This window comes from Nitrospirota bacterium (genome assembly GCA_016195565.1).
Classification (GTDB): Bacteria; Nitrospirota; Thermodesulfovibrionia; order Thermodesulfovibrionales; family UBA1546; genus UBA1546.
Window position 1 is genome coordinate 1 of record JACPZK010000020.1, and the last position, 47,060, is coordinate 47,060.

Consider the following 47,060-nt stretch of genomic DNA (forward strand, 5'->3'; position numbering starts at 1 on the left):
CTGCTACTGACGCCTCATTCCTCAAGCCTGCCAATACCATTTTCTGCTTCTCTTCTGCGCTCCATTTCTTTCTTGCCATCTGCTTCCTCCTTCCGGAGGACTAACTTACCAGTTGTTCCTAATTTCGTCAAACCCTACATTCTTTTCATCTTTTGCCCAAGGAATAATATGACTTGCTACTAAGAGTTCCGCAATGCCTAATCCTGTGATACAACATTTTTGATTGTAAGATGAAAGAATTGCACTTCTGAAAAAATATTGATTTACTCTTGCTTTAATGATTGCTTCTCGCACTTTTCCTTTTGGTAAGTCGGTAGCTTCAATGTGTGCAGTTTCTTCGATAGTTTTTTTGCTGAATTTTGCGATCAATAATTCACTTTCGTAGGCAAGCTTTTCCCAGTTATTATTGAACTCGTTCCAGATATTCTCATCTAACTTGCTTGTATTTTCTAAACCAACAATCCCTCTCTTTTTTAATTCAGGGTCAAAACTTCCAAAGTTGCCGATTTTCATTTTTACTGAGTTGGCACTTCTTCCAATAATTTTTGCTATACGAACAATATCGGGATGCGCAGAGCTAACCCTATTGAATGGAATTTTGCAATAAAGATTAAATACAACGATTGTCTGTTCTCTCGTCCATTTGTCTATAGGCATATTAATCCGTCGTCCCACTCATTGCCGAATACTCGCGTTTAATCATCTTTTAATAACTATCTTTACGAGAATCGGCAGCTATCATGTAAACCATTCTTTCCTTTTCATTGATTTCATAAAAAAATCTATAGCCGCCTATCCTGTACCGCCACGTATCAGGCTTATAGTTTTTTAATTTCTTAATATTTTTCCCGAGATACGGGTTGTTACGCAACTGGGGATATACATACTCCAATAATTTCTTCCTGATTCTTTCACCCTGTCCCTCGAAATCCTGCGTCAGGTCTCCAAGAAATTGTTCAGTCTCAAAAATTCTGTATTTATCCAACAAGGGCGCCCTTTTTCATTTTTGCGTGGCTATGCCCCTTCTCAAGTTTTTTAAGCAGCTTTGTATTTGAAAATATCTCTTTCATTTCAAAGTCATCAACAAGCATATCTTCATCCAGTTTTTTTAAGGCGAGTGTTTCTATCAGATTGGACATGCTTCTATGCTCCTCGCTTGCAGCCTCGCTGAATTTCTTATAAATTTCATCTTCTAACCGTAAAGTTATCGTTTTTGGCATTTGCTTTCACCTTCCTTCATTTTCATTCTAAAATAGATTAATTCATTCAATATAAGTTTTTCAAGTAAATAAGATATAGGCGGGAATCAGCCTTTGTCGGTGTAAGCTGCCGTATGATACACATCATAAAAATATTTCCTGCAATATGTTAAAAATAAATCATGTTAAAGGAAACGTGTCCGGGAAGCAGAGAGATAAGGAATCCGTATCCTGAGGAGATAAAGTGCATTGTCTGCGGAGGGACAACAGAGATATGGACTGACGAGCCTGAGACTATTTGCAAAACATGCGGAGGCACTGTTTCAAGGGATATGCGTATGACCTGTATAAAGTGGTGCCCAGCGGCAAAAGAATGTGTCGGCACTGAGAAATATGAAAGGCTAATCAAGGCGCTGAAAGATTAATTAAAGCTGACGGCTTCGTAAAAAGTCCGTATGCTGCGTTGCGCTGCATCCTTCGTCACTGCGACGTACAGGAAGTACGCCTCATTCCTCAAGATTTGCGCGCCTTGCCTTCGGAGCTTTTTACTTTGCCGTCCGATTTCCCGACTTTTTACGAGTTTGTCAAAGCTGATTCCTGCCTATTTCCCCCAGTCGTATCTCCTTCTGCTTCTGTGCGTGATAAATCTTTCAGCAGAGAGGGCTGCCACGCAGCCGTTTGCCGCAGAGACAACAACCTGCCTTACCTCTGTGCATGTCATATCGCCTGCAGCGAACACGCCGGGGATTGACATCTCCATCATCCTGTTAGTGATGATGCATTCTTCCTCGCTGAGTTCAACATTGCCGCCGAGGAAATCTACTATAGGTTTATTCCCGTGAAGGTATACAAAAACCCCTGAAACCTCAAGGGAAGTCTCTTTTTTGTCTGCACCGGACATCTTTATCCGTTCAACAACTTCATTGCCCTCTATTGCTGTCACTGACTGTCCGAGGAGGATTTTAAGGTGTGGTTCGCTTAATGCAGGATAGTCATCTTCAACCTTTAGTCTTGATGACGGCGAGATGAGATAAACAATCGCTGCAAATTTTGTCAGGAGCCCTGCCTCTTTCACTGCCTCTTCAGAATCTCCTATTACGCATACTGTTTTGCCTTTATAGAACGCAGCATCGCATATTGCGCAGTAACTTACTCCCTTTCCGAGGAATTCCGCCTCGCCTTTAATTGTGGGTTTCCTGCCCATGGAGCCTGTTGCCATGATTACAGTCTTCCCGCTGTAGTTCTTATCCATTGTAAAGACTTCTTTTACATTACTGCTGAGATTTACCCCTATGACCTGAATCTCAGCGTATTCAGCGCCGAAATTAATTGCCTGTTTTCTGAATATGTCTAAGAGTTCTTTTCCTGTGAGCGGTTCGGAAAGGCCCGGATAGTTTTCTATCCTGTGCGCAAATGCAAGGGCGCCTGCTGTTTTGGATTTATCAAGGACAATTGTTTTCAGTTTTGCCCTTGCCGCATACTGCGCAGCGGAAAGGCCTGCAGGCCCTCCGCCTATAATTATCACATCATAAAGGTCGCTCATTTTTATTCAATAATTATAACAGAAAATGTTTTTATTGTGCTCTGCCCGTAATTCCCTTGATTAAATCTATTTTGCCGATTATGCCGATAATTTTTTTCTCATTTTTCCCTTTAACAACAGGAATAAGATGTACCTTCTTTTCAGACATTATAGTGGAGACGTCCTGCACAGGCGTGTCTTCAGTAACAGTTATGACCTCTTTTGTATATATGTCATTCACTGCAATCGCTGTCATTTTTTTAATCTCTTTTTCTATCTTGCCGGGGCTTTCAAGCATGATAAACGCGTCAAAGAGTCTCATTACGGTCGGAATGTGAAGCCTTTTGTCCCGGCTTATCAGGTCGTTTTCTGTGACTATGCCGATCAAGTCCCCATCATCATTCACAACAGGGACGCCGCTGATTTTATGCTCCATGAGTATCCGGGCCAGTTCTTCTATTGTGGTTGCTGCTCCGACTGTTGTCACATTCTTTGTCATTATGTCTTTAGCTGTCAGCATTGTTTCTCCTTATCATCTTTTAGAGATATAATACTGTGTGCAGGAAGCAAAATCAATTGAAAGATGTCCCCTGTTCATAGAATAGCTTAAGATGTTTGTATACGACGAGGTGCATGAGTACCGTCTGCACATGCTGAGGGTTGTGCAGGAGTGTTTGAACAATAATCCGCATGAACATATATATTCGCCGCAGATCAGTTGATAAAACATAGTAGTTAACGAGCCGAAGCAATGTTAATATTCCTTTTTTACTGATTTTTGTCCGGCCTTTGATGCCGTGCTTTCCCCCAAGTTTAACAGCACTTATCAGTCTTTCAGCAAAATTATCGTAACTGTAGAGATTTCGCACCAGATACCTGTATCCTTCTGCAAGCTCCTCAGAACTCATATTAACAGGCTTGATGTTTGTATGTATGAGACTGTCCGCTTTTCCCCTGATGCCTCCTGCCTCATTGTCTCTTAATCTTCCCTCCTGTGTTATGCGCTCATACAACGGCGTCCCGGGGATGGCCTGTAGTATTCCAACCATGACTACAGGAATCGATGCTGCCTGTATAAACCCGAGCTGCTCATTGAATATATTCGTGTCATCGCTGTCAAAGCCGACAATAAAAGAGCCCCATACGATTATGTTGTTTGACTGGATGCGGCGAACCGCATCCAGCAGGTCTATCTTGGTATTCTGGTTTTTTTTTGCCATTGTCAGGCTGAGTTCACTGGGAGTCTCGATGCCGACAAATACACGCCGGAAGTTTGCCTTGTTCATGAGAATGAGAAGCTCTTCATCACGCGAAATATCTATTGTGAACTGGCAGCTGAAATAAACCCGATAGTCAATGGCTTTGACAAAGCGCTTGATTTCAACAAGAAGATCCAAGGCCCTTTTACGATTCCCGAAGAAGTTGTCATCAATGATAAAGATGGAATCCGCGCCCAGTGCGTAGAGGCTGCGAATCTCCGTCATCACCTGTTCCACTGATTTATTCCGGGGCCGCTTGCCCAGCCGAATTGGTATTTCGCAGAACTCGCACGAGTGCGGACAGCCGCGCGATGTTTCAATGATTGCCGTTGAATATGCCGAAAGCTCAAGCAACTCGAAGCGGGGAGCAGGAGAAGCGCCTAAATCCACAAACCCGTCCTGTGCGTATAAAGGCTGAACAGTGCCTGATTGAAAATCGCGGATGAATGACGGCCAGGTATATTCAGCCTCTCCCAGAAAAACTATATCGGCATGTTCCGCACACTCGCCGAGATTTGATTTTTGGACGAGCGGCCCTCCGATTGCCACAGTTTTTCCCTTACTGCGGAATAAGTCTGCCAGTTGATAAACCCGCTCCTTCTGGATGTGGTAGCCGGTAATGCCTACTATATCGGCATCCGTGTCAAAATCAACGGGTTTGACATTTTCGTCGCATATGACGACATCATGTTCCCTTGGAGTTAAAGCGGCTAAAGTGGCAAGCGATAACGGCGGGAAAGGGAATACATTGCCGTCAATGTCTCTGGAATAAGAAAAGTCCCACAGCGAAAGTGGCAAGCGCGGATTGATAAGACATATTTTCATCTTTTGGATTCACAGATCTCCGCTATTCTGTAGTAGTGCGTCTGCATGTGCTTGTATGCCAGCAAATGAAAAACAGTCTCATCCAGATTCCGCAGCCTGTGAGACGCTAGAGACTTAAGAACATGGAAAAACATTTTGCGCGTTTTCCTGTCAGCTCGGAACAGGTAAAACGAAAGCATGCGAATCAGTATCATTGCTGTCTTTAGATTGAGGACAGGCATTGATGATGTCAGGTTTCTGGTGTTAGAGCCGATATACTGAATCATCTTGGCCCTGAAGGATTCCGGCGAGAACATTTTTCTCAGAATGCGCGCAAAGTTTTTCTCAAGCTCTTCCTCGCTCATCTTCTGCGGAATCAGGTTCGTTGCCTTGGAGACTTCTTCTTCGCTGAGTGCGGTCAGTCCGAGTAAGGAGGGGAGCCGCAGCAGCCTGTTTGTCTCCAGCGCGCGCCGGTAAAGGGGGGTTTCCGGAAGCGCCTGCAGCAGTCCTACCTGTACAGGGATAAAGTTGGTATCCCGGATAAACTCAAGCTGCCTGTCAAAAGACGACAGGTCATCACTTTCAAGCCCGAACATGATGCCGGCCCACACCGTGATGCCGTAGGACTTGATCTTTTCAACAGCGCGGGTTATGTCCATATCTATCTGATGTCTCTTGTTCAGTTCGCTCAGTTTGCCTTTGTCTCCGGTCTCTATTCCTATGAACAGCCGGAGAAAGTTTGCTGCCCGGAATAAATCCAGCAGTTCATCATCGTTCGCCACATCCAGGGCCGCCTGAGTATAAAAGTACATCTTAGTCGGAAGAGAAGGAAGCAGGGCGGCTATCTCTTTTAGCAGGGTTTTGGCATACGGCTTGTTGCCTGCAAAATTGTCATCCACAATAAATACCGAATCATTGCCGAGTCCTGAAAGAATTCTTATTTCGCTGAGAACCTGTTCTATTTTTTTAGAGCGGGGTTGGCCGCCGTACTTTATAGGAATATCACAAAAGTCGCACCGGTAAGGGCATCCCCGCGTTACCTGAATGCATCCGCTTGCGTACTGGCCTGATTTCAGCAGATGAAAATGAGGAACGGGAGAGTCCTCAATATTTATAAATTCTTTTTGATGGTATATGCTCTTTTGTTTCCCCTGCTTGAAATCATCTATGAATGCAGGCCAGGTATATTCAGCCTCGCCGATAAAAACCACATCCGCGTACGTTTTGCATTCCTCAAGCATATCGAATGTGATTGGCCCGCCGAGGGCAACAAGCTTTCCGCGCTTTCTGTACTCGTTTGCTAATTCAAAAACCCTCTTTCTCTGGGGTACGGAGCCGGTCAAAGCAATAATATCAGCATCGGTTTCAAAACTTACAGCCTCAACATTTTCATCAATAAGCCCGACGGCGCAGTCAGGAGGGGTCAGGGCTGCCAGCGTAGGAAGAGATAACGGCATGTGAGAATATTTTACGCCTACAAGGTCCATGCAATGATGAAAGTTCATTGAATGGGGGTGATGCTTTGGATTGATGAAGGTTATTTTCATTTAAATACTTTCCTTATTACGTGATAGATTTTGATACCGCCTGTATAGGCTAAAGCAAAGCCAGAGTGAAAAAAACAGAAAGAGGACCAGTGTAGCCATCTGCCATGCGTTAAAAATAGTATTGCCTATCATTTCATCTTTCCTCATAAACTCTAAAAAAAAGCGCCCGCCCGAATACAGAGTGCCTGCAGAGGCAAAGACCGTCCCCGGATACAGTGCCCATTTTTCACGCTTGTGATACATGATTTCAGTAATCACTAATATAGCAAAAGCCTCAAGCATAAACAATAAAGGCAGATTCCATACGAGGCTGTCATGAGGCATGCCGTGATAGTCGTGCCGTATCTGTGAAGACGGAATATAAAAATCAAGGGGAAGCGTAAAGACAGAGAGAAATGAGGTTTTAATCGAGTCAGGCGCTATTTTTCCATAACAACACCCATTCAAAAGACATCCTATCCGGCCCAACAGGACCGAAAGAGGAAAAGTGAACGCAACTGCATCCATAAGCTGCATGGGCGGAATTTTCATCACATACTTGATATAAAGAAGACTATACAGCAGGACCGATATAATGCTGCCTATTACGGTAAGTCCCGAAAAGGGATAAGAAGTGCTTTCTGCTCCTGCAAGAACCGGGATTATTTTATTAAAAAGGTGAGCTCCTAAGGTGCCGACCGGCAAGGCAAATAATAACCACGGGAAAATTGTATAGAAAGGATAACCCAGTTTTTTTGAGCGTATCAGAAAGAGAATCCAGCAGATCACTACACTGCCGAGCGCGGCGAGCCGCCAAGTAGAAATTTCCAGACTGCCGAAATAAATAGAAGGTAACATTTCAGATGGAAGACGTTAAATGAAAGACATTATTATGGAACCCGCGCTTTAATTTGCCGGGAGGTGAATCCTTAATATCTCTTCCTCTCCCTGATTTCCTGAGATTTCATTTTCAGGTTGAGCATCTCATCTGTATTCAGATAGTTCCATGAGGCTTTCATTACCTGCGGATAGGCTGCTTTCAATATATCCGAGAATGCCTTGACTCTTCCGTCATATAAAGTGCGTGTAGCTCTCCACCCGTAGGTATTTCTCGAATACCCCCCTCCTCCACAGCCGTCAGAAGGAACATAGTGCGAGCCTGTAACATATTGCTCCTTTCCCGTGGCATACTCAACCTGGAAATCCTGAACTCCAAGGTCCAGTTTCTTTATCCACATCTTTTCTTCTGACATAGGTTCAAGCATATAAAAATATACCTTCATGCCGACGGTCATTGTAGAGGAATAAATATCTCCCAAACCTCCACCCTCAAAAGTTGCCTCTCCTTTATACTTAGGATCGCTGGAATGATGAATGTCAAATATAACACCTATTGAAAGAGTGAGATCAGAGCCTTTTTTATCAGGATACGTAACCTCAGCCAGAGCAAAGGGGCCCTTTGTAGTCATGCCTTTAGCCACCAACTGCGATTGAACATCCTCACCCATGCTGCCGGCAAAGCTTTGAAATACCTTCCGCATGTCGGGTGTCATGGAGCCGCCGGCTGCAACCTTTACCCCGCCGGTATATTCCTGTGTAGCAGTATCTTTATATTCAGGGACAGTTATCACGACTGTCAGGTTTGCACTGCCTGGTTTCTTAGCTTCGGGTATATTATATCTCGGGAATGAATATAAATCGGTGTATTGAGGAATTGTGGAATACTGAACTTGCGGCTGGTGAGTTGGAGGCACGCATGATGTTGTTGCCAGAAAAACAGTTGAATAAAAAAGAAAGCCGAGCGGGATGATGCCGCCAGATATAATTAATAACATCTTTTTAGTATTCATAATGAAATGTTAAACATCAGTGGATTAAATGTCAAGGAAATATTTCCGAAAAATAGAGATAGAATTATGAAACCGTTGATTTATCTGTCATTGCGAGAACCCGAAGGGTTCGTGGCAATCTCATTGCAAAAGACGAGATTGCTTCGCTTTGCTCGCAATGACAACCTTCTATGTCTATTTTTCGGAAATTTTACAGGAATTTTTATGCAACTGCACCCAACCATCTTGAAATGTCAGGAGGAACCATGCCTCTTTTTCTTAATCGCATATGGCATATCTGTTTGCAATTGCTCCGAGCCTTTCTTGCCTTTCTTTTTCTATCAAAATTTTTTCGGAGATTTGGACAGAGGAAATCCAGAGCAGACAAGAAACTATTCTATTATCGTCAACCCAAGCCCGCATGGGTGAGACATGAAATAATCCGTCTCAAGGCATTGATGCCTGAGGCAGGCTGTAGAACGATTGCTCATACGTTTAATCGCAGGTTTGCAGAGAGCAGGCAAATGACAGTAAGTAAAACATATGCCAATGATGTTATCAGAAAGAACAAATATGAGATTCAGGTTTTGAGAAAAGAAATAAAAAATAGAAGGCCGAAAGATATTCCGGGAAATCTTGTCTGGGGAATGGACCTGACAGGTAAGACCGATACCGATGATAATCTTAACCATATCATTGGAATGGTAGAGCATAAAAGCAGGCAATGTCTCGGTCTGGCAGCTTTGAAAGATAAAGCATCTATAACAATACTACGCTTCCTGCTCGATGCCGTTGAGCTTTACGGCAAACCAAGGTTTTTGAGGACAGATAACGAACCTCTCTTTACTTCGTGGCTGTTCAGATTCAGCTTATGGCTGATAGGGGTTCGCCATCAGTTTATTGACAAGAGTTGTCCATGGCAGAATGGGCGCATTGAGAGGTTCTTCGGGACATTAAAAGAAAAACTTGATCAATGGAATGTAATCAGCAGGGAACAACTAAATGATGCACTCGGTCAGTTTCGGTTCTGGTATAACCATGTTCGGCCTCACCAAAATCTGGATGGAAGAACGCCTGTAGAGGTGTGGAATGGAACTGATGTCTTCTCCAGAAGACCAAAACATGAATACTGGTTTGAGGCATGGGATGGCTTGCTGACAGGGATTTATTTGAAACTTTAATCTGTCTGGAATATAACCTAAAAACAGAAAGGGAAAAGGGTGTCCGTGAGAGGTTTGCATTCAGCGGTTGAATCGGACTGAAGATACTGAAACGAACATAAAAAAATAATACAAAAGCGTTTTCGGTTAAGAAAAATTTACAGCGGTGAGGTCAAAATCACGGACTGATACCTGAAAAATAGCTCAGATAGAGGCGAGCAGAGCCTTGCGGACAGCCGGACAGGACAATCATTTTTCTTTTTTAATAGAACTAACCGTCCCCTTTTCCGTTCCTTGAACCTTCCTCATTTATTTTTTCTTTTAATTGTCTTTACGACTTGCTCGATCAAAAAACCTACCCCTGTAAATAAAACGATAGAAGGCACAAATGCATAATAGAAAGATTTTAGAATTCCAAGAGCAAGGCCAATCAAATAAAAACGAAAATAGCTAACGTAAGGGGGTATAAGATTTAATCTATCTTTATTTATATAGAATTCAACATCTATCTGATTGTTCACCCACGGTAACGACAAAAAAAGACCAATAGCAACACCTATAGACAAAAATTTTATCTTAATGTCCCTTTTTTCGAATAGCTTATTTAAAAAATGGCCTGCCGCAAATCCTGGAATTATACCATTAACTACTGCAATGTATAGTATCAAATAAGGCGAAATACCGAACCTGCGAGCGGTCATATAATGAAAGAAGACATTTACAGCAGTGAATAGAAAAAGAGATAGAAGTATGATAATTATTTTTCTTTTTCCCATATCATCTTATCCATACGGCTCATCATAGAGATTAGTACTTATAGGGATATTCCCCTGTTTCACAACACGTTTTCCAATGTTGTCGCGCTCTTTCTTCGCATGCCTTTCGTTGCCCGAGGTCGTCAGGAAATTGAAACGCACAGTCAATATAGTCGAGATTATAAAAAAACTTACATTTCTCGTTTGTGCACCGATCGTCATCACACTTTGTAGGCTTCTTTTTATCCTGCGAGTCTCCTCCGCCCGAGGGAACAATGACTGCTAACCCCGTAGGGTCCGTATATCGGACGGGATTATTTCCAACATAATTGAACAGATTTGTATCGCCACCTCTAAAATCAATCGGATCTTTTGCCGTCCAGCGTCCGATGGCAGGGTCGTAATCACGAAGTCCAAATCGCACCAGTCCTGTATCGCGGTCATATAACCCTCCTGCAAAACCGAATGGAACACTGAAGGATGGATTTGTATCGTTTATTACATTTCCAAATGTATCGTAATCAATCTGTTTTATGATGTTTCCAGTTGAATCTGTTACTACTCTTAACGAACCCACTTGGTCATAGGATAAATAATAAGTTGCTCCTGCAAAAGTCATTGAAAGAGGCAGTCTTCCATCCGCATAGTTGAAACGCATCATCAAATTATTGTTTCCATCATATACAGCAAGGAGAGTGATTGCATCCGCCCAGAGATATTTCTCTGTTATTGTCCCATTTACTCTTTTGGCAATTCGCCTACCAAAAGGGTCATGGTCGTACGAGACGACTGTACCGTCAGGTTTGGTTACGCTCAACAATTCGCCTCTTGCAGAATAGTTGAATGTTGTAGTCCCCGTGCCCGTCGTTTTGCTTGTTAAGAATCCATCAACATCAAACTGATATGTATCTGCTCCTGCAGTAAGAACGTGGTCTTCATTTGAATAGCTGTAGTTTACTGCATTACCGGTAAGGCGATTCCCATTAGCATCATAAGAATAGTTCTCAGATACTACATTGTTTTTCTTTACCTCAGTAAGTCTTCCGAGAGAATCATAACTGTAATCCCATGTAATCGTCTCTCCTGAAACATTCTCAACCCTCTGTGTAATCCTTCCCGCTAAATCTCTCGTTAAGGTATAAGAGTATTTATTAACTGCTGCTATGAAATAGGCATTGCTGTCCAGTTCTCCATAACCGCTGAATATTCTTGCATTGGTGATTACTCCATCACTAACCGATACAGGCAATCCGTTTTGTGCATTTCTTGTGATAGTGAACGCTCCTGCCGTTGTCAAAAGGCCATCGTTATCGTAGCCAAAGTTCTGAGCGGTTCCCGCGTACACTATTGACGACAGTCTAAAGTCATTATTGTATGTGTAACTGATTGTCTGGTTAAACAATCCTGAACGCGTGTCCGTTTTGAGGAGACTTCCATCATAAGTGAACGCTATACTCTCGGAACCTCTTGTTGCGCCTGTCAAATTGTTTGAACATCCATACGAATAATTCGTTGTTCCTTCCGGTGTTTGTGTGCTTGTGAGTAATCCATTCGTATAAGCATTGGTTATCAACTTGCCTGATGGGAATTGTATCGTCTTAAGCTTTCTTTCTTTGTCATAGCTGTAAAGATAACTTCCTGACATAGGAGTTGCCCATGTTTTCCTTTGGTCATTTGCCGTGAAGTCAAAGGTATTGTTTATGCTCTTGGGATTTGTGAGAACCGTCATATTGCCGTTGTTGTCATAATCATAGGATACAATCGTTCCATCCGGCCTTAATTCCTGTCTCAATCTCCCCATTACATCATAGGAGTAGTCAAACGTTTTATTGTCTGGTGTAATCACATAATCAATATTTCCATTTGTGTCATAAGCAATTGCAGTTGTCCTTGAGCCTGTGGTAATACCTGTAAGCCTGCCGCGCGCATCATAGCTGTAGTTGGCAGGAGAAAGTCCTGAAACAGTTATCTGTTTTGTAAGAAGATTTAAAATGTCATATTGAGTTGTTATCGTCCTTCCCAATGGAGATGTGTTTGTGATAATGCCTGTAAGAACATTGTTGCTCATTGTCCATGATTTGCTGTTCAGGGTTGTTGTCTCTGTAATCAAATCAGGCTTTTTATCCGCATTTGTATCCTGATAGGTATTGGCGAATGCAGTGGTCTGCGTGAGACCTGCCGGAGAGGTCTTTGTGGATTCTTTGATGTATTTGAATTTGTATTCAGTGTCAAGGTCATATTTCAGGCTCTGTTTCATGCCGCAGAGCTGCTCTGTCCCTGTCAAGCCGTCAGATGAACGGGTGATGGTTGTTACTGCGCCAGTCGGCTCTGTTTTTAATGAGGTATAAGCGCCTGTTGAATCTGTTTTATCATTATATGTTGTGAGATTGCCTTCGCCTGTCAGAACATTTACAGAAATATTGCCTGCATTATCCACTGTGCGGGAATAACTCCATGCTCCGCCCTCAGGGTCAGAGATATTCGTAATCCTTCCGTTTGCATCAAACTGATGCACGAAGTGGTTGTTCTTAGTGTCATATTCATCAGTCATAAGGCTCTCTGTTGTATAGGTGAAGGAATAGGAGGTGTTATCAGGATATGTAACCTTTGTCAGATTGTTGCTGCCATCTATAGTCAGGCTTGTGATAATACCGTCAGGAGATGTGATGGATGTCGGTATGCCGCTGCCGTCTCTCTGAATCGTGGTCTGATTGCCGAAACGGTCCGTTATGGAGATTAGCTTCTTGTCCTGATTGTAGCCGAATGTAAGCAGAGTCTTTCCTGTGGCAAGATCAATCGTGTATTTATGAAGACCCGTGCTGTCAAGGATATATCCCAGGCCGTTTTCTTCGGTAAATATTATATCTCCTGCTAAAGTTAAACCTGCAAGAGCAGAAGATAAAAAGATTTTTCTTATCCGGTTGTTAGATGTATCCGCTATATAGACATTCCATCCGGTATCTACCGCTACTCCATTCAGATGATTAAGCATGGCCTGCGTAGGAGCGCCCCCGTCCCCGCTAAAGCCGTATTGCCCGGTGCCTGCCACTGTGGTGATGATGCCGCTTGTGTCCACCTTTCTTATCCGATGGTTATCATGGTCCGCTATATAGATGTTCCCGGCGCTGTCCACAGCAACCCCAAATGGATAGTAAAGCATTGCCTGTGTTGCGGGGCCGCCGTCTCCGCTGAAACCGTATTGTCCATTGCCTGCCACAGTTGTGATAATGCCGCTTGTGTCCACTTTCCTTATTCGCTGATTTTGGAAATCAGCTATATAGATATTGCCTGCATTATCTGCTGTTACTCCGTATGGGTTATTAAGCCTTGCCGATATTGCTGGGCCGCCGTCTCCGCTAAAGCCGGATTCTCCATCGCCTGCCGCAGTTGTGATGACGCCGTTTGTATCTACTTTTCTTATGCGCTGATTTCCTAAATCAGCTATATAGATATTGCCAACGGTATCCACCGTGACTCCAAAGGGATAATAAAGCCTTGCCTGTATAGCAGAACCTCCATCGCCGCTGAAACCGTATTGTCCATTGCCGGCCACTGTGGTAATGACGCCGCTTGTATCTACTTTTCTTATTCTATGATTCGATGTATCCGTTATATAGATATTGCCTGCGCTGTCTACTGCTATGCCGAAGGGATATTGGAAACTTGCCTGTGTAGCAGCGCCTCCGTCCCCGCTGAAGCCTCCTTGCCCATTTCCGGCGGCTGTGGTGATGATGCCGGCGGCATCAACTTTTCTTACCCGCTGATTGCTTAAATCCGCTATATAGATGTTCCCGGCGCTATCTACTACTGCTCCGTACGGATTAGAAAGCATTGCCTGCGTTGCAGGGCCGCCGTCTCCGCTGAAACCTGATTGTCCGTTGCCTGCGATTGTATCTATAATTCTTGCATTATTGCGGCTTGTCGTGCCGTTTCCTTTATAGAGCGTAGAAGGGTCTAAAGGATTCAAATAATGATGGGCGGATAGCGTCCAGCCGTTGGCAATAATTTTTTCTTCTCTGTTAACAGCCAGAGCGCTCCGCTTCCACGACGTAAACTCCTGCCTTCCCCAAATGCCTGTTACATCCGTGCCTGCCTGTGCAAATGCCTGAGCAAAATTGCCCGCTGAATAATACACCGCCTGATATACAAACCCTATGCTTATGTCGGCAGTCCTTGAACCAATAACTTGATTGCCAAGATAATCCAGTCCGTCCCAGATGAACTCAACTTTTTGATTGGGCTGTGGCGGGAGTGTTGTCTCAAACTGCCGCCCTGCAACATCCATCTTAACAATAATGCTCTTGAGGCTTGAAGGGACAGTAGGTCCGCTTGCAGGAATGGTTATGATTGATTTATAACCTTTAACACGATGGCTTGCATAGTGCAGTGTCAGGTCCGTGCCGGGGATTGGGATGTCTTCATGAAAGATGCGGCTCCTGCGCTCGCAATAGGAACTGATATAATCCGAGTCATCGCTATTAATGCCATCAGAACATGCCATCTGTTGATCGGAAATGGCATTGCCTTCTGCATTCGGCGAAACAGCATCAGAAGACGGCCCGAACGGCCAGTTAGCGTCCCACGGCGTAAAGTGATTTATTGATACACGCCAATAAGTGGAATTAGGCTTGTATTTAGCGGGGTCGGTTAGTCCTGCTACGTTGAAGTCATGCGGCAGGCCGTCTCCTACGTTGTCTAATCCATCAACTATGCCGTCGCCGTTTGTATCCAGAAGCTTTACTACCACTCCGTTGTCAGAAGGCACCCATACTGCCCTGTCTCGGTCATAGTATCCAACCGGAACTTTCTCTCCTACTTTAAAGCCGAGGAAGTTATCTATATAGACTATTACAGGTTTTTCAAATCTCACATTTTTAGCGCCGTCAACCGATAGCTTTGATGCGTATGTATATGCAGAGTTCGGCGGAAGTTTTGCAGGCATGGACTCAGGTGTTTCAAATTCCGTGGCCCTTGTTGTGATGGATGAAAGAATTACCTCTGTGCCGTCTGAATTTTTTGCATATACCTTGTTATCTCCGCTAAATACCATTGTCAAAGAACGGCTGCCGGATTCATCTGTAATTGTTGAACTCTTGTGAATTATGGTTGTTGAGGCATTGCCGTCAAATGCGAATGTGGTAGAGACAGTGTCCTCAGGTATCATTGCGATTGTCTCTGTAGTTGCTATGTCATTCCACGGCACATAGACCTGACGATGTGTTGTTATAAAACCTGATTTTTCGTAAACAACCGTAATAGTTCCGCCGCCGTTTGCAGGGATGGAGAATCTGCCTTGAGTGTTTGTTTGCGCAGAACCGTACTCGGAATGATTGTGGATTGAAACCTTTACCTCTGATAAGGGATTCTTTGCCCTGTCTTTTACAATGCCTGTGATAATGGAAAATCTTTTCGGGTCGTAAGACTTTGTGGCATTAGCTGGAATCAGGTCTTCATACTGTTTTCCAAAAGAGCCTTCAGGAAGGGGCTGGACAGTTGTCTCTTGTTTTACATTAAAGTTTATTGCTTCAGACATCCCTCCGTCAGGTGATGGGTTTACAACTGTTACAGGGAATAGACCTGCGTTTGCCAGCATTTCCTTTGGAATGGTTATACGAATGTTATGGTTGTCTGTAAAGGCTGTGGTTAGAGCCTGGCTGTTGAAATAGGCAACTGATGAGGTTATGAACTTATTGCCTTCAATGGTTAATATAATCCCATTGCTTCCCCTCTGAGCGCTTGCCGGAGTTAAAGATGTTATCTCAGACACAGGGTTCGGAAGCTGTATCAATGTGAGGCTGTCTGTCTTGTCGTCAACTATGCCTGCTATGTTTGTGTAGTTGTTTACTGCTACTGCTTTTGGAAGTTTGTTCAAGGCGTAGTTCTTGAGGATTGTGTTTGTATTAAGGTCTATAAGTAGCAGAGTTCTGTCTTCATCGCATATTACAAGGGCGCGGTTGTCCAATTGATTGATTGCTATGTCTATGGGATGTTTGCCGACAGGAATGGTTGTTGTCTGCCAGTTCTGAAGATTTATGACTGTAATAGAGTTGTCTTTTTCATTTACTACTGCTGCGAGATGTGTCTCCGGATTTATGTCTATTGACTGTGGTTTTTTGCCAACAGGGACTATTCGTGTTATCTGATAGGTATTAAGATCTATTACTGAGACATTGTAGTCTTTCTCATTTACGACAAGGGCCAGATTAAGCACTTGGTCTATTGCTATGTCTTTTGGTTCTTTTCCTACAGGGATTATTCCTAAGTTTTGACGTGAGAAGAGGTCAATGACAGAGATTGTGTCATCTTTATGATTGGCTACATAGGCTCTATGGGTTGATTGATTTATCGCTATTCCTTGTGGTTCTTTGCCGATGGGTATGGTTGAGGTTACTTTGTTGGTGCTCAGGTCTATTATTGAAACGGTATTGTCATGGCTGTTTCCGATTACTGCAAGGTTAAGCCCTCTGTCAATGGCAACTCCTCTCGGCGCTTTGCCGACAGGAATTGTTGAGAGGACTGTCTGAGTATTAAGGTCTACTATTGATACTGAATCGGATTTTTCATTAGCAACTACTGCAATATCTGTATTCGGATTTATTGCTATACCGTATGGATTGTTTTCAAGTGCGATGCCGGAGGTGTCGGTTGTGGAATGAACAGAGTCTTTAAGAGAAAATACTATAAGGCTGAAGGCTGATAAAATTAAGACAAAGAAGACACATCTAAAGGAGTAGCTTTTTCTCATCATTTCCCCCTCTGATGATTTTCGCTGAACTGGCTGAATCATAAAGAAATGATTAAACTGTTGTCAAGAAAAAACGAAATAGGAATATTTTACGCAACTGATTATTTACAGGTTATGCTTCCGTGCCGAGGAAATTGCAAAGGCGCTGAACCAGACAAATGCTGAAAAGGAAGCCGATCTCTGCTGAAACCCCATAAATGTATGTATTCTGATGCCCCGGCTCTCAGCAAGAACCCATGTTGCGGCGTCAATTAATATAAGAAGTGCGACAGCGAAACCTGATACGACCAAGACTGAATAACCCTTATGTCTCACGGTATATACAGAGAACCCGAAGATATTGATAGATGCCGCGAGCCCGGCGAGAAGAGCAGACGTGAGATGTATCAATGAAGGGAAGGGGTAGAAACCTGCGACAATGAGGAACACACCGGCACATGCCATGCATCTCAGTCCAAGGCTTGGCAATAAGGGAGAAGTCCACATCTTATTGGCTGCCCGCGCCGCTAATAGAATGAAACCACCCGGCGCAGCGAACCCAAGATAGTTTAAGAGAAAGGCGTATGGCTGCCCAGCGATGCCAAGGTCGCTGATGGCCCTCCGGCTCTGCGAATAATCAGGCGTTAAGAATCCCGCAACAAGAACAGCCATTATATGCAATACTGCGGCGCTAACAGAAGCTGTGGCAAAGACCTTATGAGCATTCAGCCGCATCATCTGGATGTATCGGGTGATTTTTTTGAAATATTTTTGATGAGCATGCCTCCTATAATGCCATTCACAACGCCTGTGATTGTTCCTAAGAGAATCAACAGTGGAGTTACTATTAAGATAGCTTCAAGCTGCCGGACGAATAACAGGTATGCGATAGAAAGCTGTGAGACATTATGGAATAATGCGCCGATCAGGCTGAGCCCTACAGGGCCGAAGAGTCTTGGAAACAGTGAGAATGTAATCCCCATTGCAGCCGTGCTTGAGACACCGCCGCAGAAGCTCATGATAAAACCGGGGCCAAGAAATGTGCCTATGAATATTGATGAAAGGATTACCCTTATAAGCGTCACTATCATGGCTGCTCTGAATCCATAAAGGACGAGCGTTGCAAGTGTGATAATGTTTGCGATACCGAGTCTTAGCCACGGGATAGGAGTTGGCAGAAGATTTTCAAAGCTGTGGATTGCAATTGCATAAGCTGAGAGCAGCGCTATGCGGTACTTATCCTGTGATTGCATCAATAGCTTTATTCTCTTTGCCTTCAGAACTATCCACGAATACCGTTACCCTGTTTGGAAGACATACTATTGCGCCTCTGTCTATCCATCCATTATGGATGCATATTTTGTTAGGGCAGGGGGATTCTTTTATCCGCACCTTCCTGTTTTTAATTTCCACTACGGTGTCTCCGTTTATGCCTTTCACAGCGATTATTGCATCGCTGTTGAGCGGAAGTTTGTATGCAAGCTTTCCGTTAACTTCAATCTTGACGTCTGTTCCCTGAGGGAATGCCTCTTTTATAAAAATAAACTCTGAGATAGATATGAGTATAAGCACTGCAAGCAGCAGTATGTCCGCAAGCGTCATTCTCTCAGTCAGTTCTTTTTTGCCTCTGCGAATCTCCGATAATTTCAAGTTTTCCTCTCAGGTTTGGTGTCGTGTGTATTTTGCCATTTTTATCCACAATTATTCCATCAATCCCCATTTCTTCAAGGAGTTTTATCCCTTTTTCAGCGCCGAGTATAAAGATGCCTGTTGAAAAAGGGTCTGTTACAGAACCGTCTTTTGCTACGATGCTTACGCTCCGGCATTCATCCACGGGATAGCCTGTTTTTGGATTAAGGATATGATGGTATCTTTTTCCGTCAATAATAAAGTATCGCTCGTAATCTCCGGATGTTGATATTGCCAGGTCAGTCATCTCTATAGTTGCCATTATTTCATCCGAAAATCCCTTTTCACCCTCCCCCTTACCCCCTCCCATCAAGGGAGGGGGAAGAATAGCAGTTCCCTCTCCCCTCGTGGGTGAGGGGGGGTGAGGGGGGATTGCTCTTGGATTTTTTATCCCTATCTTCCACGGTTTTAAATCAGGTTTTAACCCAAAGGCTTTAATGTCACCTGAGATGGAAACAAGCCCTGATTTTATGCCCTCTCTTTTCAGCGCCTCCACTGCCTTATCAGCAGCGTATCCCTTTGCTATGCCGCCGAGGTCAATAAGCATTCCTTTTTTCTTGAGATAAACGGATGAAAATTTTTGGGTAAGCACTATATTGTTATAGTTTACAAGCGGAAGCCTTTCTTTGATTTTTTTGTCTTCAGGTTTTGTTCTCTTATGAAAATCCCACAGGGTTGTTACAGAGCCTATTGTCACATCAAATGCGCCGTTGGTTTTTCCGGAGGCATAAATTGCTTTCTCAATAACTTCAAAGGTCTCCGGAGACACTACCACAGCTTTCAAGCCTGCATTTCTGTTTATCTCTGAAACCTCGCTGCTGTCGGAGAAAAAGTTCAGCAGCCTGTCAAGTTTTTCTATCTCTCCAAATGCTCTGTCTATTGCTTTCTCTGCTTTATCACCTGAGCCTGAAATAACACTTATTGTTATAAGCGTATCCATGAGTACTTTGCTCTTGCGATAGACTTTCTCTTTTTGAGGACTGCAGGCGCTGAGAGCGAACAGTAAGATGAGCCCAGCAGCGCAGTAGCGCAGTAGCGCAGTAGTTAAAGATTTCTGCACTAAAGACTGCTGCCCTGTTGCTCTACTGCTCTGTTGCTCTATTGACTTTTTCATTATGCCACTCTTGCAATATTAGACTTTGGAAGTTTATTTTTCAAGGCAATTCCTGTATACGAATCAGGATTCATGCTTACTTCTTCAGGCGTTCCCGCTGCTATGACCCTTCCGCCTTTTTCTCCGCCCTCAGGCCCGAGGTCAATTATATAATCCGATGACTTTATCACGTCAAGATTATGCTCGATGACAACCACCGTGTTTCCAAGGTCTATGAGGCTGTTTATGACATCCATGAGTTTCTGGATATCGGCAAAGTGCAGTCCTGTTGTAGGTTCGTCAAGCAGATAAAGCGTATTGCCTGTTGATCTTTTCCCGAATTCTTTTGAAAGCCTTACCCTTTGCGCTTCTCCGCCTGAGAGTGTTGTTGCAGACTGGCCGAGCTGTATGTAGCCGAGCCCTACGTCTTCAAGTATCTCAAGCCTCTGGCGTATAAGGGGGATTGCGCTGAGAAACTGAAGCATTTCGGAGACCGTCATCGCAAGGACCTCAGCTATGTTTTTGTCTTTATATCTTATTTCAAGCGTCTCTTTATTGTATCTTTTGCCTTTGCATACATTGCACGGTATGTAAACATCAGGAAGGAAATGCATGGCAACTTTAAGCGTCCCTCCGCCGCGGCAGGACTCACATCTTCCTCCTGCGACATTAAAACTGAAGCGCGATGCAGTATATCCCCTTACCTTTGAGTCCTGAATCTGCGCAAAGAGTTCCCTGATATATGTGAATATCCCCGTATAAGTTGCCGGATTGGACCTTGGCGTGCGTCCTAACGGAGACTGGTCAACGCATATTATGCGGTCAATCTTTTCTATGCCTGTGATTTCCCTGTGCTTTCCGGGGATGAGTGCGCTTTTATATAGTTTTCCGGCGATAGCTTTGTATAGAGTTTCAAATATCAGAGTGCTCTTACCCGAACCTGAAACCCCTGTTATGCATGTAAATAGGCCCAGCGGCATCTTGACGTCTATATCCTTAAGATTAAATTCGGATGCGCCAATGATATGGATGAAGTCTTTTGGTTTTCTCCTCTTGGCAGGCACGGGGATGCTCAGTTCGCCTTTGAGGTATCTGCCTGTCAATGAGTTTTTGTTATCCCTGATAACATGAGGCGGACCTTCTGCGGTTATCCATCCGCCTCGAAGCCCTCCGCCATGCCCCATGTCAATTACATGGTCAGCCCAGTTTATAGTATCTTCATCATGTTCAACGATTATCACTGTATTTCCGGAGTCTCTTATGGACGAAAGGCTTTCAAGCAGTTTTTTGCAGTCTCTCGGATGAAGCCCGATGCTTGGCTCGTCAAGGACATAAAGCACTCCTGTAAGGGATGACCCCATCTGCGTTGCAAGCCGTATCCTCTGCGCTTCACCGCCTGAAAGTGTCAGTGAGAGCCTGTCAACTGTCAGATAACCGAGGCCGACCTTATCAAGAAACGAAAGCCTGTCTTTGACTTCTCTCAGCACGCGTGATGCTATCATCTGTTCCCGGTCCGTAAGCTTCAGCGCATTGATGAATTGAATCGCATTTATGACAGACATCCTTGAAAATTCAGCTATGTTTGTGTCTTTTATTCTTATGCTCAGCGCCTCTTTTCGCAGTCTCATGCCTTTGCACGCCTTGCACGGCGATAACCCGGTCACTGCCTCATCGGTTATAACTCCAAAGTCCTGTCTTTCGGCCTCAAAATCCTCGCTGATGTTCTCAAACCCGATGCCGTTGCATCTCGGACAGGCGCCGTATTTACTGTTGAACGAAAAAAACCTCGGATTAATTTCAGGGTAGCTTATGCTACAGTTGGGACATGCCATGGTCCTGCTGAAAGGGATGTCTTTATTTTTATCTATGAGATTAATTATGACAGTGTCTGTATATTTTAATGCTGAATCAATAGCGCTCTTTATCTGCCTTTCAGTCCCTGTTTTTATAAGAAGCCTGTCTATAACAATCTCGATGGTATGCCTCTGCTGTTTCTTCAGCTTTATATCCTGCGTGAGGTCCACCATCACACCATCTATCCTCGCCCTTATAAACCCGTCGCGCAGCATCTCGTAAAGTTCTTTTTTATATTCGCCTTTTCTGTCTCTGACAATGGGCGCAAGTATCTGCATGCGCGTTCCCTGAGGCAACGACATAACGGAGTCTATTATGCCCTGAGCCTCCTGTGCGGTTATAGGTGAACCGCAGTTATAGCAGTAAGGTTTTCCTATCCGCGTGTAAAGCACGCGCATATAGTCATAGATTTCCGTTATTGTGCCGAGAGTGGACCGCGGACTTTTCGTAACTGTTTTTTGTTCAATAGCGATAGAAGGCGAAAGTCCCTCAATCAGGTCCACGTCGGGTTTCTGAAGCTGTTCAAGAAATTGCCTTGCATATATTGAAAGGCTTTCAACATACCGCCTCTGTCCCTCCGCGTAGATTGTGTCAATTGCAAGGGATGATTTGCCGGAGCCTGAGGGGCCAGTGATAACAGTTATCTTTTCCCTCGGTATGGATACACTGATGTTCTTGAGGTTGTGCTCCCGCGCGCCCTTTATGACTATAGAGGTTTGCATATCGCTGTCTGGAATGTCTTAAAGACTGATATTCAATATAATAACCTAAATAGGAAGGGGCTTTCAAACAGCGATTCCGAAACAACAGTTTAAAGAGCCATTCAGAAGATTGTTCGGGATATTTGCAGTCAGAGGTGACAGGTGATATTTTTATAGAGAATGTGCTATAAAACAGGGAAAAATCACAAGGAGAGCGGCATGATGAGAAAATTTATTTTAACTCTGGTGCTACTTTTACTGCCAGCAGTTTGTTGGAGTGATGAATATTATGAATTCGTAAAAATTACTTGTGCAAAGGAAGTCGGATTTTTGGAGATACATTCGACAGGAATGTCCAATATAGGTGATTTTGTAAAGAGAGATTTTTCTTTGAATATAAATAATCTCAAAAATCTTGAAAAGAGATATGGTTTATATTTACTATGGCCCGGCGATACAATAAAACAAAAATGTGTGCTTAAGGAGAAGACAGTTAGGATTGAAATTAGACGTGATGAATCACGAGCACATGGACAATGTGCTGCAAACCCGCTATCTTACATTAGTCTATGGATTAATAACGAGGAAATAATAAGCTCTGTTAAGTTTGGTGATATAACTTCTTGTTTTCCCCCATATATTAAAAAAATAACTTTGCAGGATAGTGCAGGTGACCTTTCCTTGTTGTTGCTTATTGAAGGAACTGATGCCTACAGTATAGAACATTTTATAGCACCGTGGGAACGAGGGACGATGAATAAGTCTATTACGGACGATTATATAGAAGCTATCATGCAAAAGAATACGGAAAAACTAGAAAATTCCATAAAAAATAAAATCAAAAAACAAGGAGGACAATGAAAATGGCACTCACAGGACTATATACAGAAAAAGAAGATTTTGGGTTAACTCTTCAAAAATCATTTATGATTATACAGGTTTGCATAATTGAGTTTTCAGTGATATAGATTATGTTTCAGCATTTAGGAGAAAAAACGAGGGACAGCGACCGCTTTTTTGAATACGATCCTCACTTTTTTAAAAGGAGAGGACTAACAACCCTTCTCTATGTCCAACGCTTTTATGCTAAAATGAGGGCAGGAGGTGAATATGAAATTTAACAGAATAACTGTTGACCCTGAAGTCTGCTCCGGCAAACCATGCATCAGAGGCTTGAGATTTCCTGTTTCCAGAATCCTCGGACTTTTGTCTGCCGGTGAGACAAAAGAATCCATATTAAAGGCTTATCCATATCTTGAACCACAAGACATAGACGAAGCTTTGGCATACGCTTAATCTAACCGCCAATCACTCATCATAATGCTTTTCTTTGACCGCAAAATAAATCTTTCCATTGCGTTCATGCACATCAACCTCTATGGATTCCCTCGGAGATAGAGGCCTGGCGAATGTGAGCAAATAACCTATTGTCTTTTCTTTGTATTTTACTCCCTGTATAGAGACGTTCTTGAAATCGCCTGCTTTTTCCATAAAGGTCAGCGCATCATCAAACGTAACCTTGGCAGTGGTTATCTGCCGGGAGTACGGTACAATTTCCACGTCGGTTTCAGGGCTTTTCAGGAAAACAGCCCTTAACCTCTCGCCTATGCCGGAGCTGTAAAGATACGCCGTGTAAACAACTTTAGGCACTGTCTTGTAATCATCTATGTTGTAAGTGGTGACTGTCTGCACACAGCCTGCGATCACTGCCAGCGATAAAATACCTATGATGCTTAATCTTATAACGCCAAATCTTTTCATGGTCCTGTCTCCTCTTGTTCCCATGCTTTTTAATTCACTATACACTGATAATCATCCACTGTCAAACCCCCTGCGTCCTTGACTTTTACACGTAATAAACATGATACTCTTAGAGAAGGTCAAGGAGTATTTTGTTATATCTAAACCGCGCAAAATCCTGCGCTTGCTGGTTTTTTTATGACACTTTCTCCCTTACTTCAAATCACAGTCCGTGAGGAATAAACAAACAGTGACAGCTAACTGAAGGGAGATAATTTGGCAAAACACGGAGGAGCATTTAAAAGCGAAAAGAGAAAAAAAGAATTGGTGCGCCAGAAAAAGCAGGAAGAAAAGCGGCAGAGGCGTTTAAAGAAAGATATAGGACAGGAACAAGGCGCTGAAGCAACAGTTTCCGATCAGAAGGATGAGGTTGCATTGCCTGCTATTCAAGATGCTTAAAGGAGAATAATTAAGTGTATAAAAATTTCAATGAATTTGGCATTTCAGACAAGGTAATCGTCTCGCTTTCAGAGATGGGCTTTGAAGAGCCCACTCCAATACAGAAGATGGCAATCCCGCCGGTTCTGCAGGGAAAGGATATTATTGGCCGGGCACAAACAGGCACAGGCAAGACAGCTGCCTTTGGAATACCGCTGATAGAACAAAGGCCCGAGGCAAAAGGAAGGTATCCCTACGCAATAGTTCTTGCGCCAACGCGGGAACTTGCTGTTCAGGTATCGCAGGAAATCAATAAGATGGGCGCGAGAGCCGGCGTTGTCTCGCTTCCGATTTACGGCGGACAATCCATAGAACTACAGATAAGGAGCCTGAAGAGAGGGGCAGAGATTGTGGTTGGCACACCGGGAAGGGTGCTGGACCATATGAGAAGGAAGACACTCGTTCTCAAGGATATAAAGACAGTAGTTCTTGATGAGGCAGACGAGATGCTGAACATGGGTTTCATAGAGGACATAGAGAAAATCCTCGGCGGAATACCCGGAGAAAGACAGACGATGCTCTTTTCAGCCACCATGCCGAAAGAAATTATCCGCATTTCAAAAAACTACATGAACAAACCTGTGCATGTGGGCGTGGATGCGAGCGAGATGGTTGTCGCCAAGATAAAGCAGGTATTTTACGAGGTGCGCGAAGAAGACAAGATAAAGGCTTTAACCCGCCTTCTGGATGTTGAAGGCCCCGCGCTTACTCTCGTATTCTGCCATACAAAAAAGGAGGTGGATGAAGTCGCGGGAAGGCTCCAGCAGATGGGCTATCCTGCAGGCGCAATCCACGGAGACTTCACTCAGAGCCACAGGGACGAAATGATGCGAAAGTTCAAGGGCGGAGACATAGACATCCTCGTTGCCACAGATGTTGCGGCACGCGGACTGGACATACCTGATGTTTCCCATGTCATTAACTTCAGCATTCCGCAAGACCCTGAGGGCTACATCCACAGAATTGGCAGGACAGGCAGGGCCGGCAAATCCGGCATTGCGATAACGTTTGTCACTCCCCGGCAGTACCGCCAGCTAAAGCTCATAGAGCAATCGGCAAAGACGCAAATAAAGAAGGCAAAACTTCCGAGCAGAGAAGAAGTAAGAAAGGCGAAGGAGGAAGAGCTTGCTGCGGGTGTTGAAGAGATTATAAAAGAAGGCAAACACACTCATTTTTATGACATGGCAAAGAGGCTCTTTGAGAAATACTCTCCTGAGGACGTCTCAGCAGCGGCGCTGAGCATGCTGCTTGATACAGAGGATATGCAGGAGATTGAGGAGCCGGGAAAAGGATATGCAGGACAGCAGAAGGATTCCGTGCGCTTATTCATGACAATAGGCAAGATGGATAAGATAAAGGTGGGAGATATAGTCAAATCAATCTCTGCAGAAGCGGGTATTCCAGAACGGAAGATCAGCAATATTGCGCTTTTTGACAAGTTCAGTTTTGTAGAAGTCCCGGCTGACCTTGCCGACAGGGTTATCAGCGCCATCAACGACAGCATCATAAAAGGAAGAAAGGTCAAAATCCAGCACGCCAAGAAAAAGGAGAGGAGATAATTATCTTAAGAGGAAGTGATGAGAAAATATTTGCAGATATGCGCAGTTGGAATTGTTTTCTCAGTATTGGCGGGTGTTTTATTTGTAAAACTCAGTCTTGCTGATATTCAGTCAATAGTATTTGGCTTTAACGGCAAAATTAACAGCAACGGCATTGCTTCTCCGTGGAAGTTAAAAGAAAAATACGGCGCGGCTGATGTAAAGATTGTCTCTGACAGCAGCGAGAAGGTTGTTCAGCTTAAATCCGACAATGCCTCTTTCTCCATAGAAAGAGAGGTTAATGTGGATATCAAGAATTACCCGTATCTCGCATGGAGATGGAAGGCTTTAAAACTGCCGCCTCATGGAGATGTCCGCAGCGGAAAAACAAATGATCAGGCGCTTCAGCTTCTTGTGGCATTTGAAGGCCGCAAAATACTCAGTTATATATGGGACTCAAATGCGCCTGAAGGCACGGTAGCTGACGAGTCTATTGCATGGCCTGTCAGCCTGAAGGTGAAGGTGCTTACTGTGAAAACAGGGACTGCGGATACAGGCAAATGGTTGACAGCCACAAGAAATGTGTACGATGATTACAGGAAATTATTCAATGAAGACCCGCCTCTTGTAAAAGGCATCAGAATTCAGACAAATTCCCAGCATACGGAAAGCATAGGAGAGGGTTATGTCGGGAAGATTGTATTCAGCAAAAATCTGTCTGTAGCAAGATAGGACTAAAAAAGGTGAAAATGAGATTAATTAGAACGTCCCCATTTCCGTTTCATAGCTGAATATGAAGATTACATGGCAAAGTTTCTCTCTGGATTTTTCTAAAAAAACCTGTCTCATGGGCATTCTGAATGTCACGCCTGATTCTTTTTCAGACGGCGGGCAGTATTTTAACAGAGGGCTTGCGATTAAAAGAGCGCATGAGATGGTTGAAGAAGGCGCTGATATCATTGACATCGGCGGAGAATCAACAAGGCCCGGCTATGAGCCTGTTCCGCTTGAAGAAGAGATAAGCCGCACAATCCCTGTAATAGAAGCGCTCGCAAAAAATATTAAAGTTCCTATATCAATAGACACATACAAGGCAGAAGTTGCAAAGAGGGCTTTGGATGCAGGAGCATCAATTGTTAATGACACAAGCGGGCTGCGGTTTGACCCTGAGATGCCGAAGGTTGTTTCTCAATATAAAGTCCCTGTTGTTATCATGCACATAAAAGGGACGCCAAAGAATATGCAGGTAAATCCAACATATGAGGCATTGATTCCGGAGATTATGGATTACTTCAGAGAAAGCATAAGGCTTGCCGTTGAATCAGGAATTGCAGAAGAGAAAATTATCATAGACCCGGGAATAGGTTTTGGTAAGACATTTGGGCACAATCTTGAGATAATAAAAAACCTCCGTGAATTTACACTACTTGAAAAACCATTGCTCGTAGGCCCTTCAAGAAAGGCATTCATAGGAAAGATTCTTGGCGATGCCACTGCATCAGAGAGGCTTGAAGGAACTGCGGCTGCGGTTGCAATTTCAATTTTAAACGGCGCAAATATTATCAGGGTTCATGATGTTAAGGAGATGAAAAAGGTCGCGCTTGTTGCTGATGCGGTGAAGAGGGGGAGCGTGGATTAACACCCAGAATCAGCAGTAGTGTCAAAAAGACAATATTACTTCCCCCGTTTATAGATAATCTTCTTAGTCCCTCCGTCGCAGGTTCCGACTACTTTTCCGTCCTTGACATCCGCGGCTTTTTCATTCGGAACGATTTCAAGGCTGAATTTCTTTACTCCTTTTGCCTGAATCTTGGCGTCAATCTCTGTTAGGAGTTCTTCACAGGGTTTCCTCTGCGCAAATGCAGGAGTTGCAGCGAACATCAATAAAACAACAGCGGCAATCAAGTTTTTCATCTTAAACCCTCCTCTTATTTTTATTGAATTTTAGGAGAAAGCTAACAGGCAAGTCAAGAAGAAATCACGCGGAGATTTTCCATATCAGTTCAAAATTACATATGATGACTTCGGGCTTGCCGGAATCATTTTTCATAATGTCCCCCTTATTGTCTATTGCCAGCAGGAGGTCGTTGGTTTTCAGCAAGGAGCCGTCATATCCGGCATTCTTTAATTTTTCTTTTACCTCATCTAAAAGTTTCTGACATTCTGATTCATCAATAATACCTCTGTAAGCCGCCTTGTAAAGGTCTATCGGAGTGTATAAAGCATCGCTGTGCTCGGCAACCCACTGGTCAGGCCCGTTGTAATAACCCCTGATTGTTATGTAGTTATGATTCTCCTGAAGAATGGGATTGCCTTCAGGATCAAGAATGCTTTTGTGGAACTCATATTTTCTCAAATCAGTTGACGGCTCTATCTTTGCGCTTCCGGTCATGTATATAGCCCTTACATAAACGCATGGGATCCCAAGCCGGTTAAGTTCATAGGATAAGGCAAATTCTTCAAAGGGGCTGTTTATCCCGAATTGACGGATCTTGGGATTATAGCTGCCGTTTTCCTCTATGTTATGCATTTCACCTACACGGGAAGTTTTCCAGACGAGGTGAATGTTGTCTTTTGTTATCGTATAGAACACTTCCTTTGAAAATGACAATCTGATGGAAGGAGTTTTCCTCCATCTTTCAGGAAGGAAATAATCGAACAGATGCGCATTTTTCCCGACAACCCACAACCTGCCTCCGGTGCTCTCTGCGTGTCCATAAATATAGGGCACTCCGAAGATTTCTTTATAAGACAGATGAGAGGGCAAAGGAGTCGGTGTGAAACGGTTAAGCTGGTCATCGAGATATGAATATCTTCGGGAAGATTTAACCGCATCTTCATGTTCAGGTGTGCGTGAGAGAAGCTCATAATCAACCACAGAATATTTGCCTTCATTCAGCAGTTGATACAGCAGTTCTGTCTGTTTCCCCGGAGCGTCTATATCCTGAGAGCCGCCGATTTTTTTGATGCGCTCGGTATTCTCTTCACTGATTATGATATGTTCCGGCTTCATATCGGCAACGAGGTATCCTTTTTTGTTTAGGTCGCCTATCCCCTTGTAATTGATCTTTTTTAGATGACTTACAAGCTCGGCGCTGTCCACATTGATAAGTTCAAAAACTTCGATAAGATTTTTGCCTTTAATCCATTCGTAGATGAGTTTGTATTGTTTTAATATGTCCAGATCAATGCCCGGATGCTTGACCCTTATGCGGTTGATTTTTTCGCGCGACCTTCCGCTCTGCCACAACTGCATCTTTTCAGGAGGCACATAAATAGCCATGGGCCGTTGCGTATTAACCCGCAGCTCCTTCGGGCCATAGATGTTTTCACGCATCTCTGTGACAAGGGAAAACTCTTCCCACGGGCTGTTGAATTCAGCATCGCAGAATTCTTCCAGAGTGTGCGTATCCAGAGGGACATCCTCTCCAACACGGCAGTTCTTGACTACGAGGTCAAGGCTTTTACCTTTAACCTCTTTTGTAGGAACCCTGTAAACAGAACTTGTGCCTTTAAGCCTAATCTTGTGTTTGTCGAACCAGTTCTTTTCATACCAGTTTGTGATATCAAAATGTTCTTCATAGGGTTCGGCAAAACGCGTGAGATACAGGTCTCCGCCGTCGCTGGTTTTTGTATGGACATACACAACGCCCAATACATTGACGAGAGATTTCTTTGATAGTGTTTTTTCCAAAGGTTTCCTCGTTGTCATTGCGAGCGTAGCGTGGCAATCTTTCTTTTGAGATTGCTTCGTCAGTCGTTACGACTTCCTCGCAATGACAATTGGCACGTTTGTGTTATATTTAGATCCTTTTCAAAAGCAGACAGAGCGATATTATCCAAGGCGCTCCGCAAGTTCCTTCAACTGTTTTTTAAGCCTCTCAGGCAGACGGCTGCCGAATGTTGCAAAATGTTTCTCAATATCCGGTATCTCAGCCTTCCACTCATCAAGGTCAACCTTCGTAAGCTCTTCCATGTTTTCAGCAGATAGCCCTATGCCATTAAGGTCAAGGCCTCGATCCACAGGCAATAAACCTATAGCTGATTTCTTTGCGTCAACCTTGTTGTCTGTGCGTTCGCACATCCACTTAAGCACACGGCTGTTGTCGCTGAATCCGGGCCATAAAAATCTTCCATCATGGTTTTTCCTGAACCAGTTAACATAGAAAATCCTTGGGGCTTTAGAGCCGAGCCTGTCGCCCATATTGAGCCAGTGCTGAAAATAATCACCCATATTGTAGCTGCAAAAAGGTTTCATGGCAAAAGGATCCCTTCTCAAATTACCAATTTCTCCGATATTGGCGAATGTGGTCTCGGAGGCTGCTGTTGCGCCGAGGAATACACCGTGATCCCAAGAAAATGCTTCATATACAAGCGGGACAACACTGCTCCTTCTTCCGCCGAATATAAAAATATCTATAGGAACGCCATTCGGGTTTTCCCAGTCCTTGCAAATCACCGGGCACTGGGACGCAGGCGCCGTAAAGCGGGCATTAGGATGTGCCGCATCACCCTTGCTTTCAGGAGTCCAGTCCCGCCCCTTCCAGTCAATGAGATGGGATGGGACATCGTCATTGATTCCTTCCCACCACACATCCCCGTCATCTGTAAGTGCGCAGTTAGTGAAAATAACATTCTCTTTCAGAGTATCCATTGCCATAGGATTAGTGTCATAAGAAGTGCCGGGAGCCACGCCAAAGAAGCCGTTTTCAGGGTTAATGGCATGAAGGCGTCCGTCAGCGCCGATCTTCATCCACGCAATGTCGTCGCCGATGCATTCGCATTTCCAGCCTTTGATTGAAGGCTGCATCATGGCTAAATTAGTTTTACCGCAGGCAGATGGGAATGCAGCAGCAATGTGATACTGCTTTCCCTCAGGATTGGTGAGTCTCAGTATGAGCATATGCTCTGCCATCCAGCCTTCTCTTTTGGCGACAGCAGATGCTATTCTCAGCGCAAGGCATTTTTTGCCGAGCAGGGCATTGCCGCCGTAACCTGAACCAAATGACCATATCAGATTTTCCTCAGGGAAATGGCTTATGTATTTTTTCTCAATCGGAGCGCAGGGCCACTGGACATCCTTCTGTCCCTTGGCTAATGGCGCGCCTATAGAATGGAGGCAGGGAATAAAATCCTCACCTGCATTAAGAAGTTCCATGACTCTGGCGCTTACGCGGGTCATGATATGCATGTTTATAACAACATAAGGGCTGTCTGTAACCTCTACCCCTATCTTTGAGATTGGAGAACCTATCGGCCCCATTGAAAAAGGAATCACAGACATTGTGCGTCCCTTCATGCAGCCTTTGTATAGCCGCTTCATGGTGTCTTTTAGCTCAATTGGATCAATCCAGTTATTTGTAGGGCCTGCCGCATCTTTTGCGGATGTGCTTGTGAATGTGCGGTCCTCAACGCGCGCCACATCGCTTGGGTCAGAGCGGAAAAGATAGCTGTTAGGCCGCTTCTTAAGGGGAATGGCGCTGCCGCTTGCCATCAGCTTTGACAGCATGAGGTTATATTCTTCCTTGGTCCCGCTGCATAAGTAAATGTCATCGGGCTGGCACATCTCCGCAGCTTCTTTAATCCAGTTGTTCAGTTTTTCATTCTTTGTCAAAGCAGACATAAATTTTTCTCCTTTAAGATGTATGATGCTATCACCGAAATATTTTTTAAAAAAGAGGTTACCTTCAGCGTCAGCCAATATATTTAATTATACGAATTATGCCATCAGAAAATCCAGAGCCATGGGCAGCCAGTTTATTTAGTTGAAGAGCTTAATTGACTTTAACATGCAAAACTATTATATTAAAAGCCACTTTGAAAAAATTATTATACAGGTTAATATTTTGGATTTTACAGATATAATCCGGCAGATAGTCCTCCTTGCTTTTCCTGTTCTCATAGCAGTTACATTTCATGAGCTTGCCCACGGTTATGTTGCAGACAGGCTCGGCGACCCGACTGCACGGCTTGCAGGAAGGCTTACGATTAACCCGTTAAAACATCTTGACCCGATAGGCACCCTGGTATTTGTTATTACGAGGATGATTGGATGGGCAAAGCCTGTTCCTGTGAATCCGTATAATCTTAGGAACCCGAAAAAGGATATGATTTGGGTGTCACTCGCAGGACCGGCGACTAATCTGATTATTGCTGTTATCGCGTCTGTTATTTACAGGCTGCTGCTGAGTTTCCCTGTTTCACCATTCAGTCCGACGGGGCAGACAATTCTTGTTCCGCTGATTCTGATAGCTAAACTAACTGTTACGATTAATATCGGACTCGGGGTTTTTAATTTAATCCCTGTGCCGCCGCTTGATGGAAGCAAGATATTAATGGGACTATTGCCTCACAGGCAGGCTGCTGCTTACAGCAGAATTGAGCCTTACGGTTTTTTTATCCTGCTCGGGCTTATATTTCTGCGAATTACAGACTACGTCATAGTCCCGATAATAATTCTCATAAGATACCTTCTTTTAGGGCAATAAGAAATCTGTTAGTGTTTAGCAAGGAGATACACTTCAACACACTATAAGACCGTCCTGGAGGGAAAAGCAAATAACATCGAAGATTTTCAGCTATGTTTCGAGTTCGGATAAAAACTCAGTAAACTCCAGCGAATATTCTATTGACAAGCCTTTAATAGTATAGTAGTATTTATCAATGATTAAGACTTTCAGCTTTGAATCAATTAAAGAATGGATAGGGAGGTAGTATGGTAAAGCTGAGTATTACCAAGAAGTTTTTTATTATTGGTTTGATAATGGTAGCCGCATTTTTTGCGGCAATTGGAATTACCCTTATAGCAGCAAGGGATATAAATGACACATTCAGGGATTTTGTTCAAAAGGAACAGTCCCTGCTGATATCACTTCACAGCATGCACGCCTTTGGGCTTCAGGGAGCCGGTTCTACAAGACAGATAGTTGTTGCGCCGAATGATAAGGCATCCGTAGATTTTTATAAAAAGGCTAATGATGAGTTTGTAAAAGCTAACGAAGAGGCGCTCAGAGTTGCTCCGCCGGAGATAACCGCGGAATTAAAAAACATCTCATCTGAATGGAAGGACCTGCATAAAATAAGATTACAAATCCAGAGTCTTGCTATAGAAGGAAAACCAAAAGATGCGATTGCACTCCTTACCTCTGCTGAAACGCCGAAGTGGCGAAGTTTCAGGGAAAAAATCCTTAATATGATAACGGTACAGAGAGATAAGGCCATGACAACCCAAAAACAGGTGGAATCTCTGACATATGAAAGAATGCTGTTAAGCGTAATTATTGCTACAGCTGCATTACTGATATCCGGGGTGATCTTCTACCTGTTTATCTTCAGGCAGATAGCACGCCCTATTCGTGACCTCACTAAGGTAGCAAAGGCTATGGGTGAAGGAGACTTATCCAGAAAGATTAGGTGGACGAGGGGTGATGAACTTGGCGAACTGGCAAAGACCCTTAATGATGCCATTGACAGGCTTAAGGGATTCGTCCAGAGCGAGGAAGAAAGAACCATGTCCCAGGAAAATATCATTAATTTCTTGAACCTCTTAAGCTCTGCCTCTGAAGGAGACCTTACTCAAAAAGCTGAGGTCACACCTGACATCTTTGGCTCCATTGGAGACGCCTTTAATCTCATGGTAGAGGGCCTCACAGACCTCATCGAAAAGGTTAGAAGCTCAGCTCAAGATGCCAACATGAAGAGTTCAAAGATATTGAGCGTCCTTAAGGAAATGGAAGAGAATTCCGAGATACAGACTGTCGAGGTCAGGCATGCAAGGGGGGCTGTAGAGGATGCTGCTCAATCTGCAACAGATATTACTGAGAAGACCAGACAGGCGCGAAAGATTTCTGAGATGGTAGTTAAGGCGATATATAAAGGTAATAGATTAGTGCTTGAATCCATGGACGGAGTGCAACTCATAAGAGTTACTGTCCAGGCCATAAATAAAAGGATGAAGTATCTTTCCGAGAGGTTGATGGAGATCGGAACAATCTCACAGCTTATCACAGAGGTTGCGAATAGAACTAACCTCCTGGCCATAAATGCATCCATAGAGGCAGCCAGGGCGGGTGAGCAGGGCAAGGGTTTTGTTGTTATAGCTGAGGAGATCAGATCTCTTGCTGAAAGGGCTACAAAATCCACAAAACAGATTGGAGAGATACTAAGCGCCATACAGCTGGAGTCTGCAGGGGTTACAAAGCACCTCGAAGAAGAGACCAAATATGTTGAGATGGAGACCAAACTTGCAACAGACACAGGAGCTGCCTTCAAAGAGATAGATGCCTCCATAAAAGATACGGTAACAGTTATATCAGAGATTGATACATCTGCAAATACCCAGAAAGAACTCACATCCAGGGTCATCCTTTCCACGGAAGAGGTCCAGAGGATAACCAGAGAGATGCTGAACCTCGTTAAGGATGTCTCGAACATCTCGGCGTCCCTTTCGGCCACATCCAATGTCCTCATATCTTCTGTTGAACGATTTAAATTACCTGAAACAGAGAAGGTTAAGGTATAATCCAAAAGAGGGATTGCTTCGCCTTCAGCTCGCAATGACAAATTAAGTGAGAACGGTTACTTTTGTCATTGCTTCGTCGTCCCGATTTATCGGGACGACGAAGCAATCTCAGGCGAGATCAACTGCAGATAGGTGTTTTCTCAAGATTTCTGAGAGAGACTTCTCGTCAAAGGGCTTAACAAGATAGTCTTCTGCACCGCTTTCCAGCGCCTTTTCTCTGTGTTTCTCAGCGCTTCTCGATGTAAGGACAATGACCGGTATCTCCTTCAATCTTTCTGAACTCTTTATCCTGTTTATCAGTTCATAGCCATGCATCACAGGCATTTCGAGGTCTGTGATAATCATATCGACTGGTGTATCTTCGAGTATGTTCAACGCCTCAACACCATTGGATGCGCTGTAGACCTTAAAACTCTTTGCCTCAAGGAAGGCGCTTACATATTTTCTAACACTCAGGGAATCATCAACAATGAGGATCCTCCTACCCCCATAACCTTCATCAGCCATAGGCCTGATGGCGACAGGCAGGATCTGTTCTTCAAATATCCTTATAGGGTTAATAACAAATCTCGCCCTTCCATTGCCTGATATGGTCGTCCCGGAGTAAATATATAATCCTCCCAGGAAGCGATTCATTGGCTTTATTATGGCCTCTTCATGCCCTATTATCTCATCAACAATCAAGCCGGCCTTTTTGTCTGCAACATTGCATATAATTACAGGTCTGTTTGATCTATCTATCATGCTGACAGTACCAAACATCTCAGAAAGATTCTTGACATGAATCTCCCTATCCCTGTAATTTATCATCTCAGGTCTTCCATCTTCGGACTTAACATCTATTTCTATTATCTCTTCGATCAGACTTGCAGGTATCACAAACTCTATATTGCCGGAACTGAAGACTATCACATTTGTTATCGCAAGAGATGAAGGGACACTTAACCTGAATGTTGTGCTGCTGCCGACATCCGTATCCACTGCAACTGCACCACTAATGGCAGAGATCTGTCTCCTTACCGCACTCATCCCGATCCCTCTGCCTGATGCCATATCAGCGATCTCTGTGGTTGTAAAACCAGGCACAAAAATCAACGAAAGAAGCTCTTCTACTGAAGGTTTGTTCTCGATATTTAATAGACCCCTTTTAACAGCTTCCTCAAATAACCTATCCGTATTGATGCCCCTGCCATCGTCGTTTACCTCTATAACAATGGAATTTCCGTCTCTCCTTGCAGAGAGGAGAATCAACCCCTCCTCTTTCTTTCCCTTCTGCAACCTTTCATCTGACTTCTCTATGCCATGGCTTACGGCATTTCTTATTATGTGCATGAGTGGATCAAAGAGCCTCTCGAATATCACCTTGTCAATCTTTGTATCACCACCTGATATAAGGACTTCAACCTTTTTGTCATCTTGTCTTGCCATATCTTTTATGGGTCTGACAAAACGTTTAAGCAATCTGCCTATCTCTATCATCCTGGCCTCAGAAATGTCAGACCTCAGAAGCTTTATCATGTTACCTATTGTCTTAACATCATCACCGAATGAATCAAAGAAAACGGAAAGCCCTTTCAGCGCCTCGGTTATATCATTTGTTATCTCCTGAAGTTTTCTTGAAAAGAGATTCAGGTCATCGTATCTGTCGAATTCAAGTTCGCCAAACTCTGAGAGGAGGGGATCGATATATTTCAGATTCCCCGGTACGGAGGGCGCAGAGTAGGCATACCTTTCAGCAAAGTTACTGACCTCTTTAAGCAGCCTCCTCCCTGCAAAAAATATCTCATCCGATATCTCGCCGGTCTCCTTTGACCTCTGTAAAAGATAATTCTTCTTTATGGATATTTCACCTATGAGATTCAGCATCTCTTCAACCTTCTGGACATCAACCTTGACAAAATTGTCTGAGAAGAACTCGAAGTCTTCCTTCCTTCTGCCAACTGCATCACGTTTTTCAGGAACTGCCGATATTGCAGGCTCCGGAGCAGCAGGAATCTCTTTAATCACCTCATCAGGAGTAGCAGCCTCTACCTTTTCACATGCCATCACCTCATCGATCCTCTGTAGCACCTGCTGTTCAACCCCTGCATTTTCACCCCTGCCTTCTACGATGTCCTGAATAAGCCCCTTAATATTGTCGAGGATGTATGACAAAAGCTCAACAACCGCGCTGCCCGGCCGTGATATCCCATCCTTCAGATCCTCGAGTATATCCTCCATCTTATGGGCTATGTTACTCGTGGCCTTGAGTTTCAGAAGGGCTGCTGCACCTTTTAGCGTGTGGGCTGTCCTGTAGAGGTCTTCTATAAGAGTGCCACTATCAGGGGCGCTCTCAAGTTCAGAGATTCCCTTATCAAGGGTGTTTATGTGGTCCTCTGCCTCAGAAAGGAAGTATTTAAGCAGTTCTGAACGGTCAAACTGTGCCATAATGGGGCTCCTTTACGCGAAAGGCCTGGAAAAAACTCTTTACGTGTATTATATCATCAGCAGGGATATCAGAGCCAAAGGTGACAAAGTATGGGAGCGTTTCAGAGATAAAACCTATATTTTCGTTTATAGTCTCTCTAAGAAGTTCAACCTCAAGATCGACAACGACAAGCTTGGCATCACTATATTCAGGTTTCCCTGCGGGATAAATCTTTGATAGGTCTATTGCAGGGACTATCCTGCCGCGGATCGGAACTACCCCGTATATATATTCGGGTGCCGTCGGAACAGGATACAGGGGATTTAGATCGACAATCTCTCTCACATGTTCTACAGGCAGAAGGAAATCCTTCTCGCCTACCTTGACGACACAGTAGGTAGATTCTTCTATTGTTCCTTCGTCGATCTGGTTTTCAATCTCATCCTTCATGGATTCAGGTGTTTCTTTACTGCAAGCAGCAGGTCTATGGGTTCACATGGTTTTGTCAGGTATTCATCCGCCCCCTGTTTTTCGCCCCAGAGCTTATCACTCATCTGGTCCTTTGATGTTAACATGATTACGGGGATACTCTTCAACCTTTCGTCTTTCTTAATCGCCCTGCATACCTGAAGCCCGTTTTTCTTTGGCATTATAACATCGAGGATTATCAGGTCAAAGGGCTCGTTTTTGACCATTCTCTCTGCCTCTTCCCCATCCATCGCAACTGATAGGTCATGCCCTGTATCAGCCAGCACAGACTTTATATACTGGAGGTCTGTAGCGCTGTCCTCAGCAATCAGAATCCTTGCCATTTAGCCTCCTCATTTATTTTTTCTTTAGAATTCCAACCTTTGTCAGCGTATAGAAAATCCTTTTCGCTTCTCTCTCCTCTATGGCGCTCTTTTTTATTATATCTCCGAGGTTTCTTTTTCCATCAACGAGAGAGAATATCTTCAGTTCATTTTCATCGAGATTGATATCATCTACCGCTACATCTGTCAGAAGCCTTGTAAGAACGATGCCGTTATCCTGGAACATCTTGGCTGCAAACCTCTTCTCATCAACTCTTCTTGCACCTTCTAAAATGAGATGAGAGGCCTTGACCCTTAAAGGTATGTCTGAGAAATTTTCAGGAATCGGCATCTTCTCAAAGAAGAAGTTCCCTGCCTCGAGCTCCATCGTCGAGTAGATGGCATCGTCTATACGCTCCTTTAAGATAGCCATAATCTCGTCTTCAGAAAGGATGCCCTCATTCACAAAGGCCCTGAGAATGGGAACCCCTGTCGCCTTCGATGCCTTAAATGCTCGGTTAAATACCTTCCTCGGGATGTTCTTTCTCTTTTCAAGCAGGTCTCCGGAAAGGAACCCCTTTCCCTGCTTACTCGTTGAGGCGTAAACTATACCTCCTTTATCAAAATATATTTCTGAACTTAGAACAGGTGAATAGATAGATAGTTTTCCGGTTGCTTTAGCGGTATCGCTTAACTGAAAAATATCGAAAAGACTGAAATCAGAAAGATCTCCCGACAAGGCGATGCCAGGCGCTCTAATTACCCCTGTCTGCTTCAAAATATCCGCAATGCTTTTCTGAAGCAAGACAGGAAACTCCTTGTAAAAATATCTTCGTATTATCCTGTCAACAGTCTCACCAATATCAGATGTGTAAACTGCCCCTGCAATATCGGGTGCAATATCGGGTGCCTCCATCGCCTCGGATACAGATGCATCCCCGGCCCTCTGTGATTGGACGATCGAGTTCACCTTCTCGACGAGTTCATCGGGTTGAAAGGGCTTTATAAAATAGTCCACCACACCGAACTTCTCTGTGAACTTCTCTCCCACATCCTCGCCCTTTGCGGTGATGAGTATAACAGGGACATTCTTGAGGAATCGGTTGTTTCTCACCATTTTACAGAACTGATAGCCGTTCATCCTCGGCATTATAAAGTCAACAAGTATTACTGAGGGCAGTACCTCCTCGGCGATCTTCAGGCCCTCCTCCCCGTCTTCTGCTGTATAAACCTTATATCCCTCTTCCTGAAGGACAATCTCAGCCAGTTTTCTTACAGTGGGGCTGTCATCTATAACAACAACTTTTCCTTTACCCATCACTTTTTCCTCATAATAGCCATCGCCTTTGCAAGGCTTACTTTCATCCTTGTGAAGGCATCTGCAATAGTCCTTATCTCATCATTGGTATTGACAATAAACTCTTTATCGAACCACCCTCGACTTACCTTATCCGCCACATCCGCAAAATGTTCTATTGGTTTAATTATACTGGCTATAATCAATCTGTCGATGACAATTATCACCACAAAGAAGAATACGCTGTATATTATAGAAAACAGGACAAGGGCCTTTCTTGCATTCTGTATCGGGACGTCAGCAGGTACATAGACGGCAGCAACAGTCTGAATCTCGCCCACCTTCCAGCCATAACCATTGGTTGTCCCATATTTCTCCTGCACCTCAGGAGGCGCAAATGCAGGGTCACCGTGGCATCTGAGACAGTCCGGTTTTACCTCCACCGGCCTCATTACCACATAGAAGCTGCTTGCGCCTATCTGTTTATAACCCCTCCATTCCTTTGTTAGTTTGCCTGCCCGAAACCCTTCTATTTTCTCCCTTTCAAAATCATCGGCCTTGTATACGAGGTTCAGGGGATTAAGGGTTGCCTCCTTAAAGGAGTAATTCGGAAGCTTTTCCCTGATCCTTTTTTCTATACCCTTTGCCACAAAGGTGGCAGACATAGCCTCAACAACGAACTTGGTTGGCAGCTCTTTGGTGACCACAGGCCTAAGGACTTCGCCCGTGTATTTCCTTGCTCCTTCCATCGCAGCCAGCATGATATTTGACTCCTCAAGTATCTCCCTTACCGCATTCTGTTTAAGAATGTAATAACTCCCCAGAATTATAACGGGAAGAGAAAGAACATAAACAATTAGCATAATGACTGTAAACCTTGCCCTTAACTTAAGGTTTTTAAGCATTCAATGTTACCTCCCTTATTGAGCTTACACGCCATGATAAAGTTTTTTATTTTATCCCCCTTCTATATTTTGCCCTAAAGGCCTCCTGTTGTTTAGCAGGCAGCTCCTTTATAAGAGACTCTAATAAATAGGAATAATCCTCCGATGGCATGGGTTTCCCCCGGCTGGAGGATATTTCAGAGAAGATATTATCTACAATCATTTTCCCTATAGGTCCAATTAAATCTATAAACTCTTCTTCAACATCCGTAATCACGGAAGGCTGGATGTTGACACCATGTGTTGAAGGTATTCCTGCGTCAACCTCCATAGCACTCATTCCTGTATGCGCTATAAGCTTCTCAGTTAAAGGTGTGCTGGATTTTGTGGGGGGTTTCACGCCCCTTACAAAGAAATGCTCAAGCGGAACTATGCTGTCTAATTTCTTAAGACATTCTTCATCTTTGCACGTGCCAAGATTTAGAGAGACAACCTCACCGCTGCCGAAATAAATCTTAAGGAGATGGCTTTCACCCTCTACTTTAATCGAAAGAAGCCCTGAATCCTTTGTCCGTATATATTTTGTTATAATATCCGATAGATTCATCAGCCTCCTTAAGCATCTTTAAATTGAGGGATCATAACCTAAAAAATACTTATCAGTCCTGATTCAACAGCCCCATAGGCTTTTTATAGTATATATGGTAACTACTACAAGTTGGAAAGTCAAGGAATGCTATAACAATAATTGCGAAGAGGAAACTTTCTGTAAAGGAGGAGTGACGACAATACTACAAATTAAGCAATGCTAACGCTTTTCTCAGTAAACTAAGCCCCTTTATCTCCTCATCTATCAATGGGAACCGAAGCACAGGAAGGTTAAATTTCTTATGGCTTTCCATCAGATACCGCATCTGCATTATCAAACGGCAGGCTCTTCTTGCCGTTTTTATGAAGCAGATAGGCATTTTGTTTTCCATAAATGCCTATCTGCTCTATATCTTCTCTTTGAATAACTTGTGACCGGTTGATTTTGCAAACCATACAAGGGAAAGCATTACAGGCACTTCAATCAGAGGGCCTATAACCGTTGCGAGCGCGACGGTCGGGTTAAATGCGGTAATCGCTATTGCGATTGCTATCTCAAAGTCCCTCCCTGTTGCGTTAAATCCTACAGCTACAGAATCCTTGTAATTAAGTCCAAGCTTCCAGCCTGTAAGGTAAACGACAACGAACATAATCCAGAAAAAGAGCGTCATCGGAATTGCCAACTGCACAATAAACATCGGTTTTTCAAGAATCAAGTCTCCTTTCAATGCAAACATCACAACCAAAGTGAATAAAAGCCCGATGATTGACATCGTATCAAGATAAAACTTCAGCTTATGGAACCACTCCTCGCCAAACCTTTTTACTCCTAAAAACCTTGTCAGCATTCCTGCAATAAGCGGAATGCCAAGGTACAAAAGTACGCTTTCGCCAACAACCCATACATCAAAATCAACATCGCCTAAAAGTAGTTTTGCATAGACAGGAATCAATATCATCTGAATTATGGAGTTCAGCGCAACCAGTATTATTGCCAGCGGCCCATTGCCTGCTGAAAGGTAGGTGAATACAATAACCATTGCAATGCACGGAGCGAGTCCGTAAAGGACAAGCCCGGTGTAGAGGTCGGGTTCACCGCTCAGGAATATTTTTGAGAGCAGGAGCATAAAAAACGGCGCGACTGCATAGTTAAAGAACATGACGATGAGCAATTGTTTCGGAGATTTTGCAGCCTTTCCCAAATCCTCAAACTTGATATTTGCCATAGCCGGATACATCATCATAAAGAGACCGACTACAACACCAAGTGCAAGGATATTTGGTATGGTGAACTCATAAGCGCCGTGAAATATGAATTTGATAGCAGAAATCGGAGGTGTGAGTTCAAAGTTTGAAATCCCGTACCACTTACCGACGGCAATGCCGATAATCATACTTGCGATAACAAATACCGGCAGAAGCCTGAAGTTGTGAAGTTTTTCAAACAATCCTCTGAGCATCTCTTACCTCCGCAATAAATTTAATTATCCTCTCTTTTATCGCAGCTCTTGTTTTTCTGAATTCATTTATGATTTTCTCCTCCGAACCGATGGTCCCCACAGGGTCGGCTATCGGCCAGTGGATGCGCCTTATCTCAGGAGGAGTCCATGGGCATGATTCCTCAGCGCTGCCGCAGAGAGTGATGACAATATCCATTTTTCTCAGGAGAGATTCGTCTATGCTTTTTGATTCTTGTTTTGATATGTCTATCCCTATCTCTTTCATTACCGAAACAGCTCTTGGATGCAAACCTGCAGCCATAAGCCCTGCGCTGAATGGTTCTATTAAGCCGCTACCGAATTCCCTTGCAAGCCCTTCTGCCATCTGACTTCTGCAAGAATTCCCTGTGCACAGAAACATTACTTTAAGCATTTCCACCTCTCTATGTATTTATTTTACCTGTACGGGTGTTTTTTCCTGTAATCGCCCGGACTTTCTTTGAACCCATTGCTGTTCCATATCCCCCGTCTATGTTGTCTTGCCTCATTTTCTGCCATTCTCAATTCATCAACATATTTGATATTTGGCGGGATGGTTAGCAGCACAGCATAGCCGTCCTTAACCATTTGAATGTTCAGCATTTTTCTGTCAGGCGTGAATATGTAACATAAGAGGCGGCCGTATTTGTCCCTTCTTTCCACATCAAATTCAAGGATGACTGTCCGGTTGGAAGCTGTCAGCATTTTTTCAAGGTGCTTTCTTGCTTTTGTCCCCCACGGCTTTTGTTTGATTTCCGGAGCATCCATGCCTATCAATCTTACCTTTTCCTTCCTGCCGTTTAGAATTACGCTTACAGTATCACCGTCATGTACCTTTATAACTCTGACGTACCCTTGATCGTCAAATGCAGGGGAGTTGTCGTAAATGCAAAGACCGGGAAGCAGCATTGCAATTAATATTGTGAATAGTGTGCTTGTCTTCAAACATCTTCTGAGCATGTATTAATTATAGAGCATATATGGGCTGAAAAGAATAATCCTTGATAATATCAATCTATTTAATGATAGAATATCTCTGATGGAGAAGAGGAAGACAAAGAGTATAAAACAGAGATTTTTTATGGCGAAAGAACTGCGCCTTTCAATTTCGCTCATAGTTATCTGGTCGCTTCTTGTAGGAATCATCTTTGCGTATTTAACCAAAGAGCTTGGAGCGAGGGTAGAGCACGGAGTTTTTTCTTTTATAGCAGTGTTTTTGGGTTATGTGATTATTGTTGTTATATTAGCCCTGTTTTTCACGCACAGGTTTATCGGCCCGTTTGAGAGATTAAAGATGGAGATGAAACTTGTACTGACAGGCAATTACCACAGACGGCTTTCCGTACGCAACAGCGATGACTTCTATGTCAGGTCGTTTGTTTTAGAAGTGAACAAGATGCTTGACGAGTTTGAAAAGAAGTCTTTTGACAAGGAAGGATTCCGTAAAAATATTGATGCTGAATTGCTGCATGTTATGGCTCTTATTGAGAAGGAGCATGTTTCAAAGGATAAACTGAGAGAAGCCCTTCTTTCATTCCATGAAAAAATGGAAGCATTGTTAAAGAAGAAGTAGCAAGGGATAACCCCTTGTCTAATATACCAGCCTCATCGCATCAGGCACAATCTCAATTCTTGCCGGTGTCATGCCGAAATAATCTCCGTCTATCTGTATGTGGGCATTGCCAGTTATTTCCATATTTTTTATCTGCAGGTATGTTATATCCTTAAATTTCAGATGTCTTTTTGTAATTATCCCTGAGACATATCTGAAAATATTCAGCCGGTTTTTACCGTGCATAATGAAGGCATAAAAATCGGCGTTCTTTATATCTGCATCAGGCGCAATCCTGAAATTGCCTGCGTATTTTGATGTTTTACAGATTATCGCAGAGTATCCTTCGCAGGATTTGCCGTCCATGGTGAAGGTCAATTTATCAGGCGCCCATCTCATCAGCGTCTTTAAACCGCTCAGAATATATGCTCCTTTTCCTGAGTATTTTTTAAGCCCCTTCTTTATTCCATAAACTGTTTCGCCGTCATAGCCGATTCCAGCCATCAGTAAAAAGTGACGGGTGACGCCTGCCCCGCTTCGCGGAGCGAGGCCGGGGGGTGAGGGGGGATTACTAGTTATTTTCCCAAGGCAGATAGTATGTATTTTGCCATTCAGGGCAATATCAACAGCCTTCTCTACATCTTCGGGTATGTTGAGTTCTTTAGCAAGGACATTTGTTGTTCCGAGAGGGAGTATCGCCATTGGTATGTTGGTGCAGGCAATGCCGTTAATCACCTCATTGTACGTTCCATCACCGCCTGCGGCGATGATTAAGAGTTTAGAGTTTAGAGTTATGAGTTCTAAGTTTTTATCATTTCTTAACTCTGAACTCTTAACTCTAAACTCAGAACTAATTTGTCTTGCAAATGACTCAGCATCGCCTCTTTTTCCGGTCAGCAGCATCTCAACATTGTGTCCCTTGTTTTTAATAATTGCTGTTGCTTCATTGATTTTCCTCAGAGCATTCCTGCCTGCTGCGGGATTGCCTATAAGGAATATAGTTTGTTTCATCTGTATTTGCGAGATTTTTTTGTTTCCCCCTCTGTTTTTTATTGATTATATAATGATAGCAGGTTTTCTTTCCAAATAAGAGATTAAGCCGGCAATATCAGCAGTTTCCCTGATAAAGAATACCCTGCCTCCGTGCATTTCCTTCACTCTCTTGATATTCGGTATCCTCAGATAACCGAATTCCTTTGATGCGATGTAACCGGTAGTATAATCAGGATCATCTGAGATGCAGGCCTCTGCGATAACATCACGGCATGATGCTGCCTTTGATGCAAGAACTAAAGCCTCTTTCACCCGCCTGAGGCGGGTTGTATTTATCTTTGCTCTTGACAGTTTTTCTGATAGATTTTTTTCAGTTGATTTCTCAATCCCCATTCTTGAGACTCTTACGCCTCTTTCCTTGTCGGGTTCAACGCGTGCTCCTGATTTCAGGAGTATCAGCGATGCGCCCCGCATTGTCTTTTTTGAATTCAGAACAACAAATCCATTGTCAATGGCTTTTTTCGAAATGCCAAGAGATTGCAATTTCTGTGTTATGATTTCCCTTGCTTTCTCAGGAGAGTTGCATTTGAAAGTTGCGACAGGCAGCAAAGGGATTGTTTTTGGCTTCTGCCTTATCTTTTCAATTGTGATTACAATCTCGTCAGGTTTGCCTCTGGAATGGGTTAACGCCCTTTTGATATATTCACCGCAGACCTTTGATATTTCGGATTTTTGGCATATTCCTTCAGCGCCAGAGATGTGGATGTCGCTCTTTGCCGCCCTCATACGAATGCTAAACATTTAAAAATCTCCATCTTGCTCCTTGTCATTCCCGCGAAAGCGGGAATCCAGAAAAACATCAATACTGGATTCCGCATCAAGTGCGGAATGACAAATAAGATATCAGGTCGAGAATGAGCGAAAAGCTAATCCTATCGCCAAGCTTCCTATTCTCAAATTTTCAATCCATATTGCCTTGTTAATTTTAAATCATCCTCAAATGTCCTGCCTGTTGTTGTAAGATAATTTCCTGTAAGGAGAGAGTCTGCTCCTGCCATAAAAACCATTGAATTAAATTCCCCTAAAACCTGCATTCTTCCCCCACATATGCGTATTTCTTTTTGCGGAAGAATAAACCTGTAAAGGCTCACAATTTTTAGGGCTTCAAAGGGATTGAGCAGGTCCTGTTCTCCCAGCGGCGTCCCCTTAACAGGTATAAGATAGTTTATCGGAACAGAAGTTATGGGCAGTTTTTTTAGCGTAAAAGCCATGTCAATCCTGTCTTCCCATGTCTCACCAATTCCGAATATACCGCCTGAGCAGACAGAAAGTCCGGCAGCTATTGCAGCATCTATAGTTTTCAGCTTATCACTGTACGTGTGGGTTCTGCATATTTCAGGAAAAAACCTTTCGGATGTTTCAAGATTGTGGTGGTATCTCTCAAGACCGCTGTCCTTTAGAAGTTTAAGTTCATCTTTGTTCAGCAACCCGAGCGTTGAACACGGCAAGAGCCCAATTCCCCTGATATCTTTTATCATCGAACATATCTCTTTCAATTCGTTTTTCCCTATCTTTCTTCCGCTTGTGACAATGCAGAATCTTTTTACGCCTGCATCTCTCGCTTCTTTTGCCTTTTCAATCACAGCGTTCTTATTGATGAGAGGGTAAATGGCTGTTTCAGTCTTGCTCCTTGAAGACTGGGCGCAGTAAGAACAATCTTCAGGGCATGCGCCTGATTTTGCGTTGACTATTGCACAGAGGTCCACAGAGTCTCCTCTGAACGTTTGCCGTATTCTGTTAGCTGCGGCAAAAAGGTCAAACATCTCTGTTTTTGGGAGTGCGCTTATTTGAACGGCTTCAGTTTTTGTTATAGCGTGCCCGCTTATAACCCTGTCTCTCAGGCTGTCAATCATGGGTTATTTTTTCGGAAAGGCGCATGAATTGTCAACTAAAAGGCAATTGTCGGTTTACATAAGGATTGATAAGAATTGTAATATTATTTGTGGAGCGCTGCCTTAATTAGAGATATTGCGATTGGTGTATACTAAAAGACAAAAACATTAAGGAGAATAATTGTATGGACATTTTAAAGAAGATAAACGAAGACCTTGTGACAAGCATGAAGAGCAGGGCTGGTGAGCTCATAGTTTCCACGCTCAGGATGATAAAGTCGGCTATAAAAAACGCAGAGATAGCAAAGCGCGGAAAAGGCGAGCTTACTGAAGAGGATATTTTAGGCGTGCTTTCTACAATGGTAAAGCAGCGCAAGGAATCTGTCGAACAATACCAAAAGGCCGGAAGAAATGATCTTGCAGATAAAGAAAATAAAGAGATAGGCATTATTCAGGTATATCTCCCTGAGCAGCTTTCTCCTGAAGAGGTTGATGAAATCATTAAATCAACAATTCAGGAGGCAGGGATTACCGGCATGAAGGATATGGGCAGGCTGATGAAGGAACTCATACCTAAACTTAAAGGCAGGGCTGACGGCAAACTGGTAAGCCAGCGTGTAAAAGAGATTTGTAGGGTTTGACGAAATTAGGAACAACTGGTAAGTTAGTCCTCCGGAAGGAGGAAGCAGATGGCAAGAAAGAAATGGAGCGCAGAAGAGAAGCAGAAAATGGTATTGGCAGGCTTGAGGAATGAGGCGTCAGTAGC

General features: G+C 43.6%; 45 protein-coding genes. 12 read left to right on the top strand and 33 right to left on the bottom strand.

Going from position 1 to position 47,060, the window contains the following annotated elements:
- Positions 1–105: 105 nt before the first annotated feature.
- Genes HY035_06690 through HY035_06700 form a run of 3 tightly spaced genes read right to left on the bottom strand, consistent with a single transcriptional unit; the run spans position 106 to position 1,220 of the window.
- Positions 106–657, bottom strand: coding sequence for a hypothetical protein (locus HY035_06690; GenBank protein MBI3378068.1), 552 nt, complete (start codon positions 655–657; stop codon positions 106–108).
- Between the two features lie 49 nt (positions 658–706).
- Entirely contained in the window at positions 707–985 is a 279-nt protein-coding gene (locus tag HY035_06695) for a type II toxin-antitoxin system RelE/ParE family toxin (protein MBI3378069.1), read from the bottom strand.
- The gene (locus tag HY035_06700) at positions 978–1,220 is read right to left on the bottom strand and encodes a CopG family transcriptional regulator (protein ID MBI3378070.1); all 243 of its coding nucleotides are present in this window, start codon (positions 1,218–1,220) and stop codon (positions 978–980) included. Before HY035_06700 ends, HY035_06695 begins: the two co-directional genes overlap by 8 nt.
- A gap of 161 nt (positions 1,221–1,381) precedes the next feature.
- Between HY035_06700 and HY035_06705 the strand changes: the two genes are divergently transcribed.
- Entirely contained in the window at positions 1,382–1,624 is a 243-nt protein-coding gene (locus HY035_06705; GenBank protein MBI3378071.1) for a hypothetical protein, read from the top strand.
- A gap of 176 nt (positions 1,625–1,800) precedes the next feature.
- Here HY035_06705 and HY035_06710 read toward each other — a convergent pair whose 3' ends face one another.
- The 6 genes from HY035_06710 to HY035_06735 form a co-directional block, all read right to left on the bottom strand.
- Entirely contained in the window at positions 1,801–2,742 is a 942-nt protein-coding gene (locus HY035_06710; GenBank protein ID MBI3378072.1) for an FAD-dependent oxidoreductase, read from the bottom strand.
- A gap of 31 nt (positions 2,743–2,773) precedes the next feature.
- Complete coding sequence (locus HY035_06715; protein MBI3378073.1) at positions 2,774–3,241, bottom strand: CBS domain-containing protein; 468 nt, start codon at positions 3,239–3,241, stop codon at positions 2,774–2,776.
- 52 nt (positions 3,242–3,293) lie between these two features.
- Positions 3,294–4,805, bottom strand: a complete 1,512-nt coding sequence (locus tag HY035_06720; GenBank protein ID MBI3378074.1) for a DUF4070 domain-containing protein — start codon at positions 4,803–4,805, stop codon at positions 3,294–3,296.
- Entirely contained in the window at positions 4,802–6,331 is a 1,530-nt protein-coding gene (locus tag HY035_06725) for a radical SAM protein (protein MBI3378075.1), read from the bottom strand. Before HY035_06725 ends, HY035_06720 begins: the two co-directional genes overlap by 4 nt.
- Positions 6,332–7,168: a prolipoprotein diacylglyceryl transferase gene (locus tag HY035_06730; protein MBI3378076.1), complete on the bottom strand. Its 837-nt coding sequence runs from the start codon at positions 7,166–7,168 to the stop codon at positions 6,332–6,334.
- A 71-nt stretch (positions 7,169–7,239) separates the two neighbouring features.
- Positions 7,240–8,160, bottom strand: coding sequence for a hypothetical protein (locus HY035_06735; protein ID MBI3378077.1), 921 nt, complete (start codon positions 8,158–8,160; stop codon positions 7,240–7,242).
- Between the two features lie 404 nt (positions 8,161–8,564).
- Here HY035_06735 and HY035_06740 point away from each other — a divergent pair, with 404 nt between their 5' ends.
- Positions 8,565–9,320, top strand: a complete 756-nt coding sequence (locus HY035_06740; GenBank protein MBI3378078.1) for a transposase family protein — start codon at positions 8,565–8,567, stop codon at positions 9,318–9,320.
- Positions 9,321–9,604: 284 nt separating this feature from the next.
- Here HY035_06740 and HY035_06745 read toward each other — a convergent pair whose 3' ends face one another.
- The 7 genes from HY035_06745 to uvrA form a co-directional block, all read right to left on the bottom strand.
- A complete protein-coding gene (locus tag HY035_06745) occupies positions 9,605–10,075 on the bottom strand; it encodes a hypothetical protein (GenBank protein MBI3378079.1) in 471 nt (156 codons plus the stop codon).
- Positions 10,076–10,106: 31 nt separating this feature from the next.
- Positions 10,107–16,802, bottom strand: coding sequence for a hypothetical protein (locus HY035_06750; protein MBI3378080.1), 6,696 nt, complete (start codon positions 16,800–16,802; stop codon positions 10,107–10,109).
- Between the two features lie 102 nt (positions 16,803–16,904).
- Positions 16,905–17,450 (bottom strand): DUF998 domain-containing protein, encoded by a 546-nt coding sequence (locus HY035_06755; protein ID MBI3378081.1) that lies wholly within the window; start codon positions 17,448–17,450, stop codon positions 16,905–16,907.
- Between the two features lie 62 nt (positions 17,451–17,512).
- The gene (locus HY035_06760; GenBank protein ID MBI3378082.1) at positions 17,513–18,031 is read right to left on the bottom strand and encodes a Gx transporter family protein; all 519 of its coding nucleotides are present in this window, start codon (positions 18,029–18,031) and stop codon (positions 17,513–17,515) included.
- Positions 18,015–18,428 (bottom strand): NusG domain II-containing protein, encoded by a 414-nt coding sequence (locus HY035_06765; protein MBI3378083.1) that lies wholly within the window; start codon positions 18,426–18,428, stop codon positions 18,015–18,017. The genes HY035_06760 and HY035_06765 overlap by 17 nt, the downstream gene beginning before the upstream one ends.
- Positions 18,385–19,581 carry an FAD:protein FMN transferase gene (locus HY035_06770; protein MBI3378084.1) on the bottom strand — a complete coding sequence of 399 codons (1,197 nt, stop codon included), beginning with the start codon at positions 19,579–19,581 and terminating at the stop codon, positions 18,385–18,387. Before HY035_06770 ends, HY035_06765 begins: the two co-directional genes overlap by 44 nt.
- The gene (uvrA, locus tag HY035_06775; GenBank protein ID MBI3378085.1) at positions 19,581–22,136 is read right to left on the bottom strand and encodes an excinuclease ABC subunit UvrA; all 2,556 of its coding nucleotides are present in this window, start codon (positions 22,134–22,136) and stop codon (positions 19,581–19,583) included. Before uvrA ends, HY035_06770 begins: the two co-directional genes overlap by 1 nt.
- A 198-nt stretch (positions 22,137–22,334) precedes the next feature.
- Between uvrA and HY035_06780 the strand changes: the two genes are divergently transcribed.
- Both HY035_06780 and HY035_06785 read left to right on the top strand, forming a co-directional pair.
- Positions 22,335–22,976, top strand: coding sequence for a hypothetical protein (locus HY035_06780; protein MBI3378086.1), 642 nt, complete (start codon positions 22,335–22,337; stop codon positions 22,974–22,976).
- A gap of 249 nt (positions 22,977–23,225) precedes the next feature.
- Entirely contained in the window at positions 23,226–23,411 is a 186-nt protein-coding gene (locus tag HY035_06785) for a DUF433 domain-containing protein (protein ID MBI3378087.1), read from the top strand.
- Between the two features lie 12 nt (positions 23,412–23,423).
- On the opposite strand, the gene HY035_06790 is transcribed toward HY035_06785, so the two are convergent.
- Positions 23,424–23,921 carry a hypothetical protein gene (locus HY035_06790; GenBank protein ID MBI3378088.1) on the bottom strand — a complete coding sequence of 166 codons (498 nt, stop codon included), beginning with the start codon at positions 23,919–23,921 and terminating at the stop codon, positions 23,424–23,426.
- A 210-nt stretch (positions 23,922–24,131) separates the two neighbouring features.
- On the opposite strand from HY035_06790, the gene HY035_06795 reads away from it, so the two are divergent.
- The 4 genes from HY035_06795 to folP all read left to right on the top strand — a co-directional run bounded on the left by HY035_06795 (position 24,132) and on the right by folP (position 27,530).
- On the top strand, positions 24,132–24,314 hold the full coding sequence (locus HY035_06795) for a hypothetical protein (protein ID MBI3378089.1): 183 nt from the start codon (positions 24,132–24,134) through the stop codon (positions 24,312–24,314).
- Between the two features lie 74 nt (positions 24,315–24,388).
- On the top strand, positions 24,389–25,912 hold the full coding sequence (locus HY035_06800) for a DEAD/DEAH box helicase (protein MBI3378090.1): 1,524 nt from the start codon (positions 24,389–24,391) through the stop codon (positions 25,910–25,912).
- 18 nt (positions 25,913–25,930) lie between these two features.
- Positions 25,931–26,623, top strand: coding sequence for a DUF3047 domain-containing protein (locus tag HY035_06805; GenBank protein ID MBI3378091.1), 693 nt, complete (start codon positions 25,931–25,933; stop codon positions 26,621–26,623).
- 61 nt (positions 26,624–26,684) lie between these two features.
- Positions 26,685–27,530, top strand: coding sequence for a dihydropteroate synthase (folP, locus tag HY035_06810; protein ID MBI3378092.1), 846 nt, complete (start codon positions 26,685–26,687; stop codon positions 27,528–27,530).
- Between the two features lie 35 nt (positions 27,531–27,565).
- Here folP and HY035_06815 read toward each other — a convergent pair whose 3' ends face one another.
- From HY035_06815 to HY035_06825, 3 genes are all read right to left on the bottom strand, one after another.
- Complete coding sequence (locus HY035_06815; GenBank protein ID MBI3378093.1) at positions 27,566–27,805, bottom strand: DUF1161 domain-containing protein; 240 nt, start codon at positions 27,803–27,805, stop codon at positions 27,566–27,568.
- A gap of 64 nt (positions 27,806–27,869) precedes the next feature.
- On the bottom strand, positions 27,870–29,585 hold the full coding sequence (locus HY035_06820) for a hypothetical protein (protein ID MBI3378094.1): 1,716 nt from the start codon (positions 29,583–29,585) through the stop codon (positions 27,870–27,872).
- A 141-nt stretch (positions 29,586–29,726) separates the two neighbouring features.
- Positions 29,727–31,514 (bottom strand): phosphoenolpyruvate carboxykinase (GTP), encoded by a 1,788-nt coding sequence (locus HY035_06825; GenBank protein ID MBI3378095.1) that lies wholly within the window; start codon positions 31,512–31,514, stop codon positions 29,727–29,729.
- A gap of 166 nt (positions 31,515–31,680) precedes the next feature.
- Here HY035_06825 and HY035_06830 point away from each other — a divergent pair, with 166 nt between their 5' ends.
- Both HY035_06830 and HY035_06835 read left to right on the top strand, forming a co-directional pair.
- Positions 31,681–32,379, top strand: coding sequence for a site-2 protease family protein (locus tag HY035_06830; protein MBI3378096.1), 699 nt, complete (start codon positions 31,681–31,683; stop codon positions 32,377–32,379).
- 227 nt (positions 32,380–32,606) lie between these two features.
- Positions 32,607–34,412 (top strand): HAMP domain-containing protein, encoded by a 1,806-nt coding sequence (locus HY035_06835; GenBank protein ID MBI3378097.1) that lies wholly within the window; start codon positions 32,607–32,609, stop codon positions 34,410–34,412.
- 108 nt (positions 34,413–34,520) lie between these two features.
- Here HY035_06835 and HY035_06840 read toward each other — a convergent pair whose 3' ends face one another.
- The 10 genes from HY035_06840 to HY035_06885 all read right to left on the bottom strand — a co-directional run bounded on the left by HY035_06840 (position 34,521) and on the right by HY035_06885 (position 42,802).
- A complete protein-coding gene (locus HY035_06840) occupies positions 34,521–36,839 on the bottom strand; it encodes a response regulator (GenBank protein MBI3378098.1) in 2,319 nt (772 codons plus the stop codon).
- Positions 36,826–37,269: a chemotaxis protein CheW gene (locus HY035_06845; protein ID MBI3378099.1), complete on the bottom strand. Its 444-nt coding sequence runs from the start codon at positions 37,267–37,269 to the stop codon at positions 36,826–36,828. The genes HY035_06840 and HY035_06845 overlap by 14 nt, the downstream gene beginning before the upstream one ends.
- The gene (locus HY035_06850; GenBank protein ID MBI3378100.1) at positions 37,266–37,631 is read right to left on the bottom strand and encodes a response regulator; all 366 of its coding nucleotides are present in this window, start codon (positions 37,629–37,631) and stop codon (positions 37,266–37,268) included. Before HY035_06850 ends, HY035_06845 begins: the two co-directional genes overlap by 4 nt.
- Before the next feature lie 13 nt (positions 37,632–37,644).
- Positions 37,645–38,928 (bottom strand): response regulator, encoded by a 1,284-nt coding sequence (locus HY035_06855; GenBank protein ID MBI3378101.1) that lies wholly within the window; start codon positions 38,926–38,928, stop codon positions 37,645–37,647.
- A complete protein-coding gene (locus tag HY035_06860; protein ID MBI3378102.1) occupies positions 38,928–39,812 on the bottom strand; it encodes a DUF3365 domain-containing protein in 885 nt (294 codons plus the stop codon). Before HY035_06860 ends, HY035_06855 begins: the two co-directional genes overlap by 1 nt.
- Positions 39,813–39,858: 46 nt before the next feature.
- Positions 39,859–40,398 carry a hypothetical protein gene (locus HY035_06865; protein ID MBI3378103.1) on the bottom strand — a complete coding sequence of 180 codons (540 nt, stop codon included), beginning with the start codon at positions 40,396–40,398 and terminating at the stop codon, positions 39,859–39,861.
- 184 nt (positions 40,399–40,582) lie between these two features.
- Positions 40,583–40,771, bottom strand: coding sequence for a hypothetical protein (locus HY035_06870; GenBank protein ID MBI3378104.1), 189 nt, complete (start codon positions 40,769–40,771; stop codon positions 40,583–40,585).
- A gap of 15 nt (positions 40,772–40,786) precedes the next feature.
- Positions 40,787–41,839 (bottom strand): arsenic resistance protein, encoded by a 1,053-nt coding sequence (locus HY035_06875; protein ID MBI3378105.1) that lies wholly within the window; start codon positions 41,837–41,839, stop codon positions 40,787–40,789.
- Positions 41,820–42,251, bottom strand: coding sequence for an arsenate reductase ArsC (locus HY035_06880; GenBank protein MBI3378106.1), 432 nt, complete (start codon positions 42,249–42,251; stop codon positions 41,820–41,822). Before HY035_06880 ends, HY035_06875 begins: the two co-directional genes overlap by 20 nt.
- 23 nt (positions 42,252–42,274) lie before the next feature.
- Positions 42,275–42,802 carry a thermonuclease family protein gene (locus HY035_06885; GenBank protein ID MBI3378107.1) on the bottom strand — a complete coding sequence of 176 codons (528 nt, stop codon included), beginning with the start codon at positions 42,800–42,802 and terminating at the stop codon, positions 42,275–42,277.
- 136 nt (positions 42,803–42,938) lie between these two features.
- Between HY035_06885 and HY035_06890 the strand changes: the two genes are divergently transcribed.
- Positions 42,939–43,430 carry a hypothetical protein gene (locus HY035_06890; protein MBI3378108.1) on the top strand — a complete coding sequence of 164 codons (492 nt, stop codon included), beginning with the start codon at positions 42,939–42,941 and terminating at the stop codon, positions 43,428–43,430.
- A gap of 18 nt (positions 43,431–43,448) precedes the next feature.
- On the opposite strand, the gene HY035_06895 is transcribed toward HY035_06890, so the two are convergent.
- The 3 genes from HY035_06895 to bioB form a co-directional block, all read right to left on the bottom strand.
- On the bottom strand, positions 43,449–44,420 hold the full coding sequence (locus HY035_06895) for a diacylglycerol kinase family lipid kinase (GenBank protein ID MBI3378109.1): 972 nt from the start codon (positions 44,418–44,420) through the stop codon (positions 43,449–43,451).
- Between the two features lie 45 nt (positions 44,421–44,465).
- Complete coding sequence (locus HY035_06900; protein MBI3378110.1) at positions 44,466–45,203, bottom strand: 6-carboxyhexanoate--CoA ligase; 738 nt, start codon at positions 45,201–45,203, stop codon at positions 44,466–44,468.
- Positions 45,204–45,355: 152 nt separating this feature from the next.
- On the bottom strand, positions 45,356–46,315 hold the full coding sequence (bioB, locus tag HY035_06905; GenBank protein MBI3378111.1) for a biotin synthase BioB: 960 nt from the start codon (positions 46,313–46,315) through the stop codon (positions 45,356–45,358).
- A 164-nt stretch (positions 46,316–46,479) separates the two neighbouring features.
- Between bioB and HY035_06910 the strand changes: the two genes are divergently transcribed.
- On the top strand, positions 46,480–46,935 hold the full coding sequence (locus HY035_06910) for a GatB/YqeY domain-containing protein (GenBank protein MBI3378112.1): 456 nt from the start codon (positions 46,480–46,482) through the stop codon (positions 46,933–46,935).
- Positions 46,936–47,060 lie beyond the last annotated feature (125 nt).

Bases quoted from the DNA above. Each gene is read 5' to 3' on its own strand.
- HY035_06725 (MBI3378075.1), bottom strand. From the start codon at position 6,331: ATGAAAATAACCTTCATCAATCCAAAGCATCACCCCCATTCAATGAAC.
- HY035_06770 (MBI3378084.1), bottom strand. From the start codon at position 19,581: ATGAAAAAGTCAATAGAGCAACAGAGCAGTAGAGCAACAGGGCAGCAG.
- HY035_06735 (MBI3378077.1), bottom strand. From the start codon at position 8,160: ATGAATACTAAAAAGATGTTATTAATTATATCTGGCGGCATCATCCCG.
- HY035_06750 (MBI3378080.1), bottom strand. From the start codon at position 16,802: ATGATGAGAAAAAGCTACTCCTTTAGATGTGTCTTCTTTGTCTTAATT.
- HY035_06880 (MBI3378106.1), bottom strand. From the start codon at position 42,251: ATGCTTAAAGTAATGTTTCTGTGCACAGGGAATTCTTGCAGAAGTCAG.
- HY035_06910 (MBI3378112.1), top strand. From the start codon at position 46,480: ATGGACATTTTAAAGAAGATAAACGAAGACCTTGTGACAAGCATGAAG.
- HY035_06700 (MBI3378070.1), bottom strand. From the start codon at position 1,220: ATGCCAAAAACGATAACTTTACGGTTAGAAGATGAAATTTATAAGAAA.
- HY035_06760 (MBI3378082.1), bottom strand. From the start codon at position 18,031: ATGCAATCACAGGATAAGTACCGCATAGCGCTGCTCTCAGCTTATGCA.
- HY035_06855 (MBI3378101.1), bottom strand. From the start codon at position 38,928: ATGGGTAAAGGAAAAGTTGTTGTTATAGATGACAGCCCCACTGTAAGA.
- HY035_06745 (MBI3378079.1), bottom strand. From the start codon at position 10,075: ATGGGAAAAAGAAAAATAATTATCATACTTCTATCTCTTTTTCTATTC.
- HY035_06800 (MBI3378090.1), top strand. From the start codon at position 24,389: ATGGGCTTTGAAGAGCCCACTCCAATACAGAAGATGGCAATCCCGCCG.
- HY035_06850 (MBI3378100.1), bottom strand. From the start codon at position 37,631: ATGGCAAGGATTCTGATTGCTGAGGACAGCGCTACAGACCTCCAGTAT.
- HY035_06730 (MBI3378076.1), bottom strand. From the start codon at position 7,168: ATGTTACCTTCTATTTATTTCGGCAGTCTGGAAATTTCTACTTGGCGG.
- HY035_06780 (MBI3378086.1), top strand. From the start codon at position 22,335: ATGATGAGAAAATTTATTTTAACTCTGGTGCTACTTTTACTGCCAGCA.
- bioB (MBI3378111.1), bottom strand. From the start codon at position 46,315: ATGATTGACAGCCTGAGAGACAGGGTTATAAGCGGGCACGCTATAACA.
- HY035_06815 (MBI3378093.1), bottom strand. From the start codon at position 27,805: ATGAAAAACTTGATTGCCGCTGTTGTTTTATTGATGTTCGCTGCAACT.
- HY035_06895 (MBI3378109.1), bottom strand. From the start codon at position 44,420: ATGAAACAAACTATATTCCTTATAGGCAATCCCGCAGCAGGCAGGAAT.
- HY035_06865 (MBI3378103.1), bottom strand. From the start codon at position 40,398: ATGAATCTATCGGATATTATAACAAAATATATACGGACAAAGGATTCA.
- HY035_06710 (MBI3378072.1), bottom strand. From the start codon at position 2,742: ATGAGCGACCTTTATGATGTGATAATTATAGGCGGAGGGCCTGCAGGC.
- HY035_06805 (MBI3378091.1), top strand. From the start codon at position 25,931: ATGAGAAAATATTTGCAGATATGCGCAGTTGGAATTGTTTTCTCAGTA.
- HY035_06825 (MBI3378095.1), bottom strand. From the start codon at position 31,514: ATGTCTGCTTTGACAAAGAATGAAAAACTGAACAACTGGATTAAAGAA.
- uvrA (MBI3378085.1), bottom strand. From the start codon at position 22,136: ATGCAAACCTCTATAGTCATAAAGGGCGCGCGGGAGCACAACCTCAAG.
- HY035_06715 (MBI3378073.1), bottom strand. From the start codon at position 3,241: ATGCTGACAGCTAAAGACATAATGACAAAGAATGTGACAACAGTCGGA.
- HY035_06690 (MBI3378068.1), bottom strand. From the start codon at position 657: ATGCCTATAGACAAATGGACGAGAGAACAGACAATCGTTGTATTTAAT.
- HY035_06875 (MBI3378105.1), bottom strand. From the start codon at position 41,839: ATGCTCAGAGGATTGTTTGAAAAACTTCACAACTTCAGGCTTCTGCCG.
- HY035_06755 (MBI3378081.1), bottom strand. From the start codon at position 17,450: ATGGCTGTTCTTGTTGCGGGATTCTTAACGCCTGATTATTCGCAGAGC.
- HY035_06705 (MBI3378071.1), top strand. From the start codon at position 1,382: ATGTTAAAGGAAACGTGTCCGGGAAGCAGAGAGATAAGGAATCCGTAT.
- HY035_06900 (MBI3378110.1), bottom strand. From the start codon at position 45,203: ATGTTTAGCATTCGTATGAGGGCGGCAAAGAGCGACATCCACATCTCT.
- folP (MBI3378092.1), top strand. From the start codon at position 26,685: ATGAAGATTACATGGCAAAGTTTCTCTCTGGATTTTTCTAAAAAAACC.
- HY035_06720 (MBI3378074.1), bottom strand. From the start codon at position 4,805: ATGAAAATATGTCTTATCAATCCGCGCTTGCCACTTTCGCTGTGGGAC.
- HY035_06835 (MBI3378097.1), top strand. From the start codon at position 32,607: ATGGTAAAGCTGAGTATTACCAAGAAGTTTTTTATTATTGGTTTGATA.
- HY035_06785 (MBI3378087.1), top strand. From the start codon at position 23,226: ATGAAATTTAACAGAATAACTGTTGACCCTGAAGTCTGCTCCGGCAAA.
- HY035_06845 (MBI3378099.1), bottom strand. From the start codon at position 37,269: ATGAAGGATGAGATTGAAAACCAGATCGACGAAGGAACAATAGAAGAA.
- HY035_06890 (MBI3378108.1), top strand. From the start codon at position 42,939: ATGGCGAAAGAACTGCGCCTTTCAATTTCGCTCATAGTTATCTGGTCG.
- HY035_06860 (MBI3378102.1), bottom strand. From the start codon at position 39,812: ATGCTTAAAAACCTTAAGTTAAGGGCAAGGTTTACAGTCATTATGCTA.
- HY035_06870 (MBI3378104.1), bottom strand. From the start codon at position 40,771: ATGGAAAACAAAATGCCTATCTGCTTCATAAAAACGGCAAGAAGAGCC.
- HY035_06840 (MBI3378098.1), bottom strand. From the start codon at position 36,839: ATGGCACAGTTTGACCGTTCAGAACTGCTTAAATACTTCCTTTCTGAG.
- HY035_06830 (MBI3378096.1), top strand. From the start codon at position 31,681: ATGCAAAACTATTATATTAAAAGCCACTTTGAAAAAATTATTATACAG.